The following is a 56,266-nucleotide window of genomic DNA, read 5'->3' on the forward strand; positions in this document are numbered from 1 at the left end:
GCCGCAGTTGGATAAACTGTTGTCATCAGTAAACAAAGAGATCTTAAATCGTCCAGCTAAGGAAGAAATGACCTTATTGTTCTGGGCGATAAATAACGCTATCTTTGACAAGAACACGCCAGAGCGGCTCAAGATCATTACGGATCTGGTCAAGGCGGGGGCAGATCCATTACAACCTCAACCTAACACGCCAGGTAGCCCCGCTGAGTTTGTTATGAAGGCGGACAAAGGCGTCTGGATACAGGCCATGCTGGAAGGTGGCCTTTCTCCAAACGCCAGAGATAAGGTTCATAATCAACCTATTATTTTTGAAAGTTTTGAAGCGAAGAATACCGAAACATTAAAGGTGCTGATTGCGAACAAAGCTGATGTTAATATCAAAGGGGCTATGAACAGAACGCCATTAATAAATGCGCTGTATAACAGTTGCCCTGAGCACATTGAGGTTCTTTTGGCTCATGGCGCTAACCCCTTAGCCAAAGATGATTTTAATGACAGCTTCCTTTCTCTGATTTCTGCGGAAATAGCCAAAGGAGACAAAAGTAATTCTTATATAAAAAAATTAATTAAAATTAAAGAGAAGATAAACATTGTGAATTAGTTAGCTTTCAGATGGGTGAAATAACGGGCGTTTGACGTGGGCGGGTATGGCATGAAACACATTATTCTGATTATCACCGTGGTGCTGTCGATGTTTGTGATGCAGGGATGCAAGCAAGGTAGGGATCTACAACCACAGGATTACTTTGAAGGGAAGCAGCTGGACATCGCCAACATCATCTACGAGGGTGACAGGCAAAAGCTGGATAAGGTTTTACCGGCGGTAAGCAAAGAAACGTTAAATCGGCCGGCCAAGGCGGAGATGACGTTGCTATTCTGGGCGATAAATAACGCTATCTTTGACAAGAACACGCCAGAGCGGATCAAGATCATTACGGATCTGGTCAAGGCGGGGGCAGGCCCACTGCAGCCTAGGCCGGAAGGGAGAAGTAGCCCCGCTGAATTTGTTATGAAAGCAGATAAGGGAATTTGGATAAAATCCATGTTAGATGGGGGACTATCTCCTAATGCAAAAGATAAAATCAATAATAAGCCAATTATATTTAAAAGTATTCTTGCCAAGAATACAGAGACATTAGAGGTCATGCTGGATTATGGTGCGGATATAAATGTAAGAAATTCACTGGGTGATACGCTGCTCATCGATGCTTTAGACTATCACTCCTATGACCACGTCATTCTTCTATTAGAAAAGGCGCCGATAGCGATATAAGAGGCAACTCGGGTTGGACGATGGGTAATCAACTACAACGGCTGATTAATAGGAGTCAGGACGGCAGTGAGGCGAAAGAGTCTCTTGAGCGCATCAAAGACGAGCTAATTAAGCGTGGTGGGAAATGGCCACCTGCTCCTGTCAGTCAATAGGCCATTCTCAGTATCCCAAGGGTGTAGAGGGATACTGATACGATAAAAAAGCAACGTTGGGCCGTGGTCACGTTTAAAATGGAGATGACATGAGGCACATCGCTCTTATAGCCTAGTAACTCAGACCTGCGTGGGCCGCGATGTCACCACGGAGGTGGCCGGCAGCCTGCTGGAAAAGATCGGCAAAATCCGCAGCAGCATAGCGGCAGCGCGCCAGTATATCATTGCCCCGGTGGTGTGTGTGGGGAGCCAGCAAATCAACGTGATGGCCTTGATGCTGGAAACGCTGGAGGTGGTGCAGCAGACTGCCGCCCACACCCACAGCAACACCGGCGCACCGCAGAACGCGCAGGCAATCAGCGCCGCCGGCACGAAGTCCAGCCAGCTGAAAAGCAAATACGCGCCAGTGATTGGGTAGGGCTAAATATTGATCGCTCGGACCGATCAATAATGAGTAATTGATCTACACAACCAATTATCTTTTGAGTGCGTAACCGTGTAGAAATTGAACAAACAAGAAAGCCAACACCAGGAAACACCAGCCCGCCTCGTGCGGGCTTTTTTATGTTTTGATCTAACATGAAGGGGGTGGTGCACTTACGTGAACGTTCGGAAAGTGCCAACAGCAGACATTGGCTGAATAGAAAGTTGCCGTGATGTGTTTTCATTAACTCTGGTTACTTTAGAATGGCCTCGTTGAAACGAGAGAACTGGAGTGAAAATGTTTGCTGATTTTGGTGTCGTGAATTTCTGGACGTACCTGCTTGGTGCGACGTTGATAGTCCTTGTGCCCGGCCCTGAAACCATGTTCGTGATTAAAACTAGCATTACCAGCGGCATCAAGCGGGGCTTCGCTGCAATATTTTCCATTCTCCTAAGCGACGTTATTCTGGTTCTGCTGGCATGGTGTGGACTGGCCGCGGTCATAAACTCAACCCCTGCCTTATTTAACGCCATCAAATACGCAGGCGCTGCTTATCTTTTTTATCTCGGTATCCAGACGATACGCGCTATCTTTAAGCCAGCTGTCGAAACGAGTGAGGAAAAGAAATCTTCAGCTGATGCCGGGGGAATCATTGGACGCGGAATGCTGGTTACTCTACTGAATCCAAAGACGTTGCTGTTCTATATCTCTTTCTTCGCCCAGTTCATCAATGTTCAGGCTGAACACTCCTGGATGGCGTTTATCATTCTTGCAGCAGTAATGTTCGCAATTACTCTCGTTTATTTCGGCTTTCTCGTTTTCTGCGGCTCTTATCTGCTCAGCCGCCTGAAAGGCAACCGTAGGTTATCTTCCATTGGAAACGCGCTGGTAGGTATGTTCTTCATTGGATTTGCAGCACGACTCGCAAGCGCAACTTCCTAACTGGACAGCTAAACCGCCGTGAGGCGGTTTTTTTACGTTCTTTCGATAGATGGGACGTCCGCTTATCGAAAGCTGACGTCAACAAGTTACAGTATGTGGCAACCATTGATCAGTAAACACCCTCCCTCCCCATGTGGGCTTTTTTATGCCTGCCGCCAGGCCGCCTATAGAACATTCTGAGCTGCTTTCCAGCCCGGCGACAATCCCACGCGAATAAATCCGATCGCCGCAGCAGCGTGCCGCCAGCGCGGCAGAAACCCCACGAAATAAACATCTTGCCCACGAAAACGGCACTACACCGCACCCGCCTGCGCAATTTGGATCAGGAAATTTTTTCAGTTCTGATTCTCTACAAAACACCCCGCCGAGCCGCGCCACGCCTGGGGCTTTGCGAGCAATCCCAAACTGAAAAGATTGAAAAGAATTTCATGTTTTTTCAGTTTTCGGATCGCGCCGCGTTATGGGTGTAAATCACAATGCATTGAAAAATATAAAATAAATATGAATTACGTGGATCACGGTGTGTCTGGAGTGGATCGCGCTTGAATGTCACTAAAACGCTGCGGGCCACGTGTGGCAAGGGATTGGAGAGTGTATAGCTATGCCGTAGCAACTGAAAAATTTGTACCAGTAAGGGGAAAAACGGAAATGCATTTTTAGCTATCGCAACTGCACACTACTGGCTGTAAAAGGAGTGATAGACATTATTCTTGCGACATTTTTGCGACACGCTCATATCATGAAATAAAAAAGCCACCCTGATAGGTGGCTTAATTATATGATTTTAAAGCTAAAATTTGGTGGCCCCTGTTGGGTTTGAACCAACGACCAAGCGATTATGAGTCACATACCAAATTTGCTAATTATTTCATGGACAATAAAATGAAGTTAATAACAAGGATATTAACCAAATCTTTTTCCAAGGACGATGCTAGTGATTGGATAATTAGACTCATCGACACCGTTACTTACGGAGATAATATCCCATCTGTTTGTATCAAGAAGTTTATTCACTTCGGAGTCATTACGAAGTCCAACAATAGTTTTTATTTCTCGATATACTGAGTAATCAAATGCTTGCTGCGTCATATGCAATTCCTCTTGAGTTATTTTAGTATCCATAAAGGTTACAATCAGAATTTGTTAGTGGTTGATGCCGCCTAACATGATAGCTACTAACGAGGAAAATGTAAGAGGTTTATGTGCATAATTCAGGATGTTTTTCAAGAAAATTATAACTTTAGGCAACCATTCTAGTATTGTAACAATGAGGTGGCTGTCGCCAGTTTGTCGCCATTAGGTACACTAGTTATTCATACTTAACTGTTTTAAAAAGATATTTTCTAAAGGCAACAAAAAACCCGATAATCTTGAACCTAAAAGGCGGGATTATCGGGCTCCACAAAATGGGGACATCAAAGAAAAGCAGTGGCACTAATTCAGACTGCGGCCCCCAACGAAAGTTCTGGCCGGCGACAAAAAAATCAAAATATTTTTATCGCCGATCCATCTCTCCCGCTAATCGATCAGCCGAGTATCCCCGGCCATAGCACCACGATGAGTGAACCCGCCAGCGTTAACAGCACGTTAGCGATGGCGTAGGTGCCGGCATAGCCCAGCGCCGGGATATTACTGCGCGCGGTGTCGCTGATGATCTCCATCGCCGGCGCGCAGGTGCGGGCGCCCATAATGGCGCCGAACAGCAGGGCGCGGTTCATGCGCAGCACGTAAGCGCCGAACAGGAAGCAGATAATCACCGGCACCAGGCTGACGATCAGCCCGGCGATCAGCATCTGGCCGCCGACCGCGCCCAGGCTGTGGCCGATGCCGGCGCCGGCGCTCAGGCCCACGCCCGCCATAAACACCATCAGGCCGAACTCTTTCACCATGTTCAGCGCGCCCTGCGGAATGTAACCGAAGGTCGGGTGGTTGGCGCGCAGGAAGCCGAGCATGATGCCTGACATCAGCAGGCCGGCGGCGTTGCCGATGCCGAACGAGAAGTTACTGAACTGAATGGTGATCTGGCCGATCAGCAGGCCGATGATGAAGAAGGCGCAGAACGCCAGCAGGTCGGTCACCTGGCTGTGGATCGAGATAAAGCCAATCTTCTCCGCCACGCTCTTCACCCGGCGCGCGTCGCCGCTCACCTGCAGCACGTCGCCTTTGTTAAGCACGATGCTGTCGTCGATCGGCATTTCGATCTGGCTGCGGATCACGCGGTTGAGGAAGCAGCCGTGGTCGGTCAGCTTCAGCTGGCTCAGGCGCTTGTTCACCGCGTTGCTGTTCTTCACCACGATCTCTTCGGTGACGATGCGCATGTCGAGCAGATCGCGATCGAACACTTCCTTGCCGTTGCGGAAGCTCGGATCCAGCCGCGCGTGGGCGTCCGGGTAGCCGACCAGCGAGATCTCGTCGCCCACCTGCAGCACCGCGTCACCGTCCGGGTTGGCCAGAATGCCGTTGCGGCGGATGCGTTCGATGTAACAGCCGGTCTGGCGGTAGATGCCCAGTTCGCGCAGGTTCTTGCCGTCGGCCCAGGCCACCAGTTCGGGGCCGACGCGGTAGGCGCGGATCACCGGTAGGTAGACCTTGCGCTGGCTGTCGGTGTCCAGGCCGCGTTCGCGGGCGATCTGCTGGGCAGAGGTGGACAGGTCCTGGTGCTGCAGCTTCGGCAGGTAGCGCGCGCCGAAGATCAGGCTGACCAGACCGATCAGGTAGGTGAGGGCGTAGCCAAGGCTCAGATGATCCTGCGCCGCCAGCAGCGCCGGGCCGTTGACGATGGTGTTGCGCAGCGTGTCGCCAGCGCCCACCAGCACCGGCGTCGAGGTCATCGAGCCGGCCAGCATGCCGGCGGTCAGGCCGATGTCCCAGTGGAACAGTTTGCCGAGACCGATGGCGATCACCATCGCCGAGCCGACCATCACCAGCGCCAGCATCAGGTAGTTTTTGCCGTCGCGGAAGAAAATCGAGAAAAAGTTGGGCCCGGCTTCCACGCCCACGCAGAAAATAAACAGCATGAAGCCGAGATTCAGCGCCTCGGTGTTAATGGCGAAGTGTTGCTGGCCGAGCAGCAGCGAAACCACCAAAACGCCAATGGAATTACCGAGTTGGACGGAGCCCAGACGGAGTTTACCGAGGCACAGCCCCAGTGCGAGTACCACGAACAGTAACAGAATGTAGTTACCGTTTAACAAACTAGCGACGTTTATGTTCACGGAGGATAACTTATTGTTTACCAGTAAGTGCTTGATATAGATAACTATAAGAGATAGATTCAGCCTTAAAACGACGTTATAAATCACCACCAGCGGAAGGCAAAGCGAACCATCGTTCGGCGGCGTTCATTCTAGACGCTATGACCGATGACAGCCAGCACAGAAAGCTGATTTCCTGCGCCGCCGTGCGCATTTAACTCTCTTTTGACCAAGGAAAAAATTCGGTTCAGCGTCACCGCGCGGGTGAGCGGGCCGATTTCTATTGATGCGGTAATTGGGCGGGGGAGAATTCGCATGACGAGTTATAGATATTGGCTGGGCATTCTCAGCTGTTTTCTGTTGTTCAGCCTGGTGTTTCTCGGCCAGCAAACCGGCCTGTTCGGCAGCACGGATCATGAGCACCACGGCGAAACCGGCCTGCTGCTGTTCGTTGTCCCCGGTGCGATCGCCAGCTATCTGTCGAGCCGCAAGCGGTTGCTTTGCCCGCTGCTCGGCGCGCTGTATGCGCTGCCGCTGTGTCTGCTGATCCGCCATTTCTGGCTGACGCCGTCCTCTTCGTTCTGGCAGGAGCTGGCGTACGCCACCAGCGCGGTGTTCTGGTGCGTGTTCGGCGCGATGCTGATGCTGTTCGCCCTCGGCCTGGTGCAGACGCTGCAGCAGCTGCACCGGCAATAAAAAAAGGCGCGTTAAGCGCCTTTTTTGTCTTTTTCGTTCAAAAACTTACTGGAACAGGTTCAGGTGTTCTTTGGCGTAAGCTTCGAAATCGGTGCAACCGCCGATGTGCTTCTCATCCAGGAAGATCTGCGGCACGGTTTCAACCGGTTTGCCGACGGTTTTTTCCAGATCGGCCTTGGTGATGCCTTCCGCGTGGATGTCAACGTAACGGAAGTTGAAATCGTCGCGTTCTTCAGTCAGTTTTTCCGCCAGTTCTTTAGCGCGGACACAATAAGGACAGCCAGGACGCCCGAAGATTACTGCAAACATGCAACGCTCCTTAATTGGATTTTCAATAAATTGTTCGCTACCGCAACGACATCCCGTCACCGAAAAAGTCATTACCTGCGTCAGATGGCGCCTACTATGCCCGTTGAGGCGGCGAAAAAAAAGCAGGAATTACCTGTTAGTTTGATTCATGTAACCAATTAGTCTGCCGGGACTGTCGCCGCCGACGGGAATTCACTACACTGGAGGCAGACCTTCTGGAGAAGAAAAATATGCGTTCATTCGGTGACTTACCGCGCCCGGTGCTGGTGTTGGAAGGGCTGGGCATCGTGATGCTGGTGCTGGCCTACCTCAGCATTCATGGCCACCTGCAGCTGCCGGGCTGGCTGGCTTCGCAGCAGGCGGCGGTCGGCATGATTTTCCTCGGCGTGGCGCTGATGGTGCCGGCGGCGGCGTTTCTGGTGTGGCGCGTGGTGCAGGGCTTCGGACCGCTGATGCGCGGCGGGTTGCCGCCGGAAAACGATCGCCGCAAACCGCAATCGAAAGATAATCAGGACAGCGATCCGCGCGCCTGAGCGCCGCGGCCGCTAACCCGCCTGCCGGGCAGGCGTTGGCCTTTGGGGTGACGAGTGAAAATTGCCATTCTTTCTCGCGACGGAACGCTCTACTCATGCAAGCGGCTGCGTGAAGCGGCGGAAGATCGCGGGCACAGCATCGATATCATCGATCCGCTCTCCTGCTACATGAACATCAATCCGGCGGCGCCGACCATTCATTATCGCGGCCGCCAACTGGAGCGTTACGATGCGGTGATCCCGCGCATCGGCTCCGCCATCACCTTTTACGGCACGGCGGTGCTGCGCCAGTTCGAGCTGCTCGGCAGCTACCCGCTAAACGAATCCGTGGCCATTACCCGCGCCCGCGACAAGCTGCGTTCGCTGCAGCTGCTGGCGCGGCAGGGCATCGATCTGCCGATTACCGGCTTTGCCCATTCGCCGGACGATACCGGCGATCTGATCGAGCTGGTCGGCGGCGCGCCGTTGGTGGTCAAGCTGGTGGAAGGCACGCAGGGCATCGGCGTGGTGCTGGCGGAAACCCGCCAGGCGGCGGAAAGCGTGATCGACGCCTTTCGCGGGCTGAACGCCCACATCCTGGTGCAGGAGTACGTGCGTGAAGCGCAGGGGCGCGACGTGCGCTGTTTGGTGGTCGGCGGCCGGGTGGTGGCCGCCATCGAACGGCAGGCCAAGCCCGGCGAGTTTCGCTCCAACCTGCACCGCGGCGGCACCGCCCGCAAGGTGACCATCACCGCCAGGGAGCGGGCGATCGCGGTGAAAGCGGCCAGCACGCTGGGGCTGGACGTCGCCGGGGTGGATATCCTGCGCGCCGAGCGCGGCCCGCTGGTGATGGAGGTCAACGCGTCGCCGGGGCTGGAAGGGGTGGAAACCACCACCGGGCTGGACATCGCCGGCATGATGATCGAATACATCGAGCAGCGCGGCCGGCCGGGCTTTCGCCTGAAATCCGGCGGTTGACGGGCGGGCGGCGCGCTTTTCCCGCCGTGCAATATCTGAATTAGTGAATTAAGCCGCATTGATCGTGGCGTATCGGGTGAATATTCCGTAAGCTATGCGCCTTTTCGCGTATTGAATATTGTGAGGCTGGTTATTATGGATTCACTCATTGTCCCCGATTTGGCGCTGTTGCGGCGCTGGCTGGATCAGTCGGGCATCTCTTTCTTTGAGTGCGATTCCTGCCAGGCGCTGCACCTGCCGCACATGCAGAACTTCGACGGCGTGTTCGACGCCAAGATAGATCTGGTGGACAACGTCATTCTGTTTTCCGCGCTGGCCGAGGTGAAGCCCACCGCGCTGATCCCGCTGGTGGCGGACCTGAGCCAGATCAACGCCAGCTCGCTGACCATCAAGGCGTTCGTCGACATTCAGGACGACAACCTGCCGAAGCTGATCGTCTGCCAGTCGTTGAGCGTGGCGGTCGGCATCACCTACGAGCAGTTTACCCACTTCATGCAGCAGGGCGAAGAGCAGGTCTCGATGGTGATCCTCGAGGCGCGGGCGAACGATCTGCTGTTTATGGGTGATGAAGAAGAGATCCCCGCTGGCGCCGTGCGTCAGCCGATGCTGCACTGATCCTCGCCGTACCTTAAGCATGCCGTCGCTCCGGCGGCATGCTGCCGTTATTCCCCTCCGCAATAAAATATTCTGCACTTTGGCCTTTGCCGCCCGATCTTTCTCGCCTTTTGTGCCGTTAATGGCGTATCACATAGAGAAAAACTGCATAAAAAATCGATAAAAGGCGTTTTTTACCCTGGGGGCTGGCGGGTTGCGATGGCAGCGGCTATGCTGCTGATTCTGCAAAGGGCTTGCGATTTCCCTTGTGGCCACGCGAGCAGGGCAGTGAAAAAAGGCGCATGCAATCATATGCATAGCCATTCAGTTCGCGGTTGCAACGATTGCGCTCGATCAGGAAAGGTTTTGTATCGCTGCAGATACAAGTTCAATTCTATGATTCACCCTGTTTTGGAGGAAGTTACGGATGGTCACCCAACGTAAAAAGTGGTTATCGGGTGTGGTTGCCGGCCTGTTGATGGCCGCGTCCGTCACGGCGTCAGCCGAAGAGAAAACGCTGCACGTGTATAACTGGTCCGACTATATCGCGCCGGATACCCTGGCCAAATTCCAGAAAGAAACCGGCATCAAGGTGGTGTACGACGTCTTTGACTCCAACGAAGTGTTGGAAGGCAAACTGATGGCGGGCAGCACCGGTTATGATCTGGTGGTTCCTTCATCCAACTTCCTCGAGCGCCAGTCGCAAGCCGGCATCTTCGAGCCGCTCGACAAGAGCAAAATGCCCAACTACAAGAATCTCGATCCCGAGATGCTGAAGCTGGTGGCGCACAATGACAAGGACAACAAATACGGCATCCCTTACCTGATGGTGACCACCGGCATCGGCTACAATGTCGACAAGGTGAAGGCGGCATTGGGCAAAGACGCGCCGGTCGACAGCTGGGATCTGATCCTCAAGCCGGAAAACCTCGAGAAGCTGAAAAGCTGCGGCGTCTCCTTCCTCGATGCGCCGAGCGAGGTCTACGCCACCGTGCTGCACTACCTGGGCAAAGATCCCAACAGCACCAACGCGGCGGACTATACCGGCGCGGCTAACGATCTGCTGCTGAAGCTGCGGCCGAACATCCGTTACTTCCACTCGTCTCAATACATCAACGATCTGGCGAACGGTGATATCTGCGTGGCGATCGGCTGGTCGGGCGACGTGATGCAGGCGGCCAATCGCGCCAAAGAGGCGAAGAACGGCGTGAACGTGGCCTACGCGATCCCGAAAGAAGGGGCGCTGACCTACTTTGACATGTTCGCCATGCCGGCGGACGCCAAGAACAAAGACGCCGCCTACCAGTTCCTGAACTTCCTGATGAAACCTGACGTGATGGCGGGCATCAGCAACTATGTCTATTACGCCAATGCGGTGAAGGACTCCACGCCGCTGGTGAACGCTGAGGTGCGCAATAACCCGAACGTCTATCCGCCGGCCGATCTGCGCGCCAAGCTGTTCACGCTTAACGTACAGTCGCCGAAGCTGGACCGTGTCATTACCCGCGCATGGACTAAAGTTAAAAGCGGGAAGTGATGATGGGGGGATATCCCCCTATCGTCGGTAAACCGGCAGGCGGGCGCTCCCCGCCTGCATTGCCGTTTTGGGCCACGGCGCTCGCCGTGGTTTTGTGCCGCTTTACGCCGGAGAGCACCCCGATTGAACGACGCCATCCCTCGTCCTCAAGCCAAGTCGCAGAAGGTTTTCACCCCTCTGCTGGAAATCCGTAACCTCACCAAAACCTTCGACGGGCAGAACGCGGTCGAAGACGTCAGCCTTACCATCTACAAGGGCGAGATCTTTGCGCTGCTCGGCCCGTCCGGCTGCGGTAAGTCCACCTTGCTGCGCATGCTGGCCGGTTTCGAGCAGCCCTCGGAAGGGCAGATCGTGCTCGATGGGCAGGATATGTCGCACGTGCCGCCGTACCAGCGGCCGATCAACATGATGTTTCAGTCCTACGCGCTGTTCCCGCACATGACGGTGGAGCAGAACATCGCCTTCGGCCTGAAACAGGACAAAATGCCACGGGCGGCGATCGCCGAACGGGTGGCGGAAATGCTGGCGCTGGTGCACATGCAAGAGTATGCCAAGCGCAAGCCGCACCAGCTTTCCGGCGGCCAGCGGCAGCGGGTGGCGCTGGCGCGCAGCCTGGCCAAGCGGCCGAAGCTGCTGCTGCTGGATGAGCCGATGGGCGCGCTGGACAAGAAACTGCGCGATCGCATGCAGTTGGAAGTGACCGACATTCTCGAGCGCGTCGGCGTCACCTGCGTGATGGTGACGCACGATCAGGAGGAGGCGATGACCATGGCGGGGCGCATCGCCATCATGAACCGCGGCAAGTTCGTGCAGATCGGCGAGCCGGAAGAGATCTACGAGCATCCGAACAGCCGCTTCAGCGCCGAATTTATCGGCTCGGTCAACGTCTTCGACTGCGTATTGCAAGAGCGCCACGACGATGCGCTGATCCTGCAAAGCCCCGGGTTGCGCCATGCGATCAAAGTCGATCCGGACGCCTCGGTGGTGGACGGCGTGCCGATCCAGGTGGCGCTGCGGCCGGAAAAGATCCTGCTGTGCGAACAGGTGCCGGAAGACGGCTGCAACTTCGCGGTGGGAGAGGTGGCGCATATTTCCTACCTGGGCGATCTGTCCATTTATCACGTGAAGCTGCACAGCGGGCAGATTATCAGCGCCCAGCTGCAAAACGGCCACCGTTTCCGCAAGGGGATGCCGACCTGGGGCGATGAAGTGCGTCTGTGCTGGGAAACCGACAGCTGCGTAGTGTTGACGGTGTAGTGGAGCCGGTGAGGAGTAACCCGTATGACCCTGCTTTCTGAACGCACGCCGGAACCGCCGGCCAAAACGCCCGGCACCCTCAAGGCGCTGTTCCACCGCCTGCTGATGGCTCACGGCCGCAAGCTGGTGATCGCGCTGCCGTATTTATGGCTGACGCTGCTGTTCATGCTGCCGTTCCTGATCGTGTTCAAGATCAGCCTGGCGGAGCTGGCGCTGGCGGTGCCGCCCTACACCGAGCTGATGAGCTGGGTGGACGGCAAGCTGAACATCGCGCTCAACTTCGCCAACTACCTGCAGCTGACCGACGATCCGCTGTATATCGACGCCTACCTGCAGTCGCTGCGCGTGGCGGCGGTCTCGACGCTGTGCTGCCTGATCATCGGTTATCCGCTGGCCTGGGCGGTGGCTCACAGCAAGGCGTCAACCCGCAACATTCTGCTGCTGCTGGTGATCCTGCCTTCCTGGACCTCGTTCCTGATCCGCGTCTATGCCTGGATGGGCATTCTGAAAAACAACGGCATGCTGAATAACTTCCTGATGTGGCTGGGTGTCATCGATCAGCCGCTGGTGATCCTGCACACCAACCTGGCGGTGTATATCGGCATCGTTTATTCCTATCTGCCGTTTATGGTGCTGCCGATCTACACGGCGCTGATCCGGCTGGATTACTCGCTGGTGGAGGCGTCGCTGGATCTGGGCGCCCGGCCGCTGAAAACCTTCTTCAGCGTGATCGTGCCGCTGACGCGCGGCGGCATCATCGCCGGTTCGATGCTGGTGTTCATTCCGGCGGTGGGGGAGTTCGTGATCCCGGAACTGCTCGGTGGGCCGGACAGCATCATGATCGGCCGCGTGCTGTGGCAGGAGTTCTTCAATAACCGCGACTGGCCAGTAGCTTCGGCGGTCGCCACCATCATGCTGCTGTTGCTGATCGTGCCAATTTTGTGGTTCCACAAACACCAGAACAAGGAAATGGGGGGGCAGGCATGAACAACTTGCCGGTAGTGCGTTCACCGTGGCGCATCGCCATCCTGACGATCGGCTTTACCTTCCTGTATGCGCCGATGCTGATGCTGGTGATCTACTCCTTCAACAGCTCCAAGCTGGTGACGGTGTGGGCCGGCTGGTCCACGCGTTGGTATACCGAACTGTTCCACGACTCGGCAATGATCAGCGCGGTGGGGCTCAGCCTGACCATCGCCGCCGCTTCCGCCACCGCCGCGGTGGTACTGGGGGCCATCGCCGCCGTGGTGATGGTGCGCTTCGGCCGTTTTCGCGGTTCGACCGGCTTCGCGTTTATGCTGACTGCGCCGCTGGTGATGCCGGACGTGATCACCGGCCTGTCACTGCTGTTGCTGTTCGTGGCGATGGGGCACGCCTTCGGCTGGCCGTCGGAGCGCGGCATGTTCACCATCTGGCTGGCGCATGTCACCTTCTGTACCGCTTACGTGGCGGTGGTGATCAGCTCGCGCCTGCGCGAGGTGGATCGCTCAATTGAAGAGGCGGCGATGGATCTGGGGGCGCCGCCGCTGAAGGTGTTCTTCGTCATCACCTTGCCGATGATCGCGCCGGCGCTGATCTCCGGCTGGATGCTGGCTTTCACCCTGTCGCTGGACGACCTGGTGATCGCCAGCTTCGTCTCCGGCCCGGGCGCCACCACGCTGCCGATGCTGGTGTTCTCCAGCGTGCGCATGGGGGTGAATCCGGAAATTAACGCGTTGGCCAGCCTGATCCTGCTGGTGGTGGGCATTCTCGGCCTGATCGCCTGGTGGTTTATGGCGCGCTCGGAAAAACAACGATCGCGCGAATTGCAGCGGGCGGCCCGTAGCTGAATCGTAACAAACCTGCTATTTTTGCAATCAATAAGTATTGCAACTAACTACCTGACTTTACATGCGCCACCTGTATAGGTGGCGCGTCGTAGCGGAATACGGATATGTCAGACATGCTGAAAAGCGGGCAGGGAATGGGATCGACTTCGGATGCGCCGGTGCCGGTGATGGTGGCGGGTACCGCCATGGTCGCGATCAAGTGTATCAGCGTGGTGCTGCTGCTGGGCGAGCTGGGCGTCGACGGCGCGCAGGAGTTCGTCAACACCAGCGCGCAGGCGTGGGATTCTACCTTTATCTTTCTGGCCGGCCTGCTGCTGCTGTGTCTGCAAATCAGCTGTGGTTTTGCCGTGATGCGCGGCCGCAACTGGGGGCGCTGGGGGTATGTAGCCTGCCAGTGCATCGTGGTGCTTTACCTGCTGTTGGCCACCATCGGCAGCGTCTTTCCCGAGGTGTTCACCGTGGAAGGGGAAACCAGCGGCCAAATCCTGCACGTTCTGATCCTGCAAAAGATCCCCGACGCGGTGATCCTGGCGTTGCTGTTCGTTCCCACCGCCAGCCGCCGCTTCTTCACCGCGCGCAAGTGAGATTTTAGGTGCGCGGAGTGGTAAACTCTGCGCCCTTGATTCGTCATCCTGAACTTCACGGTAATCTTCATGCATTGCGCTTTGTATACGGCGGGCACCTGCCGTTCCTGTCAGTGGCTGGAAAAGCCCTATCCGCAGCAACTGGCCGACAAACAGCATCACCTGCACTCGTTGCTGGCCGGGCGCGACGTCGCGCAGTGGCTGCAGCCGGTGGCGGGGGAACTGAGCGCATTTCGCAATAAAGCCAAGATGGTGGTCAGCGGCAGCGTGGAGCGCCCGCTGCTCGGCATGCTGCACCGCGACGGCACGCCGGCCGATCTGAGCGACTGCCCGCTATACCCTGCCGGCTTTGCGCCGATGTTCGCGGTGCTGAAAAGCTTTATCGCCCGCGCGGGTCTGACGCCGTATAACGTGGCGCGCAAACGCGGCGAGCTGAAGTACCTGCTGCTGACCGAAAGCACGCTCGACGGCGGCGTGATGCTGCGCTTCGTGCTGCGCTCGGAAACCAAGCTGGCGCAGTTGCGCGCCGCGCTGCCGTGGCTGCAGCAGCAGCTGCCGCAGCTCAAGGTGATCTCTGCCAATATTCAGCCGGTGCACATGGCGATCATGGAAGGGGAGCGCGAGATTGCGCTGACCGAACAGCAGGCGCTGGAGGAACGGTTCAATCAGGTGCCGCTGTTCATCCGCCCGCAAAGCTTCTTCCAGACCAACCCGCAGGTGGCCGCCGATCTGTATGCCACCGCCCGCGACTGGGTGCGCGCGCTGGGTATCGACAGCATGTGGGATCTGTTCTGCGGCGTCGGCGGTTTCGGCCTGCATTGCGCGCAGCCGCAAACGCGGCTGACCGGCATCGAAATCAGCGCGGAAGCGATCGCCTGCGCGCGCCAGTCGGCGCAGCGGTTAGGGTTGTTGCACGTAGATTTTCAGGCGCTCGATTCCACCCGTTTCGCCACCGCCGAAGGCCAGGTGCCGCAGCTGGTGCTGGTCAACCCGCCGCGGCGCGGCATCGGCCAGGCGCTGTGCGACTATTTGAGCCGGATGGCGCCGGACTATATTCTCTATTCCAGCTGCAACGCCGAGAGCATGGCGAAAGATATCGAGATGTTGCCGGGGTACCGCATCGAACGGGTGCAGCTGTTCGACATGTTCCCGCATACCGCGCACTACGAAGTGCTGACGCTGTTGGTGCGGCGTTAAAGGCGCTTTTTGGCAGCCGTGTAAGCCGCTGAACGTTCGCGTTTGCCCACAGACAGGACCAGAACCACGATCTCCGTTTCCATGACGCGATACACCAAACGAAAGCCTGATGCTCTGAGTTTGATTTTGTAGCAATCGGGCAAACCGGCGAGTTTGTTGGCGGGGACATGGGGATTAACCAATACCGATACCAGCTTTTTTTTGAACTGTTCCCGGATCACCGGGGACAGTTTTTTAAATTCCTTCAGCGCATGTTCTTCGAATTCAAGCTTATAAGTCATCCAAATTGACCTTAATGCGTTTGCCGTTCATCCGTGAACGAACGATTTCAGCGAGTTCGATATCTTCCAGGTATTCCGCGATAGCCTCCCAGGTTTCCGGTGAGACGTAATATCCCGAAATCTTACCGTTGGTCAGGACGGCGACCGGCTGCCCTTGTGCCTCTTTAAGGGCGGCGTTGGGCGATTTCTTAAAATCGCTGATGCTGACTGCGGAATCGGCAAGAATGGGTTGAACCGTCATGATGTTATCCTTGATGCTAAATTCAGTATCAAATTTAGCACTAACCGGATGGGGTGGCAATCGGATGGAGCCGCCAAAGGATGGCGGCTCCACATGCGGACTTACTGCGGGAACCACTTGTCGTTGATGGCCTTGTAGGTGCCGTCGGCCTTGATGGCGTCCAGCGCGGCGTTCAGCTTGGCCAGCAGCGCCTGGTTGTCCGGGCGCACAGCGATGCCGAGGCCGGTGCCGAAGTATTGCGCATCGGTGATGTGCTCGCCCACCGGCGCCAGCTGCGGGTTGGTTTTCAGCCACTCGTTTACCACGGCGGTGTCGCCGAACACGCCGTCGATACGGCCGTTTTTCAGCTCCAGAATGGCGTTTTGGTAGCTGTCGTAAGAGACGGTGTTAATCTCCGGATGCTTGTCCTGCATGTATTTCTGGTGGGTGGTGCCATTTTCCATGCCGAGCTTTTTGCCTTTCAGATCCGCCAGCGAGCTGAACTTGCCTTTTTGCGCAATCACGATCGCCGAGTTGGCGTAGTAAGGCTGGGTGAAGGCGACCTGTTTGCTACGTTCCGGCGTGATATCCATACCGGAAATCACCGCATCGTATTTCTTGAATTTCAGCGCGGCGATCAGGCTGTCGAACGCCTGGTTGGTGAAGGTGCACTGCGCCTGCATCTGCTTGCACAGCGCGTTGGCCAGATCGATATCGAAGCCGACGATCTGGTTATTGGCGTCGAGCGATTCGAACGGCGGGTAAGTGGCGGAGGCGGCGAAGCGGATGGTCTCGGCCGCGGTGGCGTTAAAGGTGATTCCGGCCAACATCGTCGCGGCAAGCAGCAGTTTTTTCATGCGTAGAGCTCCTGTCTGGATCCTGAAAGTGATTTTTCGCTATCGTTTGTTTTTACTGGTAATCGCCAGAGGTTTTTGCGAGGACACCTGCTGATAACCCTGCCATCGAGTGAATTAAAATGCAATAAAAATGATTAAATATTGCATTAGGAATAAAAAAAGCCCCGCACGACGGCGGGGCTCATGAGGGGAGGCGGCCTCAGTTGCGGCGCTCAAACGCCAGCGCGCGGCGCTCCACCAGCCGCATCAGCAGCGTCAGCAGGCCATTGACGCACAGGTACACCAGGCCGGCGGCGCCGAACACCATCACGTCGTAGGTGCGGCCGTACATCAGCTGGCTGTAGCCCATTACTTCCATCAGCGTGATGGTGTAAGCCAGCGAGGTGCTTTTGAACACCAGCACCACTTCGTTGGAGTAAGACGACAGCGCGCGCTTGAAGGCGAACGGCAGCAGGATGCGCAGCGTCTGCCGGCGCGACATGCCCAGCGCTTCGCACGACTGCCATTGCCCGGCGGGAATGGCGCGCACCGCGCCGTAGAACAGTTGCGTTGTGTAGGCCGCGCTGTTCAGCGCCAGCGCTATCATCGCGCACAGCCAGGGCTGCGACAGCAGATTCCACAGCCACGGGTAGTCGCGGATCGCCGGGAACTGGCCGGGGCCGTAGTAGATCAGGAAGATCTGCACCAGCAACGGCGTGCCGGTGAACAGCGTCACGTAGATCTTGACCAGCGGCGTCAGGATTGGCGTTTTCAGCGTCAGGATCACCGTCAGCAGCAGCGACAGCACCAGCGCGACGATCAGCGCGGCGACGGTCAGCGTCAGGCTGGTGTGCAACCCTTTGAGGATTTCCGGCAAATACTCAATCATCAGACCGGCCCCCGCTCAAAGCGCGTGGCGCGCAGCTCAATGCGTTTGATGACGTATTGGCTGAACAGCGTCACCAGCAGGTAGATGGCCGCCGCGATCACATACCAGGTAAAAGGCTCCTGGGTGCGGGTGGCGATGCTCTTGGTTTGCAGCATCAGATCGTTCACGCTGATCAGCGACACCAGCGCGGTGTCTTTCAGCAGCACCAGCCACTGGTTGCCGAGGCCGGGCAGGGCGTGGCGCCACATCTGCGGCATGATCAGGCGAAAGAAGATCGCCGCCTTGCCGAGCCCCAGCGCCTGGCCGGACTCCCACTGCCCCTGCGGCACCGCTTTCAGCGCGCCGCGCAGCGTCTGCGAGGCGTAGGCGGAATAGAGCAGGGCCAGAGCGATCACCCCGCACAGGAACGGGCTGACTTCGAAATTGTCGATCGCCAGCTGAATCGGCAGCTGGAACAGACCGAGGTTGAGGGTAAAGCCGTCGGAGAGCATCAGCAGCAGCTGCGACGAACCGAAATAGATAAACAGCACCACCAGGATTTCCGGCAGGCCGCGCAGCACGGTCACCCAGGCGGTGCCGAGCCAGCTGACCGCTTTCCAGCGGGACGATTCCCATACGGCGAACAGCATCGCCAGAATCAGCCCGAGGATCAGGGCGCAAACGGCAAGGCCGACGGTCATGCCGGCGGCGCTTGCTAAAGGTTGAAATTCATTCATCGGGGCGTATTACTGCTGGAACCATTTTTTGTAGATGGTTTCATAGGTCCCATCCTGCTTGATCTTGTCCAGAGCGGCGTTGAACTTGCCCTGCAGCTCGGTGTTCTTCTGGCGTACCGCGATGCCGAGGCCGGTGCCGAAGTAGTCTTTATCCGTGACTTTGGCGCCCACTGCCGCCAGCGCGTCATTCTGCTTCAGCCACTCGTTGACCACCGCGGTATCGCCGAACACCGCATCAACGCGGCCGTTCTTCAGATCCAAAATGGCGTTCTGGTAGCTGTCGTAAGGCACGGTGGTGATTTCCGGGTGCTTGTCGGTCAGGTATTTCTGGTGGGTGGTGCCGTTTTGCACGCCCACTTTCTTGCCTTTCAGCGCCGCCACGTCGGCGATTTTGCCTTTCTGCGCGATGAACAGCGCCGAGTTATCGTAGTACGGCTTGGTGAACAGCACCTGCTTTTCACGTTCCGGCGTAATGTCCATGCCGGCCATCACCGCATCGAAGCGCTTGAATTTCAGGCTCGGGATCAGGCTGTCGAACGCCTGGTTAGTGAAGGTGCACTCGGCCTGCATCTCTTTGCACAGCGCGTTGGCCAGATCGACGTCAAAACCCTGAATCTTGTTGCCGGCGTCAATAAATTCAAATGGAGGATAGGAGGCTTCGGTAGCGAAACGGATGGTTTCGGCTGCGGAGGCGGAAACGCTGATGCCGGCCAGAACGGCGGCGATTATTAGTTTTTTCATCGCAAACTCCCCAAATTACAGCAAGTTAATTGTTAGTGTGATAAGTAGTTGGCAAACTCGGTGGTCCGCGGCTGCGTGAAGTGGCTGCTGTCGCCTTGCTCCACCACGTGGCCGTTTTCCATATACACCACGCGGCTGGCGGTCTTGCGCGCCACTTCCACTTCGTGGGTGACGATCACCTGTGTGATGCCGGTGCCGGCCAGTTCGCGAATGATGCTGACGATCTGAGCGGTGATTTCCGGATCCAGTGCCGCGGTCGGTTCATCGAACAGCAGCACCTGCGGTTCCATCATCAGGGCGCGGGCGATCGCCACGCGCTGCTGCTGGCCGCCGGAAAGGTGCAGCGGGAAGCGATCGGCGAAGTCGGTCAGGCGCAGACGCTTGAGCAGCTTGTCGGCACGCTCCATCGCCTGAGCCTTGGTCAGACCCAGCACGCGGCAAGGCGCTTCGATCAGGTTCTGAACCACGGTGAGGTGAGGCCACAGGTTGTATTGCTGGAAGACCATGCCGACGTTTTGACGCAGTTCGCGAATGGCTTTCTCGCCAGGCGCCTGCTTGAAGTCGAATTGGTTGCCGGCGATCTGCAGTTGGCCCGAACGCGGCATTTCCAGCAGGTTCAGCACCCGCAGCAATGAACTTTTCCCGGCGCCGCTTGGGCCAAGCAGCACCAGGGTTTCCCCGGCTGGACAATCCAGCGTGATGTCAAACAGCGCCTGGTGAGCGCCGTAATAGCAATTGATACCGTTAAGTTGAATACTCATGCGCCAGAATTGAATAGACATTGATGCCGCAAATGTTAACTTCCACAGAATACTTATGCAATCTTTGTGCGTTAAAATTTATGAGTGTGCGGCGGGACAGTAAAAGATTAGCACAAGATACCGCGACTCAAGCCGAGGGAGGGGATTTGTGGCGCAGGCTGTGAGATAGGTAGCGAAATTTCTTTTTTTGGACGAAATCCGAGCGGGAAGCGGGAGGGGCAAGTGACCGACGCGGCAAACCCGCGTCGGCCTGGGGATCGCGGGTTACTGGTTTTCCAACACCTGGCGCACGCTGCCGTTGGTGGCATGCGCTGGAACATTCAGGTAGCGAATATCATCAACCACCCAGCAGGTGCCTTCGCGCACCATCAGCACTTCGTCCTGCCAGTTCACGGTGCTGTTGGCGTCTTTTTGGTAGCTCAAGTCGACGCGCAGCGGGATGTTTTTCGCATCGGTGTTAGGAATGGTCGAGGCGCTGGCGACGGACGCGCTGCCTGGCCCCTGCGCATTGCCGGAGAACAAGTCGCCGGTGATCCGATGCTTGCCCGGGTTCTGGGCGGCGCTGACCAGATCCTGATACAGCACTTTGCTCAGGTAAGGCTGCAGCTGCGCCAGGCGGTTGCTGTCCGGCAGGCCGGCGCCCTGCTGGATGCGCAGGTCATAGAACTTTTGCGCGACCGTATCCGGGCCGCCTTCCACACAGCTGCCGCTGCGGGTGCCGATATCCTTGTATGCCGGTTCCACCGTGGTACAGGCACTCAGCAACAGCGCTAAGGGTAAAACAGCCGCAATCGTTTTTGTTTTCATCTTATTACCTTATGTGAAAGTCTCTACCATGAAGACCGATAGCTTACAGTATAAATGCGTTTTTTGGCCTTGCATTCGTACTGCGTGCCATTGATTAAGCGAACATAACGCTAATCTTCTGGTCATAGATACGTTGAATTAATCAAACAAGGAATTCTGATGCAGCTTTCAACTACCCCGACCCTGGAAGGGTTCACCATCACCGAATACTGCGGCGTGGTCACCGGCGAAGCGATCCTCGGCGCCAACATCTTTCGTGATTTCTTCGCCGGCGTGCGCGATATCGTCGGCGGCCGCTCGGGCGCTTATGAGAAAGAGCTGCGCAAGGCGCGCTTGATCGCGTTCGAAGAGCTGGAAGATCAGGCGAAAGAGCTGGGCGCCAACGCGGTGGTCGGCATCGATATCGATTATGAAACCGTTGGCAAAGACGGCAGCATGCTGATGGTGACCGTCAGCGGTACCGCGGTGAAAGCCAGCCGCTAATCCCACTCCTCAACGCCTTGGCGAGTCCGGGGCGTTTTACTTTGTCCGACGGTGGCTTCCGTGGCGATTATTGATTAACGTTAACGCTATATCAGGTCATCACATCACAGGGAGGATAAGTGAAAATTTGGCCAGGGATCATCGCCGCCGCGCTGCTGGCGGGATGCCAAAGTTCGCAGCAGGACACGCTCGTCGATCGCGGCGCTTACCAGCTCGAAACCCTGCATCAGGCGCAGGGCGCGGATCAACGCATCCGCTTTCTGGTGATGCACTACACGGCGGAAGACTTCCACTCATCGCTGAAAACGCTGACCGACGAACACGTCAGCGCGCATTATCTGCTGCCGGCGCATCCGCAGCGCGAACACGGCAAACCGACGGTGTTCCGCCTGGTGCCGGAAGCGATGCGCGCCTGGCATGCCGGCGCCAGCGCCTGGCGCGGCCGCAGCAACCTCAACGACACCTCGATCGGCATCGAAATCGTCAACAAGGGCTTCACCCGCAGCATGCTGTTCACCCACTGGCAGCCCTATACGGCGGAGCAGATCGCCGTGCTGATCCCGCTGAGCCGCGACATCATCCAACGCTATGGCATCCAGCCGCAGGACGTGGTGGGGCACAGCGACATCGCGCCGCAGCGTAAACAGGATCCCGGCCCGCTGTTCCCCTGGCGGCAGCTGGCCCAGGCCGGCATCGGCGCCTGGCCGGACGAACGCGACGTGCAGCGTTTGCTGGCGGGGCGCGATCGCCATGCGCCGGTAGCGATGGCGCCGCTGCTCGAAAAGCTGGCGCGTTACGGCTACGCGATCGACCCGTCGTGGAATGCGCGGCAGCAGCGCAATGTGTTGGCGGCGTTTCAGATGCACTTCCGGCCCGACGATGTGCGCGGCGAGCCGGATGCAGAGAGTGAGGCGATTGTGGATGCGCTGCTGGTGAAGTACGGCGCGGCGCGTTGATTACAGGCCGTGCAGCTTACCGTGATCTTTCAGCCAGCGGGCGGTGCGCGCGATGCCTTCTTCCAGCGAGACGATCGGCTGATAGCCCAGCTCTTGCTGTGCGCGGGTGGTATCGAGCGTGAGGTCGAAGTTGAGTTTGGCGACGCCGTAGTGGGTCAGCACCGGCTCCTTCTCGCTTTTGCTGCCGAGGCGCTCCATGCCGCGTGCCATCATGTCGAGCATCGGATAGGGGACGGAGCGGATGCGGCATTTCATGCCCAAATCGTCGATCAGCTGCTGCACCACGGTGCGAAGCGGGCGCGGCTGCTGGTTGGTGATGTTGTAGGCGCGGCCGGACGGCGTATCTTCTTTTAGCGTCGCCAGCCACATGGCGTGCACCGCATTCTCCAGGTAGGTCATGTCCACCATCGCCGCGCCGCCGCGCGGCAGCAGCAGGTTGCCGTAGCGTTTGATCATCTGTAGCAGCCTTGGCAGCATCACCTTGTCGTGCGGCCCGAACAATCCCTGCGGGCGCAGAATGGTGAAATGGGTCTGCGGATTGGATAGCGCCAACTGCTGGATCACCTGCTCGCCGGCGGCCTTGCTGCGCGCAAATTCGTTGGCGTAGCGTTGCGGGCGGAAATCTTCGGTCACGTTGCGGTGATGGTGGTAATCGAAATAGATCGCCGGAGAAGAGATGTGGATGAACTGCGCCACGCCGTAGGCCGCCGCCCATTCGCCGAGGCGGCGGGTGGCACGGACGTTGGCCAGTTCGAAGGCCTCTTCGGTGCCCCAGGGCGAGGTAAAGCTGGAGCAGTGCCACAGCACGTCGACGTCCGTCAGCATCGCCTTGGCCTGCGAAGAGATCAGATTGGTGAGATCGGCATGAATGAACTCCGCGCCCATTTTTTCCAGCAGGCCGCCCATCGCCTGGTTGCGGCCGGTGGCGCGCACTTTGATGCCCTGACGGCGCAGATATTCGACGGCGTTACGGCCTAACCCACTGGTGGCACCGGTGACCAATACCTTCATAACGGACTCTATTCTCACCCAAAATCGGAATACCGGCGGGCGCTTGCGGCGCTCCCAGCAAATAAGATGCCATTCTTCCGTGATTTCGTGCGCTATGCAATCGGAAAGCCCCGAAGCACAGCGGCAAACTGTGCGGTTGATCGACAAATGAACGGCGTTCAGCGCCGTTGGCGGTCCAGGCCCTCGGCAAGTTCGGCGATGCGCTTCGCCATGCCGCGGAAAATGAACAGATGCGCGGGCATCATGGCGAACCAATACAGCAGCCCGCTGAAGCCTGCCGGATGCCACCAGGCGCGCACGTCCAGCGTGCGGCGATCGCCGTGATCGGTAATGGTGAAGCTCAGCCGCCCCAGCCCCGGCGCCTTCATGCCGAACAGCAGCGCCAGTTGCCGCAGTGGTTTCAGCGTGATGACTTTCCAGCCGTCGATCTCGTCGCCCAGCGCCAGGGCCGCGCGCCTCGGGCGGCCATAGACCACGCCGTTGCCGATCATGTCGTCCATGCGGGCGCGGATCCGCCACAGAATATTGGCGTAGAAATAGCCTTCTTCGCCCCCCAGCTGCTGCACCGTTTGCCATAGGGCCTCGCGGGTGGCGGCGGTGTCCAGCGAACAGCCGGCCTGTTTCGGATAGTAACCGTAGCCGGGGCGCCAGCGGGCCCGCGCCGCCGGATCGTAGCCCCAGTCGGCGGAATCGACCACCTCCTGTTCGCGCTGCAGCGTGGTGGCGACCGCCTGATCGAAGGTGTGCAGCCGCTGCGGGATCAGCGCCTGCAGCGGCCGGCCGTCGGCGGGCAGATCGTGCTTCAGCCCCTGGATCAGCGCGCGGGCGATCGGCGTCGGCACCGAGGTGATCAGGCTGATGAACCACACCGAAATCAGCCGCGTCGGCAAGGGGATCGGGATCAGCCAGCGCCGTTTGCCGCTGATGGCGATAAAGCGTTTGAACATGTCCTGATAGCTGAGGTACTCCGGCCCGGCAACGTCGAAGATGCGGTGCTCCTGCGCCGGGTGCGCCAGCAGATCGGCCAGATAAACCAGCAGGTTCTCCAGCGCCACCGGCGACGACTTCGAGCGCACCCAGCGCGGCGGCGTCAGCACCGGCAGGTTATAGACCATGTCGCGCATCACTTCGAACGCCGCCGAGCCGGGGCCGACGATGATGCCGGCGCGCAGTTCGGTCACCGGCACGCCGCTCTGGCGCAAAATTTCGCCGGTCAGGCGGCGGGCCGCCAGGTGGGGCGAACTGTCGTCGTTCGGCTGCAGCGCGCCGAGAAAGATCACCTGTTTGACGCCGGCATTGTGCAGCGCGTCGCGCAGGTTTTCCGCCGCCTGGCGCTCCTTCTCGATAAAATCGTCGCCGTCGCCCATCGCGTGCACCAGATAGTAAAGCGTATCTGTCTCCCACAGCGCCGCGCTCAGGGTCTCCGGGCGGTACAGATCGGCATACAGGCAGTTGACCTGCGGCCAGTTCCGCTCCTGCAGCCACTCGATGCGCCGCGCGGCGGCGGTAATCTGGTGCCCCTGTTCGATCAGGTGCGGGATCAGGTTCTGGCCTATATAGCCGCTGGCTCCAAGAACCAGTACGCGTTGGGGTGTCATCGGGCCGCCTTGTGCGGTAGAGGATTGGCAGAACGACAGGATGCCAAATTCAGGGTTTAAATGCACTTTTTGTATGGGTATAAGCCGGTTGCATCCATCATGGCGCAGGTTCACACTACGCGCCCTTTATCGAACGAAAAACCGGATGCCATGAAGCTCAATGTGATTTGTTACGCCCTGCTGGGCCTGGCGCTGGTCGCCAGCCTGTTCTCGCTGCATCCGGTGTGGATGTGGTTGTTGCTGGCCAACCTGCTGACGTTTCTGATCTACGGCGGCGATAAGCTGGCGGCGCGCAAGGGGTGGCGGCGAGTGCCGGAGGCGACGCTGTTGCTGTTCGGCGCGCTGGGCGGGTGGTTGGGCGCACTGGCGGCACAGCAGCTGTTTCGCCACAAAACCCAGAAGCAGCCGTTTAAAACCTGGTTCATCCTCAGCGTGGCGCTCAACCTGGTGGCGGTGCTGGGGCTGTGGTACTGGGTTTATGGCCGCTGGATCTTCTGATTACAGCAGCAGCGGCAGGGTGGCGCTGGCGGTGGCCTGCATCGCCTGAGCGTAGGCGGGATCGCGCCGAGCCAGTTCGGCGATCATCAACTCCACCAGCAGCATGGCGCCGACCTTGGCCGGCAGGGCGCCGGCGGTCAGCGGCCCTTCCGGTTTGGCCGCCACCAGCAGCGTATCCGCCAGCTTGGCCAGCGGGCTGCGTTGGGTGTTGCTGACGGCGATCACGCGTGCGCCGCGCCCTTTGGCCAATGCCACCGCATGCAGCACGTCCTTGGTGGAGCCGGAGCTGGAGATGACGATCAGCAGATCCCGCTCACTCAGCGAGGCGGCGTTCATCGCCGCCCGGTGCATGTCGCTGAACAGCTGCGCCGGTTTGCCGAGGCGCAACAGCTTGTAGTGCAGGAAATCGCCGATGATGGCGCTGGCGGCGACGCCGTAAATCTGCACCGAAGCGCAACGCTGCAGGCTGTCCGCCGCCTGTTGCAGCGCCTGCGGATCCAACAGCGCGCCGGTATCCCGCAGCGCCTGAACGCTCTCTTCCACCAAATTTTCCGCCGCGCTTTGCCGCGTCGCCGCCTCCGGCTGGCTTTGCTGCAGGCTGAGGGCCAGCGCCATTTTAAATTCGGTATAGCCTTTGCAGCCCAGATGGCGGCACAGCCGCGTGACGCTGGCTTCGCTGGTGGCGCTTTCACGCGCCAGTTCGGTGATGGTCAGGTAAACGGCGCGGGAGGGCTGCGCAAGAAGATAGTTGCCGAGCTTTTGCAACGTGGGGCTGTACCCCGCCAAATCCTGCCGCAGCCGCAATAACAAGTTGCCTGTATTCATCACGTTACCTTTCTGAGTATTCCCGTTTCTATTGTGGCGGAAAGACGCCGCCGCTCGCCAGCGAAATCGACGGATTGTGAAGCCGATCATCGTTATGAATAAAATTTTCATTAAATTAATTTAAATGTGGTAAAAATTTTTACCATAAAAATGATAACGGGGAAAAATTTATGTCAACACCAGAATTGTCGCGCTCCGGCGGCTGGTTCGAAAAAGCCCAGCTGTTCGGCAAATCGTTCATGCTGCCGATTGCCGTGCTGCCGGCGGCCGGCCTGCTGCTGGGGATCGGCGGTGCGCTGTCCAACCCCAATACCGTCGAGGCGTATCCCTGGCTCGACGTCGGCTGGCTGCAAAGCGTATTTACGGTGATGGCCAGCGCCGGCGCCATCGTGTTCGCCAACCTGGCGGTCCTGTTCGCGGTCGGCGTGGCGGTGGGGTTGGCCAAAAGCGACAAGGGCACGGCGGGGCTGGCCTCGCTGATCGCCTACCTGGTGATGAACGCCACCATCAATGCGCTGTTGAAAATCAACGGCACGCTGGCCGCGCAGAACGCCGGCGCGGTGGGGCAGGGAACGATTCTCGGGATCCAGACGCTGGAGACCGGGGTGTTCGGCGGGGTGGTCATCGGTCTGGTGACCTGGTATCTGCACGGCCGCTACAACAAGATAGCGCTGCCGCCGTTCCTGGGCTTTTTCGGCGGCTCGCGCTTTGTGCCGATCGTCAGTTCGCTGGCGGCGATGGCGGTCGGCGCCCTGATGACCGTGATGTGGCCGCCTTTCCAACGGCTGATCTTCGGCATGGGCGGGCTGGTGGACGCCAGCGGCTATCTCGGCACCTTTATCTACGGCTTTGTATTGCGCATGCTCGGGCCGTTCGGCCTGCATCACATCTTCTACCTGCCATTTTGGACCACCGCGCTCGGCGGCAGCGAAGTGATCAACGGACAGCTGGTGGAAGGCACGCAGCGCATTTTCTTCGCCCAGTTGGCCGACCCGAATACGCAGCAGTTCTACATCGGCACGGCGCGCTTCATGTCCGGCCGCTTTATCACCATGATGTTCGGCCTGGTCGGCGCCTGCCTGGCGATGTACCAAAGCGCGCGCCCGGAGAACCGCAAACGCGTCGGCGGGCTGCTGCTGTCGGCGGCGCTGACCTCATTCCTGACCGGCATCACCGAACCTATCGAATTCTCGTTCCTGTTCATTGCGCCGGCGCTGTACGTGGTGCACGCGCTGTTCGACGGCCTGGCGTTCGCGATCGCGCACATTCTGCATATCACCATTGGCCAGACGTTCTCCGGCGGTTTTATCGATTTCATGCTGTTCGGCGTGCTGCAGGGCGAAGCGAAAACCCACTGGATGTATGTGCCGCTGGTCGGGGTGCCCTGGTTCTTCCTGTACTACTTCACGTTCCGTTTCCTGATCCTGCGCTTCAATTTCAAAACGCCGGGGCGCGAGGTGGAAACCGCGCCGCAAGCGGTGACGACCGGCACCGAACGCTCGCAGCAGGTGCTGGCGGCGCTGGGCGGCAAAGAGAATATCGTCGAACTGGATTGTTGCGCCACGCGGCTGCGCGTGACGGTAAAACAGAGCCGGTTGCTGGACGAGGGCGGGCTGAAGGCCAGCGGCGCGCGGGCGGTGATCGTTCGCGGCAACGGCGTTCAGGTGATCTATGGCCCGCACGTGACCATTATTAAAAACGAAGTCGAGGAGTTGTTGGATTTATGACGCTTTCCATTTTGCAGCAGATTAAGGGCCGGCTGGTGGTGTCTTGCCAGGCGCTGGACGACGAGCCGCTGCACAGCGATTTTATCATGGCGCGCATGGCGCTGGCGGCCGAGCAAGGCGGTGCGGCGGCGATCCGCGCCAACGGCGTCGAAGACGTTAAAGCCATCCTGCGCACGGTGGCGCTGCCGGTGATCGGCATTATCAAGCGCGATTATGCCGGTAGCGAGGTCTATATCACGCCGACCCTGCGTGAAATCGATGAGCTGATGACTGCGGCGCCGCAGATGATTGCATTGGACGCGACCGGCCACCGGCGGCCAGGGGAGCTGCAGCTGGCAGCGCTGGTTGCCGCGATCCGCGCCAGGTATCCCCGGCTGCTGTTGATGGCGGACATCGCCACCGTGGAAGAAGCGCAAGAGGCTGCCAGGTTGGGGTTCGACTGCGTGGGCACCACGCTGCACGGCTATACCGCCGAAAGCCGGGGCGCCCGACTGGCGGAGGACGATTTCGGCTTTCTGCGTGCGGTGCTGGCGGCGGTGCCGGTGCCGGTCATCGCCGAGGGCAATGTCGAAACGCCGGCGATGGCCGCGCGCTGCCTGGCGCTGGGGGCGCATGCGGTGGTGGTGGGCGGCGCCATTACGCGCCCGCAGCAGATCACCCGCCGCTTTGTCGAGGCCATCGGCGGGCGGTGAAGGGCTCCCCGGCGCGCCGGGGAGGGGAAATCAGGCGTGCTGCTGGAGGAACTCCCGCCACAGCTCGACCACCCGCTGCAGATCCTGACGGCTGACGTCGAGGTGGGTCAGAATGCGCGTCAGCGGGCCGCTGCTGATCAGCACGTCGCGTTCGCGCATCCACGGGCCGAATTTGGCCGCCAGCGCCGGCGGTTGGCGCAGGTACAGCACGTTGGTCTGTGCGCCGGGTTCGACGACCTCCACGCCGATCTGCCGCAGCTGTTGCTCCAGCCAGACCGCGTTGTCATGGTCTTCGCGCAGCCGCGCGACGTTATGCTCCAGCGCGTAGAGGCCGGCCGCCGCCAGGATGCCGGCCTGACGCAGCCCGCCGCCGGTCATCTTGCGCCAGCGCAGCGCGCGCTGAATGAAGGCCTCGCTGCCGCACAGCAGCGATCCGACCGGCGCGCCCAGCCCTTTCGACAGGCAAATGGTGAAGGTATCGCAGTATTGCACGATCTCTTTCAGCGGCAGGTTCAGCGCCACGGCGGCGTTGAAGATGCGCGCGCCGTCGATATGCAGCGCCAGCTGCCGCTCGCGGGTAAACTGCCACGCCTGCTGCAGGTAGGCCTGCGGCAGGACTCGGCCGCCGATGGTGTTTTCCAGGCTCAGCAGCCGGGTGCGGGCGAAGTGGATATCGTCGGGTTTGATGGCGGCGGCGAGCTTGTCCAGCGGCAGCGTGCCGTCCGCGTCGGCCTCGATCGGCTGCGGCTGGATGCTGCCCAGCACCGCTGCGCCGCCGGCCTCGTATTTATAGTTGTGCGCCTGTTGGCCGACCAGATACTCGTCGCCGCGCTGGCAGTGGCTCAGCAGCGCCACCAGGTTGGCCTGGGTGCCGCTGGGCAAAAACAGCGCCGCCTCTTTGCCCGACAGGCGCACCGCCTCGGCCTCCAGCGCGTTGACCGTCGGGTCATCGCCGTAGACGTCGTCGCCGACCTCTGCCTGAGCCATCGCCTGGCGCATGGCGGCGCTGGGGCGGGTGACGGTGTCGCTGCGTAGATCGATAAGCATAGGGTTCCTGGAATGTAAGGGAGAGGAAAAGGGTACATGGCATCATATACCCTTATTTCACCGGGGGGCAGCTTGCTTAGCGCAGCCAGTTGGTTTTCGCCAGCTCGACCACTTCGTCGCCGCGGCCGTTGATGATGGCGCGCAGCATGTACAGGCTGAAACCTTTCGCCTGTTCGAACTTGATCTGCGGCGGCATCGCCAGCTCTTGCTTGGCGGTGACCACGTCCAGCAGCGCCGGGCCGGGGTGCGCCAACATCTCCTGCAGCGCGCCGTCCAGATCCGAGGCTTTTTCCACGCGGATGCCCTTGATGCCGGCGGCGTTGGCGATCGCCGCGAAGTCCGGGTTATGCAGGTCGGTGCCGTCGGTCAGATAGCCGCCTGCCTTCATCTCCATCGCCACGAACCCCAACACGCTGTTGTTGAACACCACGATTTTCACCGGCAGCTTGAGCTGCGCCAGCGACAGGAAATCCCCCATCAGCATGGTGAAGCCGCCGTCGCCGCACATGGCGATCACCTGTTTATCCGGCGCGGTGGCCTGGGCGCCGATCGCCTGCGGCATGGCGTTGGCCATCGAACCGTGGTTGAACGAACCGAGCAGGCGGCGCTTGCCGTTCATTTTCACGTAGCGGGCGGCCCACACCGTCGGCGTGCCGACGTCGCAGGTGAAGATGGCGTCGTCGCTGGCGTACCGGCTGAGCTGTTGCGCCAGATACTGCGGGTGGATCGGCTGGTCGTCGTTGGCGGTCGCCAGCCCGTCGAGATCCTTGCGCGCGTTGCGGTAATGCTCCAGCGCCTTGTCGAGGAACGCCCGGTCGCGCTTGGGCTCCAGCTGCGGCAGCAGGGCGGTGAGGGTGGTGTGGATATCGCCCACCAGCGCCATGTTGACCGGGCAGTGTGCGCCGATGCTGCCGGGGTTGATGTCGATCTGAATGATGTTGGCGTTGGTGGGGTAGAACGCGCGGTAGGGGAACTGGGTGCCGAGCAGCACCAGCGTGTCGGCGTTCATCATCGCGTGGTAGCCGGAGGAGAAGCCGATCAGCCCGGTCATGCCGACGCTGTAAGGGTTATCCCATTCGATATGCTCTTTGCCGCGCAGCGCATGCACCACCGGCGCCTGCAGCAGCTCGGCCAGCTTGACCACCTCATCGTGCGCGCCGGCGCAGCCGCTGCCGCACATCAGGGTGATGTTTTTCGCCTGATTCAGCGTCTCTGCCAGCTTGTTCAGCTCGCTCATCGGCGGCTGCACCAGCGGCAGCGCCGGGGTATGCCAGGTCAGGGACGCGTCTTCCGACGCCATGCGCAGCGCCACGTCGCCCGGCAGGACCACCACCGAGACGCCGCGGTTGAGGATCGCCTTGCGCATGGCGATCTCCAGCACGCGCGGCAGCTGTTCCGGGTTGGAAACCAGCTCGCAATAGTGGCTGCATTCGCGAAACAGCTCCTGCGGATGCGTTTCCTGGAAGTAGCCGCTGCCGATTTCGCTGGAAGGAATGTGTGCGGCGATCGCCAGCACCGGCACATGGTTGCGGTGGCAGTCGAACAGGCCGTTGATCAGGTGCAGGTTGCCGGGGCCGCAGGAACCGGCGCACACCGCCAGCTGGCCGGTGAGCTGGGCTTCGGCGCCGGCGGCGAAGGCGGCCACCTCTTCATGGCGGGTGCCCAGCCATTCGATGGTGCCCATGCGGTGCAGGCTGTCGCTCAGGCCGTTGAGCGAATCGCCGGTCACGCCCCAAATGCGTTTTACGCCGGCTTGATCCAGCGTTTTGGCGATCAGTGTGGCTACGGTTTGCTTCATGGTTCCCCCAAACATGGTTTAAAAAACGATGTGTACTCGATCCGGTGAGCGGCAGCAGAACAACTGCAAGCATAGCTTACCGGCGGTGGACGAGATGCGGTCAGGAAGGGTAAAGAGCGTAGGACGGAGGAAAGTGTAACCGGGCGGGGAGGGGGGAACTTGCCGATAAATGCCCCATCGCGGCGATGGGGCCTGGGGATTACGCCAGCGTGACGTCGCCCCGCAGCTGGCAACTGCAGGCCAGCACGTAGCCTTGCGCTATTTCTTCCGCGCTCAGCGTCATGGTGCTGGTGGTGATGTAGTCGCCCTCGAGGATGCGGGTTTTGCACGAGCCGCACACCCCGGCGCGGCAGGCGGCGTTGACCGGCAGGGCATTGGCCTCCATCGCCGCCAGCAGCGTGCTGCCGACCGGCACGCGGAATTCGCGCAGCGGGCGGGCGGCGCGCAGCGTCAGCCCTTCGGTGGCATCGGCCTGCGCCGCCGGCATGTGGAACTGCTCTTTATGGAAACGCTCGGCCGGCACGCCGAGCCGGCTGCACAGCTGCTCCACCTGTTCCATGTAGGGCGCAGGGCCGCAGGTCATCACCGTGCGTTCGGCGATATCCGGCGCCGCCTGCCGCAGCGTCTGCTCATCGATGCGGCCGCTGAGGTAGCCGGGTTGCAGATCCCGCTCGGCCATCAGCGTCAGGCGCAGCTGCGGATGGGCGGCGCACAGCGCGCGCCATTGATCGGCGAAAATCGTGTCGGCGGGGGTGCGCACGTTAAAGATCACGGCGATATCGCAGGCCGGGCGGTTGGCGGTCAGCCAGCGGCACATCGAGACGATCGGCGTCACGCCGCAGCCGGCGGCCAGCATCAGATAACGATCGGCCGGGTGGCGCTCGCAGCTGAACTCGCCCTGCGCGTCGGACAGCCACAGCGTGTTGCCGGGGTTGACCTCTTGCGTCAGCCAACGCGATCCGACGCCGTCCGGCAGGCAGCGCACGCTGATGCTGAGAAAGCGGCTCTGGCCGGGCGAGGAGGAGAGCGTATAGGCGCGCAGCGTCTCCTCGCTGTTGCGGATGCTGACCAGCGCAAACTGGCCCGCCTGATAAGGGTAGAAAACGTCGCATATCAGGTTCAGTGTCCAGACGTCGGCGGTTTCGCGCTGGATGGAATGTACCTGCATGCGGTTCGGGCAAAGTGGAGTGGGTTGAGTCATCGGGGCACCTCAAAAAGCAAAGGGGCCGGCGCAGGCGGCCCCATAACGTAATGGCATCAGGCGAGCAGCGCGTTGATATCCTGCTCGACGGTGGTGATCGGGCGCAGGCCGAATTTCTCGTTGAGGATCGCCATCAGGTTGTCGGTCAGGAAGCCCGGCGCGGTCGGGCCGGTGACGATGTTTTTCACTCCCAGCGACAGCAGCGTCAACAAAATGACGATAGCCTTCTGTTCAAACCACGACAGCACCAGGCTGAGCGGCAGTTCGTTGACGCTGCAGCCGAGCGTGTCCGCCAGCTTGACCGCCAGCATAATGGCGGAATAGGCGTCGTTGCACTGGCCGACGTCCAGCAGGCGCGGCAGCCCTTCCAGCGTGCCGAAGTCCAGCTTGTTGAAACGGTACTTGCCGCAGGCCAGCGTCATGATCAGGCAGTCTTGCGGCACGCTGCGGGCGAAGTCGGTGAAGTAGCTGCGCTCGTCGCGGCTGCCGTCGCAGCCGCCGACCAGGAAGACGTGGCGCAGTTTTTTCTGCGACACCAGATCGATCACCGTGTCGGCGGCGTTCAGCAGCGTCTGGCGGCCGAAGCCGACGGTGATCAGGTGCTCGATCTCGGTGTAAGGGAAGCCGTTCATGCCCTGCGCCTGGCGGATCACGGCGCCGAAGTCGTCGCCCTCCAGATGGTTGACGCCCGGCCAGCCGACGATGCTGCGGGTCCAGATGCGATCGCCGTAGTTGCCGACGTTCGGATCGATGATGCAGTTGGAGGTCATCACGATCGGGCCAGGGAATTTGGCGAACTCCGTCTGCTGGTTCTGCCAGCCGCTGCCGTAGTTGCCCACCAGATGCTTGAATTTTTTCAGTTCCGGATAGCCGTGCGCCGGCAGCATTTCACCGTGGGTGTAGACGTTGACGTTTTGCCCTTCGGTTTGTTCGAGCAGCATGCGCAGATCTTTCAGATCGTGGCCGGAGATCAGAATGGCTTTCCCGGCCACCGGGCGCACGTTGACCGCGCTGGGCTGTGGATCGCCGTAGGCCTGGGTTTCGCCGCGATCGAGGATCGCCATCACGTTGAAGTTCATCTTGCCGATGCCCATGGCGTTGTTCAGCAGGGTGTCGACGTCGCGCGGTCGGGTGCCGAGCCAGGCCATAAAGGCGTGGTAGTCGGCATAGAGCTGCTCGTCGAACTGGCCGAGCACGTGCGCGTGTTCCATATAGGCCGCGGCGCCTTTCAGGCCGTACAGGCACAGCATGCGCAAACCGTGGACGTCGTCGCCGACCTCTGCCTTGTCGCCGTTGAGGGCAAACTGCGCCGCCTGTTGCAGCAGCGCAGGCATATCGTCACCGGCCAGCTGCAGCGCCGCCATCGGGTGATCGACGCATACGCCGGCGTCCAGCAGCCGGCAACGGGCGGCCAGCGAATCGCGCAGCAGCAGGGTTTCCCGCGCGTAGCCGATGATGCGCTGGGAGTCGAAGTTGACGTTGGTCAGGGTGGAGAAGAAGGCGCGCGGGGCGAAGCTGTCGATCTCGTGGTCGACGATGCCCAGCGAACGCGCCTGCAGCGCCCAGGCGGAGAGCCCCTGCAGCGCCGCCACCAGCAGATCCTGCAGATCGGAGGTTTCCGCCGTCTTGCCGCACATGCCCTGAGCATACGCGCAGCCGTTGCCTGCCGGAGTACGGATGGTTTGTTCACATTGCACACAGAACATAGTCGCTTCCTTTTATTTTTAAAGTTGCATTTGTAATGCTTGTTTAAAAGCATAGATCGGCGATCCGGGTTGCAAAAGGCTTTTGTGCGACTACTGCGGGCAAGTTTGATTTAGCGCAATTTTGCCGTGCGGATGGGAATTATTACGCTTTGGGGGCCGGCGGGCCCCCAGGGGAGAGGATCAGGAGAACAGGGCGATCAGCACCGGCGCCAGCAGGCTCAGCAGGAAGCCGTGCACGATGGCGGGGGGCACCATGTCCAGCCCGCCGCTGCGCTGCAGCACCGGCAGGGTGAAGTCCATCGAGGTGGCGCCGCACAGGCCGAGAGCGGTGGAGCGGCTGCGGCGCACCAGCGTCGGGATCAGCATGATTGCCACCAGCTCGCGCGCCAGATCGTTGAAGAACGCGGCGCTGCCCATCACCGGGCCGTAGGCGTCGGTGATCAGAATGCCCGACAGCGAATACCAGCCGAAGCCGGAGGCCATCGCCAACCCGGCCTTGACCGGCAGCCCCAGCAGCTGCGCCGCCAGCGCACCGCCGGCCAGCGACGCGACGGTCACCACCAACGCCACCAGCGTGCCGCGGCGGTTGAGCACGATCTGGCGCAGCGTCATGCCGCTGTTGCGCAGCTGAATACCGACCAGCAACAGCAGGAAGATCAGCGCATATTCGCTGCCTTTATGGGCGAACTGCAGCCATTGCCACTGCGTCAGGCCGAGCAGGAAGCCGCCGAGCACCACGCCGCACAGCTTGAGCGACTCCAGCGCCATGTGCACGCGCGAAGGCAGCTTTTCCTGTTTATGGCTGCTGCGCCACGGCATGCGCCGCTCCAGCAGCGCCAGCAACAGCAGATTGGCGCAGAGAATGCAGAAGAAGAACACCGCGCTGTACTGGAAGATCAGCACCAGGTTGCTGCTGAGATCTTCCATGAACGCCAGGCTGATACCCATGAAAAACAGGATCACGTACACCATCCCGCTCAGCAGTCGGTTGATCAGCACCAGCAGCGGGCGATGGCGTAAGGGAATGAGGTAACCGACAATTAGCGGTAACAGAATAATCAACAGTCCTGAGTACATGGTGCTGCTTGTGTCCTTGAGTTTTGAAGCGCGCCGAACGGCGGCGAGGAGCACACGCTAACCAAAAGCCCGGCCGGAGTAAAGCGGCAGATTTGACGTTGGCCGCTTGACCTGCAAGGGGTTTTTTGACCATGCTCTGTGAAGGTTGCCTCATTGACGAGGCGACGGCGCGCACGGGAGGCGGCGGATGTTCTTGGAGCGTATCGAAATTGTAGGTTTTCGCGGCATTAACCGGCTGTCCCTGATGCTGGACGACAACACGCTGTTGCTCGGCGAAAACGCCTGGGGTAAATCCAGCCTGCTGGATGCGCTGACGCTGCTGCTGGCGCCGGAGCAGAAGCTGTATCGGTTTGAGGCGCACGACTTCCATTTCCCGCCCGGAGAAGAGGCGGCCAAAGAGCGCCACCTGCAGGTGGTGTTCACCTTCTGCGAAAAAGACATCGGCCATGCGCACCTGCCGCGCTATCGCCACCTGACGCCGCTTTGGGTCAAGGGCGAAGATGGTCTGAGCCGCATTCATTACCGCTGCGAAGGCGAGCTGGCCGACGACGGCACGGTGTGCACCTGGCGCGGTTTTCTCGACGCCGACGGCAACGCCTTTCAACTGCACCATATCGAACAGCTGGCCCACGCCATCATCCGCATTCATCCGGTATTGCGCCTGCGCGACGCGCGCTTTATTCGTCGCCTGCGCCCCAGCAGCCTCGGCGATGAACGCAAACCCGATACCCAGGCGCTGGCGCAGCAGTTGGATCAACTGACGCGCGAGCTGGTGCGCAATCCGCAGAAGCTGACCAACGGCGAACTGCGTCAGGGGCTGGCGGCCATGCAGCAACTGCTGGAGCACTACTTCGCTGAGCAAAGTTCGCAGGTGACGCGGCCGCGCCGCCGCGGCGGCGAACCGGAGCAGGATGCCTGGCGTGCGCTGGACGGCATCAACCGCATGGTGGCCGAGCCGAACAGCCGCAGCATGCGCCTGATCCTGCTGGGGATGTTTTCCACCCTGCTGCAGGCCAAGGGCGACGTTAAGCTGGATGCGCATGCACGGCCGCTGCTGCTGGTGGAAGACCCGGAAACTCGCCTGCACCCGATTATGCTGTCGGTGGCCTGGGGGCTGCTCAATCAGTTGCCGCTGCAGCGCATCACCACCACCAACTCCAGCGAACTGGTGTCGCTGGTGCCGGTGGAGCACGTCTGCCGGCTGGTGCGCGAGTCGGGGCGGGTCGCGACCTACCGTCTCGGGCCGCGCGGGCTGAGCGCCGAAGACGGGCGGCGCATCGCGTTTCACATCCGTTTCAACCGGCCGTCGTCGCTGTTCGCCCGCTGCTGGCTGCTGGTGGAGGGCGAGACCGAAGTGTGGCTGCTGAACGAGCTGGCGCGGCAGTGCGGCTACCATTTCGAGGCGGAAGGGGTGCGGGTCATCGAGTTCGCCCAGTGCGGCCTGAAGCCGCTGCTGCGCTTCGCCCGCCGCATGGGCATCGAGTGGCATGCGCTGGTGGACGGCGATGAGGCGGGCAAAAAGTACGCCAATACCGTGCGCAGCCTGCTGGACAATCATGAAGACAACGAACGCGATCGGCTGACCGCGCTGCCGGCGCCGGATATGGAACACTTCATGTTCCGCGAAGGGTTCGGCCCGGTCTATCACCGGATGGCGTCGGTGCCGATCAACGCGCAAATGCCGGTGCGTAAGGTGATCCTGAAAGCGGTCCACCACTCGTCGAAGCCGGATCTGGCGATCGAGGTCGCGATGCAGGCCGGCGAATGGGGCACGGACTCGGTGCCGCCGCTGCTGAAGAAAATGTTCTCACGGGTGATCTGGCTGGCGCGCGGCCGGGCGGACTGACGACGGCCCACCGGGCGTTATCGGGCGCAGAAATGCGCCGCCAATCCCTGTTCCAGCTCGTCCAGCAGCTGATAGCGGCGGCGATACTCGGCGCGCTTCTTGCTGGCAATCTCTTCGAGAGGTTTGCGGGCGATGCGCGCGGGCAGCAGGAAATAGCCGCTGTCGAGCGGTTTGGCGCCCATCGACAGCCAGAACTGATCGTAATCGGCGTGCAGTTGGTCCTTCTTCTTACTCTGGTAACGCCAGTTTTGATAGATATGGGTGGCGTTGCCGACCGCCACGATCTGGCGGATGCCGAGGTGCCGCGCCAGCGTGCAGATGCCTTCCAGCACCAGCCGTTTGGGGAACAGGCCGTGGCACTCTTTGGTGGTGTGCTGGATCTCGGCGTGCGGCACCTCATGGTTTGCGCCCTGCAGGCCGCCGATGAACAGCGTCGGCTGCTGCTGATAATGCATCAGCGCAAAGGTGATCTCCGCCAGCATCACGCCGTTGGCGTTGCGCAGCAGCAGCGTGGCTTCCCCTTCCTTATTCAGCTTGTCGATCGCCGCCAGTTCCAGCGCGATCGGCGCTTCGTTTTTGCCCATCGCGCGGGCCAGCACGAAAGGCTGCGGGCCGAGGTGGCCGAGGCGCATCTTCAGCGGCATGCGCTGTGCGATAAGATCATAATGATCGCGCAGGGCGAACAGGCATTCGATCTTGCTCATGTTGGCCGCCAGGTAGGGGCGATGCAGTTTGCACGGCAGGTTCGGCTGCGCGCTCAGGATCTCCTCCAGCAGCGGGTTGCTGGCCAGGGTGCTGAGCAGGCCGCTGGTAGTGCGCCAGTTGAGCAGCGAACGGCCGAGAAACTTCAGGCGAAACGAGGGTTTTTTCCAGGCGTTGCTTGGCGCCTTTTCGCCATTGATCAGCGCCGTCATCAGTTGCCAGCCGTTAAGCGGCCGGGCGGAGGCGAGTGGGTAGCTGAGCTGTGACATGATGAAATCCTTGGCTGTATTGAATGGCGCTATTTCATCAAGGCTTCACTAAACGGGAGTTCAATGCTGAACTGTAACCAGGCGTGTCTCCACATTGTGTTGAGCTAAGGTTTAGTTATTCCCTACGGTGCGTGCTAATTTAGCTCCGCCGCCGCAATGGGCGGTTGATATTCACAAGCACAGGCAGGTCAATTTTGACAGGGTTTACAGGACATAAACGCCGCTGGATACTCGTTCTGGCGGTCATTGCGGCGCTTGCCGCGGCGGCCGTTTGGCACTTTCGCCATCCGGCGCCAACCGATTTCAAAACGGTGAAAGCCACCAAACGCGATCTGCAGCAGAACGTGTTGGCGACCGGCCAACTGGACGCGGTGCGCAAGGTTGACGTCGGCGCGCAGGTCAGCGGGCAGTTGGAAAAGCTGTATGTCGAGATCGGCGACAAGGTGAAGAAAGGCCAGTTGCTGGGCGTTATCGATCCGCAACAGGCGCAGAACAGCATCCGCGAAGGCGAGGCGACGCTGCGTGAACTGCATGCGCAACTGCTGCAGGCGCAGGCCGAACAGCAGCTGGCGGCGGTCACGCTGCAGCGCAACCAGGCGCTGGCCAAGCTGCAGGCGGTGTCGCGCCAGGATCTGGATCAGGCGGCGACGCAGCTGGCGGTGAAGAAGGCGCAGGTGGGCACCATCAATGCGCAGATCGCGCGGAACCAGGCCAGCCTGGATACCGCCAAGATCAACCTGGCCTATACCCGCATCGAGGCGCCGATGGATGGCGACGTGGTGCAGATCACCACGCTGCAGGGCCAGACGGTGATCGCGGCGCAGCAGGCGCCGAACATTCTGACGCTGGCGGATCTCGGCACCATGCTGGTGAAGGCGCAGGTGTCGGAGGCCGACGTCATCAACCTCAAGCCGGGACAGAAGGCCTGGTTCACGGTGCTGGGCGATCCGACCCGGCGCTTCGACGGCGTGCTGAAAGACATTCAGCCGACGCCGGAAAAGGTCAACAACGCCATCTTCTATTATGCGCGTTTCGAAGTGCCCAACCCGGAAAGGCTGCTGCGCTTGCAAATGACGGCGCAGGTGCATATCCAGCTGGCAGGCGTCGAGCAGGCGCTGGTGATCCCGCTGGCGGCGCTGGGCGATCAGATCGCCGACAATCGCTACCACGTCTCGGTGCTGAAGCAGGGCAAGGAAGAGAAGCGCGAGGTGGCTATCGGCCTGCGTAACAATATCGACGTACAGATCCTCAGCGGCCTCGAGGCGGGCGATGAGGTGATCGTCAGCCGCGGCGGCGTGGAGGCCGGCTGATGGCGGCGCTGTTGCAACTGAGCGGCATCCGCCGCAGCTACCGTTCCGGCGAGCAGACGGTGGAGGTGCTGAAGGGGATCAGCCTGAGCATCGACGCCGGTGAAATGGTGGCGATCATGGGGGCCTCCGGCTCCGGCAAATCGACGCTGATGAACATTCTCGGCTGTCTGGACAAACCGAGCGCCGGCGTGTATCGGGTGGCCGGGCAGGATGTGGCGACGCTGAGCGACGATGCGCTGGCGCAGCTGCGGCGCGAGCATTTCGGCTTTATCTTTCAGCGCTATCATCTGCTGCCGCACCTGAGCGCGGCGCACAACGTCGAAGTGCCGGCGGTGTACGCGGGGCTGGGCAAAGCGGCGCGGCGCGAACGGGCGGTGGCGTTGTTGCGGCGTCTGGGGCTGGGGGAGCGCGTCAACTACCGGCCGAGCCAGCTTTCCGGCGGCCAGCAGCAGCGCGTCAGCATCGCCCGCGCGCTGATGAACGGCGGGCAGGTGATCCTGGCGGATGAACCGACCGGCGCGCTCGACAGCCACTCCGGCGAAGAGGTGATGGCGATCCTCAAACAGCTGTGCGCCCAGGGCCACACGGTGATCCTGGTGACCCACGATCCGGCGGTGGCGCGCCAGGCGGAGCGGATCATCGAGATCCGCGATGGCGAGATCATCGCCGATTCGCGCCCGGCACCGCAGGAGAATGCGCAGGCCAAGCCGCTGGCGCTGGCCACCGCGGCACCTTCCTGGCGGCAGATGGGCGGCCGTTTCCGCGAGGCGCTGGTGATGGCCTGGCGCGCGATGGCGGCCAACAAGATGCGCACCGCGCTGACCATGCTCGGCATCATTATCGGCATCGCCTCGGTGGTGTCGATCCTGGTGATCGGCGACGCCGCCAAGCAGATGGTGCTGGCGGACATTAAATCTATCGGCACCAACACCGTCGATATCTATCCCGGCAAGGACTTCGGCGATGACGATCCGACCTACCGGCAATCGTTGAAATACGGCGATCTCGATGCGCTGCGCGAACAGCCGTACATCAGCGCGCTGTCGCCGAGCATCAGCAGCAGCATGCGGCTGCGCTTGGGCAACGTCGATGCGGCGGCCAACGTCAACGGCGTCAGCGAACAGTTCTTCCGCGTGTACGGCATGAGCTTTACCCAGGGCGTCGGCATCGACTCGATGCAGGTGCAGTCGCAGGCGCAGACGGTGGTGATCGACGCCAATACCCAGCGGCGGCTGTTCCCGCACCAGAAGAACGTGGTCGGCGAGGTGATCCTGGTGGGCAACATGCCGGCGACGGTGGTCGGCGTGGCCAGGGAGAAGCAGTCGATGTTCGGCAGCAGCAAGACGCTGAACGTGTGGGTGCCTTACAGCACCATGGCCAACCGGCTGATGGGCAACAATTATTTCGACTCGATCACCGTGCGCATCCGCGACGGCTACGACAGCAAGGAAGCGGAACAGCAGCTGTCGCGCCTGTTGACGCTGCGCCACGGCAAGAAGGACTTCTTCACCTATAACATGGACAGCCTGGTGCAAACCGCCGAGAAAACCACCCGCACGCTGCAGCTGTTCCTGACGCTGGTGGCGGTGATTTCGCTGGTGGTCGGCGGCATCGGCGTGATGAACATCATGCTGGTGTCGGTGACCGAACGCACGCGCGAGATCGGCATCCGCATGGCGGTGGGCGCCCGTTCCGGTGACGTGTTGCAGCAGTTCCTGATCGAGGCGGTGTTGGTCTGCCTGGTGGGGGGCGCGCTGGGGATTACGCTGTCGTTCGCCATCGGCCTGGCGGTGCAGCTGGTATTGCCGGGCTGGCAGATCAGCTTCCCGCCGGCGGCGTTGCTGAGCGCGTTCCTCTGTTCCACCGGCATCGGCGTGGTGTTCGGCTACCTGCCGGCGCGCAATGCCGCGCGGCTGAATCCGATCGATGCGCTGGCGCGCGAGTAGGTAACAGGCATAAAAAATGCCAGTCACACGGCGGCTGGCATTTTTATCGCAGTACGGTCAATGCAGCGCGACGCTGCCGGAAGCGTTTAGGACAGCGCCTCGCTTTCCACCGGCACAATAAGGCTGGCATGGTTCCCTTTTGGCCCTTGATGCACGTCGAAGCTGACCTGCTGGCCCGCCTTCAACGTTCTGTAACCATCCATCTTGATGGTGGAATAATGCGCGAAAATATCTTCGCCGCCGCCGGCTGGGCAGATGAAGCCAAAACCTTTGGCGTTGTTAAACCATTTAACAGTACCCGTCTCCATGCTTTTACATCCCTCGCAACGCTATTTTAAGTGAGATGAATAACTGATTTCGCACCCGCCGTGGGCGGGTAGCAGGGTGGACAAGGGGTGGTTAAAAGACCACCAGCCACGAATTTACACTCTAGAGCAAATGATCGGGGCGTCAAGGGATCGGCTTTTGTCGGCGGGGAGCAGTTCACCAAAGTTTGAAGCAGGTAACGCTATTGCCACGATTCAGTCACAATTGGCCCGTTTTTTTGCGCACGTTACAGTACGGCGGGACGATGCCGAAGATGATAAAATAGTAACTATCCCCACTTTGAATAACCGAAACCTGTCCCCATATCTGAGGGCAGAGCAGAGAAGATGAGCAGCAATGGGCAATAACAACGACTGGCTAAACTTTGAACACTTGGCCGAAGAAAAACAAATCGATGCGGTAAAACCGCCGTCTATGTATAAAGTTATACTTAACAACGACGATTACACACCGATGGAATTTGTGATTGACGTTCTGCAAAAGTTCTTTTCTTATGATATTGAACGCGCAACGCAACTGATGCTCACGGTCCACTATCAAGGCAAGGCGATCTGTGGTGTTTTTACCGCCGAGGTGGCGGAAACCAAAGTCGTCCATGTGAACCGGTACGCAAGGGAGAACGAGCATCCGTTGCTTTGTACGCTGGAAAAAGCCTGAATAAGGCAATCTATTGGGGAGGTGCTTATGCTCAATCAAGAACTGGAACTCAGTCTCAACATGGCTTTCGCCAGAGCGCGTGAGCACAGACACGAGTTTATGACCGTGGAGCACCTGTTGCTGGCGTTGCTGAGCAACCCTGCCGCGCGAGAAGCGCTTGAGGCATGTACGGTGGATCTGGCCGCGTTGCGCCAGGAGCTGGAAGCCTTCATCGAACAAACCACACCGACGCTGCCCGCCGGCGAAGAAGAGCGCGACACTCAGCCGACGCTCAGCTTCCAGCGCGTGCTGCAGCGCGCGGTCTTCCATGTGCAATCTTCCGGCCGCAGCGAAGTGTCCGGCGCCAACGTGTTGGTGGCCATCTTCAGCGAGCAGGAGTCGCAGGCGGCTTATCTGCTGCGCAAACACGACGTCAGCCGTCTCGACGTGGTGAACTTCATTTCACATGGCACGCGTAAAGACGAGCCGGGCCAAGCGCCGAATGCGGAAAACCCGGTGAACGAAGAGCAGTCCGGAGGGGAAGACCGTATGGAAAACTTCACCACCAACCTCAATCAGTTGGCCCGTGTGGGCGGCATCGATCCGTTGATCGGCCGCGATCGTGAGCTGGAGCGCGCGATTCAGGTGCTGTGCCGCCGTCGTAAAAACAACCCGCTGCTGGTCGGCGAATCCGGCGTCGGCAAGACCGCCATCGCCGAGGGCCTGGCCTGGCGTATCGTGCAGGGCGACGTGCCGGAAGTGATGGCGGACTGCACGCTGTATTCGCTGGATATCGGTTCACTGCTGGCCGGCACCAAATACCGCGGCGACTTCGAGAAGCGCTTCAAGGCGCTGCTCAAGCAGCTGGAGCAGGATCAGAACAGCATTCTGTTCATCGATGAAATTCACACCATCATCGGCGCCGGTGCGGCTTCCGGTGGGCAGGTGGATGCCGCCAACCTGATCAAACCGCTGCTGTCGAGCGGCAAGATCCGGGTGATTGGCTCGACCACCTACCAGGAGTTCAGCAACATCTTCGAAAAGGATCGTGCCCTGGCGCGCCGTTTCCAGAAGATCGACATCACCGAACCGACGGCGGAAGAGACCGTTCAGATCATCAACGGCCTGAAGACCAAGTATGAAGCGCACCACGACGTGCGTTATACCGCCAAGGCGATCCGCGCCGCGGTGGAGCTGTCGGTGAAATACATCAACGATCGTCATCTGCCGGACAAGGCGATCGACGTGATCGACGAGGCGGGCGCCCGCAGCCGGTTGATGCCGGCCAGCAAGCGCAAGAAAACCGTCAACGTGGCCGATATCGAATCCGTGGTGGCGCGCATCGCTCGTATCCCGGAGAAAACCGTGTCGGCCAGCGATCGCGACGTGCTGAGAAACCTGGGCGATCGCTTGAAGATGCTGGTATTCGGCCAGGATCAGGCGATCGAAGCGTTGACGGAAGCGATCAAGATGAGCCGCGCCGGTCTGGGCCACGAGCGCAAGCCGGTCGGTTCCTTCCTGTTCGCCGGGCCGACCGGGGTCGGGAAAACCGAGGTCACCGTACAGTTGGCCAAGGCGATGGATATCGAGCTGCTGCGTTTCGACATGTCCGAGTACATGGAGCGGCATACCGTCAGCCGTCTGATCGGCGCGCCTCCGGGCTACGTCGGTTACGATCAGGGCGGGCTGCTGACCGATGCGGTGATCAAGCATCCGCATGCGGTGGTGCTGCTCGATGAGATCGAGAAGGCGCACCCGGACGTGTTCAACCTGCTGCTGCAGGTGATGGACAACGGCACGCTGACCGACAACAACGGCCGCAAGGCGGACTTCCGCAATGTGATCCTGGTGATGACCACCAACGCCGGTGTGCGGGAAACCGAACGCAAGTCGATCGGCCTGGTGCAGCAGGACAACAGCACCGACGCGATGGAAGAGATCAAGAAGGTGTTTACGCCGGAATTCCGCAACCGTCTGGACAACATCATCTGGTTCAACCATCTGTCTACCGAGGTGATCCAGCAGGTGGTCGACAAGTTCATCGTCGAACTGCAGGCGCAGCTGGATGCGAAGGGCGTCTCGCTGGAAGTGAGCGACGAAGCGCGCGACTGGCTGTCGGTGAAGGGCTACGACCGCGCGATGGGCGCTCGTCCGATGGCGCGCGTCATGCAGGAAAACCTGAAGAAACCGTTGGCCAACGAACTGCTGTTCGGCTCGCTGGTGGACGGCGGCTCCGTGAAGGTCGAGCTGGACAAGGACAAGAAACAGCTGACCTACCACTTCCTCAGCGCCGCCAAGCGCAAGGCGGACGAGGGCGCGGTGCACTAAGGCCGCCTTCAGGCAAAGAAAAAGCGATGCTTCGGCATCGCTTTTTTTATGGGTGAGATTCACCGTACAACAGAAACGAGTGAGCCCTCTCAGTTTACCTGCGCACCTGCAACCCGTTGTGTAACGTCGCTGCGGGGGTAAACGGAAAGGGCTCCCGAGGGATTACATCCTCGATGCCGCCAACGTGTGGCGCGCGGTGAGCCGATTAACGGCTACGGAAGACAATGCGGCCTTTGCTCAGGTCGTACGGGGTCAGCTCTACAGTGACTTTGTCGCCCGTCAGGATGCGGATATAGTTTTTACGCATTTTACCGGAGATGTGTGCGGTTACCACGTGCCCGTTTTCCAATTCAACGCGGAACATGGTGTTCGGCAGCGTATCAAGAACGGTGCCCTGCATTTCAATATTGTCTTCTTTGGCCATCGAATCCTCTAGGTCTAACTACCTTAGTTTTTAACCGGCAAGATAATGCCGAAAAACCCCCATTATGTAAAGATGTGTCGGTGAACATTGCACCGTTTCCACCAATTAGTTTACTGGAGAGGGCGGTTCAGCCGGCTGTGGGGATATGACTTGCGGCTCCCAGCACGCCGGCGCCAAAGGCCGCCGTTGAAGGGTGCTGAGCTGCTGCAAAAATTGACGGCGCGGAATTTCACGCGCGCCAAGGCGGGCAGTGTGAGCGTTCAGCACCTGGCAGTCAATCAATTCCCCGCCATAAGCGGCAAAATGGCGGCAAAAGGCCATCAATGCGCATTTTGAGGCGTTGGTGACGCGGCTGAACATCGATTCGCCGCAGAACAACGCGCCCTGCGCCACGCCATACATGCCGCCGACCAGTTGATTATCCTGCCATACCTCCACCGAGTGCGCGTAGCCGAGGCGGTGCAGATGCTGATAGGCGCGCTGCACCTCCGGGCCGATCCAGGTGCCTTCATCCGGCCGGTGGGCGCAGGCGGCGATCACCGCGGCGAAGTCGTGATTGAGCGTGATGCGAAACGGATCGTGGCGCAAAAAGCGTTTCAGGCTGCGGTTGAGATGAAACTCTGTCGGGAACAGCACCGCACGCGGATCGGGTGACCACCACAGGATGGCTTCCCCCGGCGAATACCAGGGGAAGATGCCGCGCTCGTAGGCCGCCAGCAGCCGCGGCGCCGTCAGGTCGCCGCCGATAGCCAGCAGGCCGTTAGGATCGCGCAGGGCGCTTTCAGGCGAGGGGAACGCCAGCGACTGTGGGGAAAGCTTCACGATGCGCATACGGGGGCTCTGCGTCCTCTACGGGCCGATTACGGCGCCAGGTTGCTGAATACGGTTGCGAAAGCGGGCATAGCGGCCCTGCCGGCGCATCAGGGTGGTGTGATCGCCCTGTTCGACAATCCGGCCGTCGTCCATTACGCAAATGCGGTCGAGATGCTCCAGGCCGTACAGACGGTGCGTCACCAGGATCAGCGTCTTACCCTGACAGTGCCGGCGCAGCAGCGCCAGGATCTGCTGCTCGGTTTCGGCGTCCAGCCCTTCGGTCGGTTCGTCGAGCAGCAGCAGCGGGGCCGGGTGCAGCAGCGCGCGGGCGATGCCCAGGCGGCGCTGTTCGCCGCCGGACAGCTGCCGGCCGCCTTCGCCCAGCCAGGCGTTCAGCCCGCCGTCGCTGTCCAGCAATTTATCCAGCCCCACCTGCCGCAGCACCTCGCTCAGGCGAGCGTCGTCGGCATCCGGCGCGGCCAGCCGCAGGTTTTCCCGCAGCGTATCGCTGAAGATATGCACCCGCTGGCTGACGACCGTGGTCATCCGACGCAGCGTGGCTTCATCATAATCCTCCAGCGGTTCGCCGTTGAGCAGAATTTTTCCGCCGTCGGTGCGCCAGGCGCGGGTCAGCAGCTGCAGCAGGGTGGACTTGCCGCAGCCGGTGCGGCCGAGCAAAGCGATGTGTTCGCCGGCCGCGACCTCGAGCGTGACGTCGCGCAGCACCGGCTGCGGTTGGTCGGGGTAGGTGAAGCTCAGCTGTTGCAGGCTAAGCTGAGCCCGATCGGCGGCGGCCGGGCCGGCGGCCGGGAAGGTGACCTCCGGCTGACGATCGATGATCTGCTTGACCCGCGTGGCGGAGGCAATGACCTGGCCGAGGTGCTGGAAGGCGCCGGCGACCGGCATCAGCGCTTCGAACGACGCCAGCGCGGCGAAGACAAACAGCGCGATCAGCGCGCCGGGCTGGGTATCGCCGCCGATGCCGGCGGCGGTCAGCCACAGCAGCAGCGTCACCGTCAGCCCGCTGGCGAGGATCATCAGCGCCTGCGCCTTGCCGCTCAGCGAGGCCTGCTGCCACTGGCGGCGTTGCCACCGCTGTTCGGTGGCGTTCAGCGTCTGGCGGAAGTCGTTGACGGCGCCGAACACCACCAATTCCGCCTGCCCCTGCAGCCAGGCGGTCAGGTCGGTGCGGTATTGGCCGCGCAGCGCGGTAAGCTGGCCGCCGATCGGCTTGCCGGCGCGATAAAACACCGGCGGTACCAGCAGCAACAACAGCAACAGGATGCCGCCCAGCGTCAGGGCGAGCGCAGGATCCAGCCAGCTCAGGCCGTAGGTGACCACCAGGATCACCACCGCTGCGCTGATCAGCGGCGAGATCACCCGCAGATAAAGATGATCCAGCGTGTCCACGTCCGCCACCAGGCGGTTGAGCAGCTCGGCCTGGCGGAAACGGGCGATGCCGCCCGGCGTCAGCGGCAGGATCTTGCTGAAGGTGAACACCCGCAGATGCGACAGCACACGGAAGGTGGCGTCGTGGCTGACCACGCGCTCGGCGTAGCGCCCGGCGGTGCGGAAGATTGCCGCGCCGCGCACGCCGGCGGCCGGCAGCATGTAGTTAAAGGTCAGCAGGCCCGCCAATCCGGCCAGCGACGAGGCGGCCAGGAACCAGCCGGAGAGCGCCAGCAGGCCGATGCTGGCCAGCAGAGTGACGATCGCCAAGAGGATGCCGAGGCTAATCAGCAGGCTATGGCGGCGGTACAACGCCAAAAACGGCAGCAAAACGCGCATGATTAAAGCTCCCCGCGGCGATGGGCGATCAGAGTGGCGAACAGGCCCGGTTGGGCGCTGAGGGTGGCGTAATCGCCCTGTTGCACGATGCGCCCGTTATCCATCACCCAAATCTGATCGTAGTCTTCGGTGTCTTCCAACTGGTGCGTTACCAGCAGGGTGGTTTGCTGATGTGAAGCGGCATTCAACGCCTGCATCACCCGCTGCTCGCTGTGGGCATCGAGGCTGGCGGCCGGTTCATCCAGCAGCAGCAGGCGGCGCGGGCCGATCAGCGCCCGGGCGACCGCCACGCGCTGCGCCTGGCCGACCGACAGGCGGGCGGCGTTGTCGCCCACTTCGGTGTCGAGCCCCTGTGGCAGATAAGGGAGCAGTTCGCTGACGTAGGCGAGTTCCACCGCCTGCTGCAGCTGCGCTTCGTCGGCCTGCGGGCAGCCCAGCAGGATATTGGCGCGCAGGGTTTGCGCCGGCAGATGCGGGTTCTGGCCGACCCAGCTCAGCTGCTGGCGCCAGGTTTCGGCGGACAGTTCACGCAGCTCGACGCCGTTGACGGTCAGCGATCCGCGATAGGGCAGGAAGCCGAGCAACAGATTCAGCAGCGAGCTCTTACCGGCGCCGCTCAGCCCGACCAGCGCCACGCGCTGCTGCGGTTGCAGGGTGAAGCTCAGCGGCCCGGCCAGCAGCACGCCGTTCGGCGACAGGATTTCCAACGCGCTGGCCTGCAGCGTCAGCGGTTGATCGGCGGGCAGTTGCCGCGTGCCGTTGCCCATCTGCTCGCCTTCGGCGCTGAGGAAGGTTTCCAGCGCTTCCGCCGCGCCGACCGCCTGCGCCTTGGCGTGGTAGAAGGTGCCGAGATCGCGCAGCGGTTGGAAAAACTCCGGCGCCAGAATCAACACCAGAAAACCGGAAAACAGCGTTACCCCGAGGCCGTAGCTGCCGAAGTTGAGTTCGCCGAGGTAGGAAAAGCCGAAGTACACCGCCACCACGGCGATGGAGATCGAAGCGAAAAACTCAAGCACGCCGGAAGAGAGGAAGGCCATACGCAGCACTTCCATGGTGCGGCTGCGGAAGTCTTCGGAAGATTTGGCGATCTGCGCGGTTTCGGCCTGCGCGCGGTCGAACAGCCGCAGGGTGTCCAGGCCGCGCAGGCGGTCGAGGAAGTTGCCGCTCAATCGCGCCAGCGCCACGAAGTTGCGGCGATTGGCGTCGGCGGCTCCCATGCCGACCAGCGCCATGAACAGCGGGATCAGCGGCGCGGTCGCCAGCAGAATGATGCCTGCGGCCCAATTGATCGGGAAGACGGCGATCAGGATCAGCAGCGGGATGAAGACCGCCAGATACATCTGCGGCAGATAGCGCGAGTAATAGTCCTGCATATCCTCGATCTGCTCGACGATGATGCTGGCCCAACTGCCCGCCGGTTTGCCCTGGATCCAGGCCGGCCCGAGCTGCTGCAGCTTATCCAGCACCTGTTGGCGCATGCGCTGGCGGATCACCTGGCCACACCGGAAACCGACCCGTTCCCGCAGCCAGCTCAACAGCGCCCGCAGCGCGAACGCGGCGGCCAGCCAGATAAAAGAAGGGATCAGCTGTTCGCGCGGGGTATGCTCGATGATCAGGGCGTGCAGCAGGCTGGCCAACAGCCACGCCTGCGCCACGATCAGCAGGCCGCTGAACAGCCCCAACAGCATGGAAAGGCGCAGCCAACGCTGCGCTAACGAACTCTGGGTTTTAAGCCAACGGGTTAACTGTTGCTGTCTGGTTTTTTTCATCAGATATGCGTCTGCGTCGCCGGCGCCCGTTTGTTACGGGCTGGGTTAACGTACTGTTAAATAATAGTGTTTGGCGCAATCGGCGACAAACAAGCGAGGCCCCATGTTACCTCGTCACCCGGAAGACTGAAAATAATAAAGCGGCCAAATGTGGCTATAACAGACGCGAGAAGGGGAGTGCGGAGGGGGGAAACAAAAAAAGCGGCTCGAGAGCCGCTTTTTGCTGATGAAGAGAACGTTTTAGCAGACTTCTGCGCCGGCGATGCCGTCCAGGTAACGCTCCGCGTCCAGCGCCGCCATACAGCCGGTGCCGGCGGAGGTGATCGCCTGGCGGTAGATGTGATCCATCACGTCGCCCGCGGCGAACACGCCGGGGATGGTGGTTTGGGTCGCATTGCCGTGAATGCCGGACTGCACTTTGATGTAGCCGTTTTCCAGCTCCAGCTGGCCGCCGAAGATGCCGGTGTTCGGGCTGTGGCCGATGGCGATGAACACGCCGGCCAGTTCCAGTTCACGGGTTTCGTTTTCCGCTTTGGTGCTGCGGATACGCACGCCGGTCACGCCCATTTCATCGCCCAGCACTTCGTCCAGCGTATGGTCGGTGTGCAGCACGATGTTGCCGCTTTTCACTTTTTCCATCAGCCGGTCGATCAGGATCTTCTCCGAGCGGAAGCTGTCGCGGCGGTGGATCAGGTGAACCTCGGCGGCGATGTTGGACAGGTACAGCGCTTCTTCAACGGCGGTGTTGCCGCCGCCGACCACTGCGACTTTCTGGTTGCGGTAGAAGAAGCCGTCGCAGGTCGCACAGGCGGAAACGCCTTTGCCCTTGAAGGCCTCTTCGGAAGGCAGGCCAAGATAGCGGGCGGAGGCGCCGGTCGCGATGATCAGCGCGTCGCAGCTGTATTCGCCGCTGTCGCCGAACAGGCGGAACGGACGCTGCTGCAGATCGACACTGTTGATGTGATCGAAGACGATTTCGGTCTGGAACTTCTCCGCATGCTCGCGCATGCGCTCCATCAGCGCCGGACCGGTCAGGCCTTCGGCGTCGCCCGGCCAGTTTTCCACCTCGGTGGTGGTGGTCAGCTGGCCGCCTTGTTCCATACCGGTGATCAGCACCGGGCTCAGGTTGGCGCGCGCCGCGTAAACGGCGGCGGTGTAACCGGCCGGGCCGGAGCCCAGAATCAGTAATTTGCTATGTTTAGCCGTGCCCATGAATAACCTCTTTATTCCACAATGGCGGACAATGAAGCCGATTGTAGGGAAAATGACGCAGTAAAAAAAGCGCCGGGCGACGTTGTTAACGATTTGTATGATAGTTGTCGCCTATTAATGCACCCGCTGTCGGCAAATCGTACGCCGAACGCAGAAATTTACCTTATCAAAGTCGCATTAGGCCGCTGAATCGCCAAGCGCGCAAAAACGGCGCATTCTGCGACTTAGGCCGCTCCCTGCCGGGGTTTATCTGCCAGCGATTCATAACCAAAAATGGGATGCAGACTTTTCGTGACGGTACGTTGTTCTGATTTTGCTTCTTTTACTTTGACAATCCGCTGCGCATTTGCGAAAACATCATAGGAAGAAGAAATTATCCCCGTAACACCAGCAAATCGTACGTATTTGCGCCGCGAGGCGGCAATGCGCGGTGGATGTGCGGAGCAGGGCGCGCAAGCGTTTGCTGATTTTTTCTCGACCTTAACGTCGTTACCGACGCCGCGCGGGGTTGGACAGACAGGCTGCGCGGCGTGGAATGATGGTAGTGAAGAAGCATATGACAGGCATCGGGTCTTCGCTTGGAACGAACCCTTACACATTGACGTTGGCTAGGGTGTGGCAAGTGCACGGAAGAAAATAAGAGAGACAATAATAATGGCAGACAACAAGAAACGCCCGGGTAAAGATCTTGACCGTATCGACCGCAACATCCTGAATGAGCTGCAGAAGGATGGGCGTATTTCGAACGTCGAGCTTTCGAAGCGCGTGGGGTTATCCCCGACACCATGTTTGGAACGCGTGCGCCGTCTCGAGCGCCAGGGTTTCATTCATGGCTATACCGCATTGCTTAACCCGCATTATCTGGATGCGTCCCTGCTGGTTTTCGTGGAGATCACGCTGAACCGTGGCGCGCCGGATGTGTTTGAGCAATTCAACTCGGCAGTGCAGAAGCTTGAAGAGATTCAGGAGTGTCATCTGGTTTCCGGTGATTTCGACTACCTGTTGAAAACCCGCGTACCGGACATGTCGGCTTACCGTAAACTGCTGGGCGAAACCTTGCTGCGTTTGCCGGGGGTCAACGACACCCGTACCTACGTAGTGATGGAAGAAGTGAAACAGAGTAACCGTCTGGTTATCAAAACACGGTAAGGTGCAGGTGCAAAACCTGATTAAATTGGTTACACTCCTGTTTATTCATACAGTTTCGGCGCCGGGGAAGCTTCTCGGCGCTGTTGCTATGTCAGCTAACAGGAACCTGGAGAGCCTTTCTTGAGCCAGGAATATACAGAAGATAAAGAAGTTACCCTGAAAAGACTCAGCAGTGGCCGGCGTTTGCTGGAGGCTGTGCTTATCGTGGTAGCGATTTTTGCCGTTTACCTCATGGCTGCGCTGGTCAGTTTCAACCCGTCTGACCCAAGCTGGTCGCAGACCGCGTGGCATGAGCCGATTCACAACTTGGGCGGCGGTGTTGGGGCCTGGTTGGCCGACACGCTGTTCTTCACCTTCGGGGTGCTCGCCTACGCGATACCGCCGATCATGCTGGTTCTGTGCTGGGCGGCCTATCGCCAACGAGCCAACAGAGACTACGTCGACTATTTCGCACTTTCCCTGCGCCTGATCGGCACCCTGGCGTTAGTGCTCACCTCCTGTGGGCTGGCGGCGCTGAACGTTGACGATCTCTATTACTTCGCTTCCGGCGGCGTGATCGGCAGCCTGCTGAGCAACGCCATGTTGCCATGGTTCAACGGCATCGGCGCCACGCTGGCGCTGCTGTGCGTGTGGGCGGCGGGGCTGACGCTGTTTACCGGCTGGTCCTGGCTGGTGATCGCCGAGAAGATCGGCGGGGCGGTGCTGGGCGTCGCGACCTTCATGACCAACCGTTCGCGTCGCGAAGCGCGTTATTTCGAGGATGACGAGCGTTACGTTGACGACGAGCCTGAGCAGGCAGGGAAGGGCGCCGCCGCAGCGGTTGCCGCCGCCGGAGCCGCGGCCGCCGATGACGATGTGTTGTTCTCCGCGCCTTCGGTCACCGAAAGCGCCAAAGAGGCGGCTGAAGACGCCGCCGATCCGTTGCTCAGCGGCCTGCGAGCCGACGATGGTGAGATTGAAGCCGACGCCGCGCCAATCGCGCCGGCGGCTTCGCCTGCACCGGCGGTGAAGGCAGCGATCCACGAGCCCGTTGCAGCGCCGATCGCCGCTCAGGCGCCGTCGGTAACGGTGGCACCGGCCGCGCCGGCCTCGGTCAATCAGCACCCGGTGAGCGCCCCGGCGCAAGACGCCACGCCGCCGCTGTACTCCTTCGAAATTCCGGAAGAAACGCCTGCACCGAAGGCGACGCGTCCTGTCGATCCTTATCAGGATGACGATGAGCCGCGTCTCGGCAATTGGCAAGAGCCGGCTGCGCCGCAGCCGCCGGCGCGTTCTCCCTTTGATTTTACCGCCGCGCAGCGCGACAGCGCCGACGTCAGCGGAGCGGGTGGTTTCAGCGCTACCGGTGCCAAGCCACAGCTGGATACGGCAGCCGCTGCCGCTGCGGGCGCCGCAGCGGCGACCTTCATGCCGGCCTTCACGGCCACCAGCGACGGCAATCCGCAGGTTAAGCAGGGCATCGGCCCTGAGCTGCCGCGGCCGAACCCGGTGCGCATCCCGACCCGTCGCGAGCTGGCTTCTTACGGCATCAAGCTGCCTTCGCAGCGTGCGGCCGAGCAGGAACAGCGCCAGGCGGATCCTCAGCAGCCGACGGCGGTGAGCCCGCAGGAAGAAGAGGCGTTGCAGGAAGCCGCGCTGCGTCAGGCGTTTGCCGAGCAGCAAAGCCAACGCTACGGCGAAAGCTACGCGCCGGAGCAACAAGATGACGAGAGCGCCCTGCAGGAAGCCGAGCTGAGCAAGGCGTTCGCCGAACAACAGAACCAACGTTATGGTGAAGTCCAACAGGACGATGAAGAGGCGCGGCAAGAGGCTGCGCTGCGTCAGGCATTCGCCGAGCAGCAGCAGGCGCGTTATGGCCAGCAAGAGACTGCCCCGCAGGCACCTGCCGCCAGCCCGGTCGATACCCGCAATGCTTTCAGCTTCTCGCCGATGGCGGATCTAGTGGACGATGGCCCGAGCGAGCCGATGTTCACGTTGTCCCCGCAGCTTGAAGAGCGCATTGAACAGCAAAGCGAGCAACAGGACGACGTGCCGTTCGGCCAGTTTGAGCCTGCGGCGCCGGCTGTTCAACCTCAGCAATCGCACTCACAGCCTAAACAATACCAGCAGCCGCAACAGCAGTATCAGCAGCCGCCGCAGCCGCAATATCAGCAGCCGCAGCAACCGGTGCAGCAGCCGCAGCAGCCGCCTCAGCCAACTCAGGCCGAGCAACATCCGGCGATGGACAGCTTGATTCACCCGTTCCTGATGCGCAACGATCAGCCGCTGCAGAAGCCGACCACGCCGTTGCCGACGCTGGATCTGCTGACCGAGGCCCCGAAAGAGGTAGAACCGGTCGACTCCTTCGCGTTGGAACAGAAGGCGCGTCTGGTGGAGGCCAGCCTGGCCGATTACCGCGTGAAAGCCGACGTGGTGGACATCCTGCCGGGGCCGGTGATCACCCGCTTCGAGCTGGATCTGGCGCCGGGCGTTAAAGCGGCGCGCATTTCCAACCTGTCGCGCGATCTGGCGCGCTCGCTGTCGACGTCGGCGGTGCGCGTGGTAGAAGTGATCCCCGGCAAGCCTTACGTCGGTCTGGAGCTGCCGAACGCCAAGCGGCAAACGGTGTACCTGCGCGAAGTGCTGGATTGCCCGGCCTTCCGAGACAACCCGTCGCCGCTGTCCATCGTATTGGGTAAGGACATCTCCGGCGAACCGGTGGTGGCCGATCTGGGCAAAATGCCGCACTTGCTGGTCGCCGGTACCACCGGTTCCGGTAAGTCGGTCGGGGTCAACGCCATGATCCTGAGCATCCTGTATAAAGCCACGCCGAAAGAAGTGCGCTTTATCATGATCGACCCGAAAATGCTGGAGTTGTCGGTTTACGAAGGCATTCCGCACCTGTTGACCGATGTGGTCACCGACATGAAAGACGCCGCCAACGCGCTGCGCTGGTGCGTGGGGGAAATGGAACGCCGCTACAAGCTGATGTCTGCCCTGGGCGTGCGTAACCTGGCCGGCTACAACGAGCGCGTCGATCAGGCCGAAGCGATGGGGCGTCCGATCCCGGATCCGTTCTGGAAGCCGACCGACAGCATGGACATCACGCCGCCGGTGTTGGAGAAAGAGCCGTACATCGTGGTGATGGTCGACGAATTCGCCGATCTAATCATGACGGTCGGCAAGAAGGTCGAAGAGTTGATCGCTCGCCTGGCGCAGAAAGCGCGTGCGGCGGGTATCCATCTGGTTCTGGCGACCCAGCGTCCATCGGTGGATGTGATCACGGGTCTTATCAAGGCCAACATCCCGACGCGTATCGCCTTTACCGTGTCGAGCAAGATCGACTCCCGCACCATCCTCGATCAGGGGGGCGCCGAGTCCTTGCTGGGTATGGGCGATATGCTCTATCTGGCGCCGAACTCCTCGATTCCGGTGCGCGTGCATGGCGCATTCGTGCGCGATCAGGAAGTGCACGCGGTGGTCAAGGATTGGAAAGCGCGCGAGCGGCCCCAATATAAAGAGGGCATTCTCAGCGGCGGCGAAGACGGCGAGGGCGGTGCCGGCGGCGGTATGGACGGCGACGAAGAGCTGGATCCGCTGTTTGACCAGGCGGTGGATTTCGTGGTGGATAAACGCCGCGCTTCCATCTCCGGCGTACAGCGCCAGTTCCGTATCGGCTATAACCGCGCGGCGCGCATCATCGAACAGATGGAGGCGCAGGGCATCGTCAGCGAGCAGGGGCACAACGGCAACCGCGAGGTGCTGGCGCCGCCGCGGCACGATTGATGGTCGTTTAGCCATTGCAATTCAATAAGAAAGGGCCGCTTAAGCGGCCCTTGTGCAAAGAAGCGTAAACCCGTTTCTTCTCGGAACATTGGCCTACCGGCCGATCGCCGGCTTCGGGTAAAGTAACCGGGTAAAGGGTTGATTTGACCCGCACGGCGTCGCCCTGCGGTTAACGCATTTCATAAGGTATCTGGAATAATGAAAAAACTGTTAGTTGCCTGCTGTCTGCTTTCGGGATTCGCTTCTACCTCCGTGCTGGCCGATGCCGCACAGGATCTGCAAAGTCGCCTGGCGAAGGTGAACAGTTTCCACGCCAGCTTCTCACAAACCGTGACCAGCGCCGACGGCGCCGCGGTGCAACAGGGGGAAGGCGAGCTGTGGGTGAAGCGGCCAAACCTGTTCAACTGGCATATGACCTCGCCCGATGAGAGCGTGCTGGTCTCCGATGGCCAGACCCTGTGGTTCTATAACCCATTCGTCGAGCAGGTGACGGCAACCTGGCTGAAGAACGCCACCGGCAATACGCCGTTTATGCTGATCACCCGCAATAATGCCAGCGACTGGAAACAGTACAACGTGAAGCAAAAGGGCGATGATTTCGAGCTGACGCCGAAGTCCGCCAGCGGCAACCTGA

The 56,266-nt window shown here is 60.4% G+C and carries 53 protein-coding genes and 1 pseudogene (1 of these 54 cut by a window edge); 28 read left to right on the forward strand and 26 right to left on the reverse strand.

What is annotated here, in order from left to right; translation table 11 throughout:
- The 5 genes and pseudogenes from ACK3CV_RS08735 to ACK3CV_RS08755 form a co-directional block, all read left to right on the forward strand.
- A partial coding sequence (locus tag ACK3CV_RS08735; protein ID WP_489009826.1) for an ankyrin repeat domain-containing protein occupies nt 1-601 on the forward strand: 601 nt, incomplete at its 5' end.
- 51 nt (nt 602-652) lie between these two features.
- Nucleotides 653-1,425 (forward strand): annotated as a pseudogene (locus ACK3CV_RS08740) (ankyrin repeat domain-containing protein).
- A gap of 130 nt (nt 1,426-1,555) precedes the next feature.
- Nucleotides 1,556-1,843, forward strand: a complete 288-nt coding sequence (locus ACK3CV_RS08745) for a hypothetical protein (protein WP_239504619.1) — start codon at nt 1,556-1,558, stop codon at nt 1,841-1,843.
- Nucleotides 1,844-2,146: 303 nt separating this feature from the next.
- Nucleotides 2,147-2,791, forward strand: a complete 645-nt coding sequence (leuE, locus tag ACK3CV_RS08750; protein ID WP_164140774.1) for a leucine efflux protein LeuE — start codon at nt 2,147-2,149, stop codon at nt 2,789-2,791.
- A 275-nt stretch (nt 2,792-3,066) separates the two neighbouring features.
- Nucleotides 3,067-3,261, forward strand: a complete 195-nt coding sequence (locus ACK3CV_RS08755; protein ID WP_239504620.1) for a hypothetical protein — start codon at nt 3,067-3,069, stop codon at nt 3,259-3,261.
- Between the two features lie 433 nt (nt 3,262-3,694).
- Here the strand turns inward: ACK3CV_RS08755 and ACK3CV_RS08760 are convergent, their stop codons facing one another.
- Nucleotides 3,695-3,880 (reverse strand): hypothetical protein, encoded by a 186-nt coding sequence (locus ACK3CV_RS08760; RefSeq protein WP_164140776.1) that lies wholly within the window; start codon nt 3,878-3,880, stop codon nt 3,695-3,697.
- Nucleotides 3,881-4,317: 437 nt separating this feature from the next.
- Nucleotides 4,318-6,006, reverse strand: coding sequence for an aspartate:alanine antiporter (locus tag ACK3CV_RS08765; RefSeq protein WP_004938680.1), 1,689 nt, complete (start codon nt 6,004-6,006; stop codon nt 4,318-4,320).
- A 294-nt stretch (nt 6,007-6,300) separates the two neighbouring features.
- Between ACK3CV_RS08765 and ACK3CV_RS08770 the strand changes: the two genes are divergently transcribed.
- The gene (locus ACK3CV_RS08770) at nt 6,301-6,681 is read left to right on the forward strand and encodes an inner membrane protein YbjM (protein WP_164140778.1); all 381 of its coding nucleotides are present in this window, start codon (nt 6,301-6,303) and stop codon (nt 6,679-6,681) included.
- Between the two features lie 45 nt (nt 6,682-6,726).
- Here ACK3CV_RS08770 and ACK3CV_RS08775 read toward each other — a convergent pair whose 3' ends face one another.
- Nucleotides 6,727-6,990 (reverse strand): GrxA family glutaredoxin, encoded by a 264-nt coding sequence (locus tag ACK3CV_RS08775; RefSeq protein ID WP_004938676.1) that lies wholly within the window; start codon nt 6,988-6,990, stop codon nt 6,727-6,729.
- Nucleotides 6,991-7,220: 230 nt separating this feature from the next.
- On the opposite strand from ACK3CV_RS08775, the gene ACK3CV_RS08780 reads away from it, so the two are divergent.
- The 9 genes from ACK3CV_RS08780 to rlmC all read left to right on the forward strand — a co-directional run bounded on the left by ACK3CV_RS08780 (nt 7,221) and on the right by rlmC (nt 15,478).
- Nucleotides 7,221-7,523: a YbjC family protein gene (locus tag ACK3CV_RS08780; RefSeq protein WP_033646672.1), complete on the forward strand. Its 303-nt coding sequence runs from the start codon at nt 7,221-7,223 to the stop codon at nt 7,521-7,523.
- Nucleotides 7,524-7,577: 54 nt separating this feature from the next.
- A complete protein-coding gene (gene rimK, locus ACK3CV_RS08785; RefSeq protein ID WP_033637810.1) occupies nt 7,578-8,480 on the forward strand; it encodes a 30S ribosomal protein S6--L-glutamate ligase in 903 nt (300 codons plus the stop codon).
- 135 nt (nt 8,481-8,615) lie between these two features.
- Nucleotides 8,616-9,095, forward strand: a complete 480-nt coding sequence (locus ACK3CV_RS08790; protein WP_004938666.1) for a type III secretion system chaperone family protein — start codon at nt 8,616-8,618, stop codon at nt 9,093-9,095.
- Between the two features lie 406 nt (nt 9,096-9,501).
- Entirely contained in the window at nt 9,502-10,611 is a 1,110-nt protein-coding gene (gene potF / locus ACK3CV_RS08795) for a spermidine/putrescine ABC transporter substrate-binding protein PotF (RefSeq protein WP_033637811.1), read from the forward strand.
- Between the two features lie 123 nt (nt 10,612-10,734).
- Nucleotides 10,735-11,868, forward strand: coding sequence for a putrescine ABC transporter ATP-binding subunit PotG (potG, locus tag ACK3CV_RS08800; protein ID WP_033637812.1), 1,134 nt, complete (start codon nt 10,735-10,737; stop codon nt 11,866-11,868).
- Nucleotides 11,869-11,892: 24 nt separating this feature from the next.
- Nucleotides 11,893-12,855: a putrescine ABC transporter permease PotH gene (gene potH / locus ACK3CV_RS08805; protein ID WP_033637813.1), complete on the forward strand. Its 963-nt coding sequence runs from the start codon at nt 11,893-11,895 to the stop codon at nt 12,853-12,855.
- Nucleotides 12,852-13,697 carry a putrescine ABC transporter permease PotI gene (gene potI / locus ACK3CV_RS08810; protein WP_016928360.1) on the forward strand — a complete coding sequence of 282 codons (846 nt, stop codon included), beginning with the start codon at nt 12,852-12,854 and terminating at the stop codon, nt 13,695-13,697. The genes potH and potI overlap by 4 nt, the downstream gene beginning before the upstream one ends.
- 104 nt (nt 13,698-13,801) lie before the next feature.
- Nucleotides 13,802-14,281: a YbjO family protein gene (locus ACK3CV_RS08815; RefSeq protein WP_049197168.1), complete on the forward strand. Its 480-nt coding sequence runs from the start codon at nt 13,802-13,804 to the stop codon at nt 14,279-14,281.
- Nucleotides 14,282-14,350: 69 nt separating this feature from the next.
- Nucleotides 14,351-15,478: a 23S rRNA (uracil(747)-C(5))-methyltransferase RlmC gene (gene rlmC / locus ACK3CV_RS08820; protein ID WP_060418397.1), complete on the forward strand. Its 1,128-nt coding sequence runs from the start codon at nt 14,351-14,353 to the stop codon at nt 15,476-15,478.
- Here the strand turns inward: rlmC and ACK3CV_RS08825 are convergent.
- The 8 genes from ACK3CV_RS08825 to ACK3CV_RS08860 all read right to left on the reverse strand — a co-directional run bounded on the left by ACK3CV_RS08825 (nt 15,475) and on the right by ACK3CV_RS08860 (nt 20,729).
- Entirely contained in the window at nt 15,475-15,759 is a 285-nt protein-coding gene (locus tag ACK3CV_RS08825) for a type II toxin-antitoxin system RelE family toxin (RefSeq protein ID WP_033654647.1), read from the reverse strand. The genes rlmC and ACK3CV_RS08825 overlap by 4 nt on opposite strands.
- Nucleotides 15,749-16,000 carry a type II toxin-antitoxin system Phd/YefM family antitoxin gene (locus tag ACK3CV_RS08830; protein WP_004928423.1) on the reverse strand — a complete coding sequence of 84 codons (252 nt, stop codon included), beginning with the start codon at nt 15,998-16,000 and terminating at the stop codon, nt 15,749-15,751. The genes ACK3CV_RS08825 and ACK3CV_RS08830 overlap by 11 nt, the downstream gene beginning before the upstream one ends.
- Before the next feature lie 101 nt (nt 16,001-16,101).
- Entirely contained in the window at nt 16,102-16,836 is a 735-nt protein-coding gene (gene artJ / locus ACK3CV_RS08835) for an arginine ABC transporter substrate-binding protein (RefSeq protein ID WP_033637816.1), read from the reverse strand.
- Nucleotides 16,837-17,035: 199 nt separating this feature from the next.
- A complete protein-coding gene (artM, locus tag ACK3CV_RS08840; protein WP_033637817.1) occupies nt 17,036-17,704 on the reverse strand; it encodes an arginine ABC transporter permease ArtM in 669 nt (222 codons plus the stop codon).
- Entirely contained in the window at nt 17,704-18,420 is a 717-nt protein-coding gene (gene artQ, locus ACK3CV_RS08845) for an arginine ABC transporter permease ArtQ (protein WP_033637818.1), read from the reverse strand. Before artQ ends, artM begins: the two co-directional genes overlap by 1 nt.
- A 9-nt stretch (nt 18,421-18,429) precedes the next feature.
- The gene (gene artJ / locus ACK3CV_RS08850) at nt 18,430-19,161 is read right to left on the reverse strand and encodes an arginine ABC transporter substrate-binding protein (RefSeq protein WP_033637819.1); all 732 of its coding nucleotides are present in this window, start codon (nt 19,159-19,161) and stop codon (nt 18,430-18,432) included.
- A gap of 32 nt (nt 19,162-19,193) precedes the next feature.
- A complete protein-coding gene (gene artP / locus ACK3CV_RS08855) occupies nt 19,194-19,922 on the reverse strand; it encodes an arginine ABC transporter ATP-binding protein ArtP (RefSeq protein WP_038884338.1) in 729 nt (242 codons plus the stop codon).
- Nucleotides 19,923-20,186: 264 nt separating this feature from the next.
- Nucleotides 20,187-20,729 (reverse strand): lipoprotein, encoded by a 543-nt coding sequence (locus ACK3CV_RS08860; RefSeq protein ID WP_033637821.1) that lies wholly within the window; start codon nt 20,727-20,729, stop codon nt 20,187-20,189.
- Between the two features lie 159 nt (nt 20,730-20,888).
- Between ACK3CV_RS08860 and ACK3CV_RS08865 the strand changes: the two genes are divergently transcribed.
- Nucleotides 20,889-21,212, forward strand: coding sequence for a heavy metal-binding domain-containing protein (locus ACK3CV_RS08865; RefSeq protein WP_033637822.1), 324 nt, complete (start codon nt 20,889-20,891; stop codon nt 21,210-21,212).
- Between the two features lie 119 nt (nt 21,213-21,331).
- Nucleotides 21,332-22,168 (forward strand): N-acetylmuramoyl-L-alanine amidase, encoded by an 837-nt coding sequence (locus ACK3CV_RS08870; protein ID WP_047568391.1) that lies wholly within the window; start codon nt 21,332-21,334, stop codon nt 22,166-22,168.
- On the opposite strand, the gene ACK3CV_RS08875 is transcribed toward ACK3CV_RS08870, so the two are convergent.
- Nucleotides 22,169-23,179 (reverse strand): NAD-dependent epimerase/dehydratase family protein, encoded by a 1,011-nt coding sequence (locus tag ACK3CV_RS08875; protein WP_033637824.1) that lies wholly within the window; start codon nt 23,177-23,179, stop codon nt 22,169-22,171.
- A 158-nt stretch (nt 23,180-23,337) separates the two neighbouring features.
- Nucleotides 23,338-24,777, reverse strand: a complete 1,440-nt coding sequence (locus ACK3CV_RS08880; protein ID WP_489009827.1) for a DUF2867 domain-containing protein — start codon at nt 24,775-24,777, stop codon at nt 23,338-23,340.
- Nucleotides 24,778-24,927: 150 nt separating this feature from the next.
- On the opposite strand from ACK3CV_RS08880, the gene ACK3CV_RS08885 reads away from it, so the two are divergent.
- Nucleotides 24,928-25,275, forward strand: a complete 348-nt coding sequence (locus tag ACK3CV_RS08885) for a DUF1294 domain-containing protein (RefSeq protein ID WP_033654657.1) — start codon at nt 24,928-24,930, stop codon at nt 25,273-25,275.
- Here ACK3CV_RS08885 and ACK3CV_RS08890 read toward each other — a convergent pair whose 3' ends face one another.
- Entirely contained in the window at nt 25,276-26,103 is an 828-nt protein-coding gene (locus ACK3CV_RS08890) for a MurR/RpiR family transcriptional regulator (protein WP_049234280.1), read from the reverse strand.
- A 167-nt stretch (nt 26,104-26,270) separates the two neighbouring features.
- On the opposite strand from ACK3CV_RS08890, the gene ACK3CV_RS08895 reads away from it, so the two are divergent.
- Nucleotides 26,271-27,827: a PTS transporter subunit EIIC gene (locus tag ACK3CV_RS08895; protein ID WP_164140782.1), complete on the forward strand. Its 1,557-nt coding sequence runs from the start codon at nt 26,271-26,273 to the stop codon at nt 27,825-27,827.
- On the forward strand, nt 27,824-28,519 hold the full coding sequence (locus ACK3CV_RS08900) for an N-acetylmannosamine-6-phosphate 2-epimerase (RefSeq protein ID WP_164140785.1): 696 nt from the start codon (nt 27,824-27,826) through the stop codon (nt 28,517-28,519). The genes ACK3CV_RS08895 and ACK3CV_RS08900 overlap by 4 nt, the downstream gene beginning before the upstream one ends.
- A gap of 30 nt (nt 28,520-28,549) precedes the next feature.
- Here the strand turns inward: ACK3CV_RS08900 and ltaE are convergent, their stop codons facing one another.
- The 5 genes from ltaE to ACK3CV_RS08925 form a co-directional block, all read right to left on the reverse strand.
- Nucleotides 28,550-29,566 (reverse strand): low-specificity L-threonine aldolase, encoded by a 1,017-nt coding sequence (gene ltaE, locus ACK3CV_RS08905; RefSeq protein ID WP_033646651.1) that lies wholly within the window; start codon nt 29,564-29,566, stop codon nt 28,550-28,552.
- Nucleotides 29,567-29,642: 76 nt separating this feature from the next.
- Nucleotides 29,643-31,364, reverse strand: coding sequence for a ubiquinone-dependent pyruvate dehydrogenase (poxB, locus tag ACK3CV_RS08910; protein WP_164140787.1), 1,722 nt, complete (start codon nt 31,362-31,364; stop codon nt 29,643-29,645).
- A 199-nt stretch (nt 31,365-31,563) separates the two neighbouring features.
- Nucleotides 31,564-32,565, reverse strand: coding sequence for an NADH oxidoreductase (hcr, locus tag ACK3CV_RS08915; RefSeq protein ID WP_489009828.1), 1,002 nt, complete (start codon nt 32,563-32,565; stop codon nt 31,564-31,566).
- 56 nt (nt 32,566-32,621) lie between these two features.
- Complete coding sequence (hcp, locus tag ACK3CV_RS08920) at nt 32,622-34,271, reverse strand: hydroxylamine reductase (RefSeq protein ID WP_164037174.1); 1,650 nt, start codon at nt 34,269-34,271, stop codon at nt 32,622-32,624.
- Nucleotides 34,272-34,451: 180 nt separating this feature from the next.
- Nucleotides 34,452-35,348, reverse strand: coding sequence for a LysO family transporter (locus ACK3CV_RS08925; protein WP_164037171.1), 897 nt, complete (start codon nt 35,346-35,348; stop codon nt 34,452-34,454).
- 187 nt (nt 35,349-35,535) lie between these two features.
- Between ACK3CV_RS08925 and ACK3CV_RS08930 the strand changes: the two genes are divergently transcribed.
- The gene (locus ACK3CV_RS08930) at nt 35,536-37,194 is read left to right on the forward strand and encodes an ATP-dependent endonuclease (protein ID WP_033637834.1); all 1,659 of its coding nucleotides are present in this window, start codon (nt 35,536-35,538) and stop codon (nt 37,192-37,194) included.
- Nucleotides 37,195-37,211: 17 nt separating this feature from the next.
- Here ACK3CV_RS08930 and ACK3CV_RS08935 read toward each other — a convergent pair whose 3' ends face one another.
- The gene (locus tag ACK3CV_RS08935; protein ID WP_164037168.1) at nt 37,212-38,165 is read right to left on the reverse strand and encodes a VirK/YbjX family protein; all 954 of its coding nucleotides are present in this window, start codon (nt 38,163-38,165) and stop codon (nt 37,212-37,214) included.
- A 194-nt stretch (nt 38,166-38,359) separates the two neighbouring features.
- Here ACK3CV_RS08935 and macA point away from each other — a divergent pair, with 194 nt between their 5' ends.
- Both macA and macB read left to right on the forward strand, forming a co-directional pair.
- Nucleotides 38,360-39,475: a macrolide transporter subunit MacA gene (gene macA / locus ACK3CV_RS08940; protein WP_086579313.1), complete on the forward strand. Its 1,116-nt coding sequence runs from the start codon at nt 38,360-38,362 to the stop codon at nt 39,473-39,475.
- Nucleotides 39,475-41,421 (forward strand): macrolide ABC transporter ATP-binding protein/permease MacB, encoded by a 1,947-nt coding sequence (gene macB, locus ACK3CV_RS08945; protein WP_164037165.1) that lies wholly within the window; start codon nt 39,475-39,477, stop codon nt 41,419-41,421. Before macA ends, macB begins: the two co-directional genes overlap by 1 nt.
- A gap of 86 nt (nt 41,422-41,507) precedes the next feature.
- Here the strand turns inward: macB and cspD are convergent, their stop codons facing one another.
- Complete coding sequence (gene cspD, locus ACK3CV_RS08950) at nt 41,508-41,729, reverse strand: cold shock-like protein CspD (RefSeq protein ID WP_004928349.1); 222 nt, start codon at nt 41,727-41,729, stop codon at nt 41,508-41,510.
- A gap of 355 nt (nt 41,730-42,084) precedes the next feature.
- Between cspD and clpS the strand changes: the two genes are divergently transcribed.
- Together clpS and clpA are read left to right on the forward strand one after the other, a co-directional pair.
- Nucleotides 42,085-42,405, forward strand: a complete 321-nt coding sequence (gene clpS / locus ACK3CV_RS08955; RefSeq protein ID WP_004928347.1) for an ATP-dependent Clp protease adapter ClpS — start codon at nt 42,085-42,087, stop codon at nt 42,403-42,405.
- A gap of 27 nt (nt 42,406-42,432) precedes the next feature.
- Entirely contained in the window at nt 42,433-44,712 is a 2,280-nt protein-coding gene (gene clpA, locus ACK3CV_RS08960; RefSeq protein WP_025302261.1) for an ATP-dependent Clp protease ATP-binding subunit ClpA, read from the forward strand.
- Between the two features lie 205 nt (nt 44,713-44,917).
- Here clpA and infA read toward each other — a convergent pair whose 3' ends face one another.
- From infA to trxB, 5 genes are all read right to left on the reverse strand, one after another.
- Nucleotides 44,918-45,136 (reverse strand): translation initiation factor IF-1, encoded by a 219-nt coding sequence (infA, locus tag ACK3CV_RS08965; protein WP_002211347.1) that lies wholly within the window; start codon nt 45,134-45,136, stop codon nt 44,918-44,920.
- 105 nt (nt 45,137-45,241) lie between these two features.
- Nucleotides 45,242-45,967, reverse strand: coding sequence for a leucyl/phenylalanyl-tRNA--protein transferase (gene aat, locus ACK3CV_RS08970; RefSeq protein ID WP_033637838.1), 726 nt, complete (start codon nt 45,965-45,967; stop codon nt 45,242-45,244).
- Between the two features lie 18 nt (nt 45,968-45,985).
- A complete protein-coding gene (gene cydC, locus ACK3CV_RS08975; RefSeq protein ID WP_164037162.1) occupies nt 45,986-47,737 on the reverse strand; it encodes a heme ABC transporter ATP-binding protein/permease CydC in 1,752 nt (583 codons plus the stop codon).
- A 2-nt stretch (nt 47,738-47,739) separates the two neighbouring features.
- On the reverse strand, nt 47,740-49,506 hold the full coding sequence (gene cydD, locus ACK3CV_RS08980) for a heme ABC transporter permease/ATP-binding protein CydD (protein WP_033637841.1): 1,767 nt from the start codon (nt 49,504-49,506) through the stop codon (nt 47,740-47,742).
- A 240-nt stretch (nt 49,507-49,746) separates the two neighbouring features.
- Entirely contained in the window at nt 49,747-50,718 is a 972-nt protein-coding gene (gene trxB, locus ACK3CV_RS08985; protein ID WP_033637844.1) for a thioredoxin-disulfide reductase, read from the reverse strand.
- 654 nt (nt 50,719-51,372) lie between these two features.
- Between trxB and lrp the strand changes: the two genes are divergently transcribed.
- The 3 genes from lrp to lolA form a co-directional block, all read left to right on the forward strand.
- Complete coding sequence (gene lrp / locus ACK3CV_RS08990) at nt 51,373-51,867, forward strand: leucine-responsive transcriptional regulator Lrp (RefSeq protein ID WP_004928318.1); 495 nt, start codon at nt 51,373-51,375, stop codon at nt 51,865-51,867.
- A 120-nt stretch (nt 51,868-51,987) separates the two neighbouring features.
- Nucleotides 51,988-55,632, forward strand: a complete 3,645-nt coding sequence (locus ACK3CV_RS08995; protein WP_164037159.1) for a DNA translocase FtsK 4TM domain-containing protein — start codon at nt 51,988-51,990, stop codon at nt 55,630-55,632.
- A 198-nt stretch (nt 55,633-55,830) separates the two neighbouring features.
- Nucleotides 55,831-56,266 carry the 5' portion of an outer membrane lipoprotein periplasmic chaperone LolA gene (gene lolA, locus ACK3CV_RS09000; RefSeq protein WP_019454555.1) on the forward strand. 176 nt of this gene lie beyond the right edge of the window, so 436 of the gene's 612 nt are visible here — the first part of the coding sequence; its start codon is at nt 55,831-55,833; the stop codon falls past the right edge of the window.

It is taken from the genome of Serratia sp. TSO36 (assembly GCF_057808395.1).

Excerpts from the sequence above, each read along its gene's own strand:
- leuE (WP_164140774.1), top strand. The coding sequence starts at position 2,147 with ATGTTTGCTGATTTTGGTGTCGTGAATTTCTGGACGTACCTGCTTGGT.
- ACK3CV_RS08760 (WP_164140776.1), bottom strand. The coding sequence starts at position 3,880 with ATGACGCAGCAAGCATTTGATTACTCAGTATATCGAGAAATAAAAACT.
- ACK3CV_RS08770 (WP_164140778.1), top strand. The coding sequence starts at position 6,301 with ATGACGAGTTATAGATATTGGCTGGGCATTCTCAGCTGTTTTCTGTTG.
- ACK3CV_RS08775 (WP_004938676.1), bottom strand. The coding sequence starts at position 6,990 with ATGTTTGCAGTAATCTTCGGGCGTCCTGGCTGTCCTTATTGTGTCCGC.
- ACK3CV_RS08780 (WP_033646672.1), top strand. The coding sequence starts at position 7,221 with ATGCGTTCATTCGGTGACTTACCGCGCCCGGTGCTGGTGTTGGAAGGG.
- ACK3CV_RS08790 (WP_004938666.1), top strand. The coding sequence starts at position 8,616 with ATGGATTCACTCATTGTCCCCGATTTGGCGCTGTTGCGGCGCTGGCTG.
- potF (WP_033637811.1), top strand. The coding sequence starts at position 9,502 with ATGGTCACCCAACGTAAAAAGTGGTTATCGGGTGTGGTTGCCGGCCTG.
- potH (WP_033637813.1), top strand. The coding sequence starts at position 11,893 with ATGACCCTGCTTTCTGAACGCACGCCGGAACCGCCGGCCAAAACGCCC.
- potI (WP_016928360.1), top strand. The coding sequence starts at position 12,852 with ATGAACAACTTGCCGGTAGTGCGTTCACCGTGGCGCATCGCCATCCTG.
- ACK3CV_RS08815 (WP_049197168.1), top strand. The coding sequence starts at position 13,802 with ATGTCAGACATGCTGAAAAGCGGGCAGGGAATGGGATCGACTTCGGAT.
- rlmC (WP_060418397.1), top strand. The coding sequence starts at position 14,351 with ATGCATTGCGCTTTGTATACGGCGGGCACCTGCCGTTCCTGTCAGTGG.
- ACK3CV_RS08825 (WP_033654647.1), bottom strand. The coding sequence starts at position 15,759 with ATGACTTATAAGCTTGAATTCGAAGAACATGCGCTGAAGGAATTTAAA.
- ACK3CV_RS08830 (WP_004928423.1), bottom strand. The coding sequence starts at position 16,000 with ATGACGGTTCAACCCATTCTTGCCGATTCCGCAGTCAGCATCAGCGAT.
- artJ (WP_033637816.1), bottom strand. The coding sequence starts at position 16,836 with ATGAAAAAACTGCTGCTTGCCGCGACGATGTTGGCCGGAATCACCTTT.
- artM (WP_033637817.1), bottom strand. The coding sequence starts at position 17,704 with ATGATTGAGTATTTGCCGGAAATCCTCAAAGGGTTGCACACCAGCCTG.
- artQ (WP_033637818.1), bottom strand. The coding sequence starts at position 18,420 with ATGAATGAATTTCAACCTTTAGCAAGCGCCGCCGGCATGACCGTCGGC.
- artJ (WP_033637819.1), bottom strand. The coding sequence starts at position 19,161 with ATGAAAAAACTAATAATCGCCGCCGTTCTGGCCGGCATCAGCGTTTCC.
- artP (WP_038884338.1), bottom strand. The coding sequence starts at position 19,922 with ATGAGTATTCAACTTAACGGTATCAATTGCTATTACGGCGCTCACCAG.
- ACK3CV_RS08860 (WP_033637821.1), bottom strand. The coding sequence starts at position 20,729 with ATGAAAACAAAAACGATTGCGGCTGTTTTACCCTTAGCGCTGTTGCTG.
- ACK3CV_RS08865 (WP_033637822.1), top strand. The coding sequence starts at position 20,889 with ATGCAGCTTTCAACTACCCCGACCCTGGAAGGGTTCACCATCACCGAA.
- ACK3CV_RS08875 (WP_033637824.1), bottom strand. The coding sequence starts at position 23,179 with ATGAAGGTATTGGTCACCGGTGCCACCAGTGGGTTAGGCCGTAACGCC.
- ACK3CV_RS08880 (WP_489009827.1), bottom strand. The coding sequence starts at position 24,777 with ATGACACCCCAACGCGTACTGGTTCTTGGAGCCAGCGGCTATATAGGC.
- ACK3CV_RS08885 (WP_033654657.1), top strand. The coding sequence starts at position 24,928 with ATGAAGCTCAATGTGATTTGTTACGCCCTGCTGGGCCTGGCGCTGGTC.
- ACK3CV_RS08895 (WP_164140782.1), top strand. The coding sequence starts at position 26,271 with ATGTCAACACCAGAATTGTCGCGCTCCGGCGGCTGGTTCGAAAAAGCC.
- ACK3CV_RS08900 (WP_164140785.1), top strand. The coding sequence starts at position 27,824 with ATGACGCTTTCCATTTTGCAGCAGATTAAGGGCCGGCTGGTGGTGTCT.
- ltaE (WP_033646651.1), bottom strand. The coding sequence starts at position 29,566 with ATGCTTATCGATCTACGCAGCGACACCGTCACCCGCCCCAGCGCCGCC.
- poxB (WP_164140787.1), bottom strand. The coding sequence starts at position 31,364 with ATGAAGCAAACCGTAGCCACACTGATCGCCAAAACGCTGGATCAAGCC.
- hcr (WP_489009828.1), bottom strand. The coding sequence starts at position 32,565 with ATGACTCAACCCACTCCACTTTGCCCGAACCGCATGCAGGTACATTCC.
- hcp (WP_164037174.1), bottom strand. The coding sequence starts at position 34,271 with ATGTTCTGTGTGCAATGTGAACAAACCATCCGTACTCCGGCAGGCAAC.
- ACK3CV_RS08925 (WP_164037171.1), bottom strand. The coding sequence starts at position 35,348 with ATGTACTCAGGACTGTTGATTATTCTGTTACCGCTAATTGTCGGTTAC.
- ACK3CV_RS08930 (WP_033637834.1), top strand. The coding sequence starts at position 35,536 with ATGTTCTTGGAGCGTATCGAAATTGTAGGTTTTCGCGGCATTAACCGG.
- ACK3CV_RS08935 (WP_164037168.1), bottom strand. The coding sequence starts at position 38,165 with ATGTCACAGCTCAGCTACCCACTCGCCTCCGCCCGGCCGCTTAACGGC.
- macB (WP_164037165.1), top strand. The coding sequence starts at position 39,475 with ATGGCGGCGCTGTTGCAACTGAGCGGCATCCGCCGCAGCTACCGTTCC.
- cspD (WP_004928349.1), bottom strand. The coding sequence starts at position 41,729 with ATGGAGACGGGTACTGTTAAATGGTTTAACAACGCCAAAGGTTTTGGC.
- clpS (WP_004928347.1), top strand. The coding sequence starts at position 42,085 with ATGGGCAATAACAACGACTGGCTAAACTTTGAACACTTGGCCGAAGAA.
- clpA (WP_025302261.1), top strand. The coding sequence starts at position 42,433 with ATGCTCAATCAAGAACTGGAACTCAGTCTCAACATGGCTTTCGCCAGA.
- infA (WP_002211347.1), bottom strand. The coding sequence starts at position 45,136 with ATGGCCAAAGAAGACAATATTGAAATGCAGGGCACCGTTCTTGATACG.
- aat (WP_033637838.1), bottom strand. The coding sequence starts at position 45,967 with ATGCGCATCGTGAAGCTTTCCCCACAGTCGCTGGCGTTCCCCTCGCCT.
- cydC (WP_164037162.1), bottom strand. The coding sequence starts at position 47,737 with ATGCGCGTTTTGCTGCCGTTTTTGGCGTTGTACCGCCGCCATAGCCTG.
- cydD (WP_033637841.1), bottom strand. The coding sequence starts at position 49,506 with ATGAAAAAAACCAGACAGCAACAGTTAACCCGTTGGCTTAAAACCCAG.
- trxB (WP_033637844.1), bottom strand. The coding sequence starts at position 50,718 with ATGGGCACGGCTAAACATAGCAAATTACTGATTCTGGGCTCCGGCCCG.
- lrp (WP_004928318.1), top strand. The coding sequence starts at position 51,373 with ATGGCAGACAACAAGAAACGCCCGGGTAAAGATCTTGACCGTATCGAC.